The following is a 43,919-nucleotide window of genomic DNA, read 5'->3' as shown; positions in this document are numbered from 1 at the left end:
AAAAGTCTGGTGGCGATAGCGAGACGGCCACACCCGTTCCCATGCCGAACACGGAAGTTAAGCGTCTCAGCGCCGAAAGTAGTTGGGGGATCTCCCCCTGTGAGGATAGGACGTTGCCAGGCAAACGTAGAAGACGATCAAGCATACGCTTGATCGTCTTTTTTTTAATATTCAACAATTTAGGAGGAATAACAAATGGCTCCTTCTCGGAAAAACCCTTTTACGTTTCTAGAGACTTTAGAACAGCATGTACGTGAACGTCGCGTGTCTTTTCATGTACCGGGTCATCACAACGGTACGGTGGGCAATGATGGATTACCGAGTGCATTCGCAAGAGTCATGCCTTATGATCTGACTGAATTACCACATTTAGATGATTTGCACGATGCTTCCGGGATTATCGAGCAAGCTGAAACAGCACTAGGTAACCTGTATGCGAGTAAAAGTAAATGGCTTGTCAACGGATCGACCGTTGGAAATTGGAGTATGCTTGCGGCAACGGTAAAACGTGGGGAACGCGTATATGTGCAACGGAACTCACATAAGTCTGTTTGGAACGCGATTGAATGGTTAGGATTAAAACCGGTTTTATTAATGCCTATGATTGAGCGTGGTACAGGTATTCCAACAGTCGTAACGCTAGAAACGATTGAACAAGCCGTTCAAGAATTCCCTGGAGGGCGGGCCGTCATGTTGACGTCTCCTACGTATTATGGAGATATGGCTGACATTCGTGCAATTTCGGATTATTTGTCTCATTTAAACATTCCGTTGCTTGTCGATGAAGCACATGGCGCTCATTTGATTCACCCACAGTTGCCCCAGCGTTCTGCAATCTTTGAAGGAGCGAGCGCGGTGGTACAGTCCGCACATAAAACGTTACCTGCCTTAACGATGGGAGCTTGGATTCATTATAAAGAAGATATCGATGAAGTTCAGTTGAAACATGCGTTATCATCCTTTCAAACATCGAGTCCATCTTATCTTATTATGGCTTCATTGGATTATGCACGTTCCTATTTAGAAAGTTTAACGGATGAAGCATGGTCTTCTATTCAGAAAAGTCATGTATCTTTCGTGCTTGAATTGAAACGTGCAGGTTTTTCGGTAAAAGTCGGGGACGATTTCACAAAAGTGACCATCATGACATACCCGAAAAATGGATTAGTCTTTTGTGAGCACCTTGCATCAATTGGAATAGACATCGAATTGGCTGCAGTTGACCACGTGTTATTGTGTCTACCATTAAGGGAAATAAACAAACAGGAAATTGAGCATTGGGTCACATTGATGAAAAAGGCTGCGACTCATGTGCCAATAATCGATGAGGATGAAACCATCTTCCCGTTCCCTTCAACACACCGGGTATCTGAACTGTATACGATGGCAGGGGATGAGCTAATACACCGTGTATCCTTTAAAGAGGCTGTCGGATCGATTTCAGCAGAGACGGTGATTCCTTACCCGCCGGGCATCCCATGGATTTTGAAAGGAGAGCGAATTACAGAAGAGAAAATCCGTGTACTCCTGGAATGGATTTCTTTAGGGAGGAAGCTTCAAGCCGGTAAGCATGTTATGATAGAGCAAATTGACGTTATTGTAGAGGAGTTTTAAAAAGTGAGCGGAATGTTTATTACAGTTGAAGGACCCGATGGATCAGGAAAATCCACACAACTTCAATTATTAGTCGAGAGCCTGAAGCAAAAAGGGTACGATATCGTTGTTACCCGTGAACCTGGAGGAACAACTGTCGGAAACCAGATTCGGGAAGTATTATTATCTCCGGACTATCATGAGATGACACCACGAGTTGAGATGATGCTCTACGCCGCTTCGAGAGCGCAAAACGTGGAACAAGTAATCCGTCCTGCATTAGAGAGAGGTGCGATTGTGCTTTGTGATCGATTCATCGATGCATCTATCGCCTATCAAGGATATGGCTTACAGTATGACCTCGATCAGATTCGGTCACTGAATGAGTGGGCAACAAACGGTTTAACACCCGATTTGACATTTTTGTTTGATTTGAGGCCGGAAAGAGCGAATGAACGAATGAAAGATCGTGGACAACTTGACCGGATTGAAAGTCGCGATCAGACCTTCCATGAGCGTGTCTACAAAGGATTCCAAACTTTACTCAAACAGTACCCCGAACGTATCATTCGAATTGACGCTGATCAATCGATTGAATGCATTCAAGATGAGGTACTTGACTATACAATCGAACGACTACAACAAGGAGGCGTAAAAAGATGATGAAAATGGTGATTGCAATCGTACACGATAAGGACAGCGCACGTTTGTCCGACGCATTAGTTGAACGAGATTTCCGCGCAACGAAATTAGCCACGACAGGTGGATTTTTAAAAGAAGGAAATACAACATTTATGATGGGGATTCCGCAAGAACGTCTCGATGATTTGATGGATGTGATTCAATCAAATTGCTCGAGTCGTGATCAAATGATCACGCCAATCTCACCGATGGGAGGACATGCCGATTCGTATATTCCTTACCCTGTCGAAGTACAAGTCGGAGGTGCGACTGTTTTCGTCTTGCCGATTGAAGGATTCCATCAGTTTTAATGGGAGTTGGGCATATGCGTTTTCAGGAATTACATGAGTCCCAAACAGTGGTGGCTCAAATCATAAAAAATTCAATCGTTTCAAATAAAGTGGGCCACGCGTACATCTTTTCGGGGGACTATGAGCCATTCTTAATTGACACGGCTACGTTGTTTGCGAAAGCGTTATTTTGTGAAACCCCGCAAGGAGCTGAACCGTGTGGACTGTGTCGAAACTGTCGACGTATGGATTCAAAAAACATCGTGGACTACATCGAAGTAGAGCCGGATGGAGCCAGCATTAAAAAAGAGCAAATTCAGCAATTGCTCAGTGACTTGTCGTTACGAGGAGCTGAAGGAGATCGTCAAGTTTACGTTATTCATCAAGCGCATAAGATGACGACTCAAGCCGCGAATAGTCTATTGAAGTTCTTTGAAGAACCGGGTGTCGGAAAGCTTGCTATTTTAGTAACGACACAACCTCATCTACTCCTTCCGACGATTCGTTCGCGCGCTCAACAACTCGCTTTTCGCCCAATCGACCGTGCGCAATTGGCACAAACCATGTCGGAAGAACTGTCTTGCACATATGATTTGGCATACCTTGCCTTAACCGTTTACCCAAAATGGGATGATGCGAAAGAAGCACTTGGACAGGAGTGGTTTGTACAGGCGTACGGGCTAGTGGTACAATTAATTGAAGTATTGACGAAACGACCTCAAGAGTTGCTCTTGTTTGCACAAGAAAAATGGTTAGGACATTTCAAAGGACGAAATGAGTTACGGGTTGGCCTTGAGTTATTCGAACACTGGCTAGAGGAGGCACTCCATTTAAAAGTGCGAGATACGTATGCTCCGAAGCTATTTAAGAATGAGGTTGCTTTATACAACGCATTTATCCAAAATCGATCTGTCTCTAAACTCACACATGCGATTGAAAGTGTGCATGCGGCCATTCGACGACTCGAGGCAAACGTCAATCCTCAATTAACGTTCGAACGACTTTCGTTCGATTTGCAGAAAGGATAGAAGCGTGTGCTTGAAGTAGTTGGAGTCCGTTTTAAAGAAGCGGGAAAAATCTATTACTTTTCACCAGGCGATGCAACGCTTAAACGCGGGAACCATGTCATCGTTGAAACGGTACGTGGAATTGAGTACGGTGAAGTTGTCCAAGTCGATAAACAGCTCGGCGAAGACGAGGTTGTTATGCCGTTGAAGACAATCCTTCGTGTCGCTGACCAAAAGGATGCAGATATCGTACGCGATAATCGACTGGCAGCCGTTGATGCTCACGCCGTCTGTGAAGAAAAAATTCGAGAGCATCAACTAGATATGAAACTAGTCGATGTTGAGTATACATTTGATCGTAATAAAGTAATCTTTTATTTTACTGCCGAGGGTCGCGTCGATTTTCGAGAGTTGGTAAAAGACTTGGCTAGTGTGTTTCGAACACGGATCGAACTCCGACAAATCGGTGTTCGTGACGAAGCGAAGTTACTAAGCGGGATAGGACCATGTGGTCGAGTTCTTTGTTGTTCGTCATTTCTTGGGGAGTTTGAACCTGTCTCCATCAAAATGGCTAAAGATCAGAATCTCTCGTTAAATCCGAACAAGATTTCTGGGGTATGTGGTCGTCTGATGTGCTGCTTAAAATATGAGAATGACACATACGAAGAATTGAAACGTGATTTACCAGACGTCGGCAAGCGAATCAAAATTCCAGAAGGTGATGGTCGGGTAATCGGTCTCAATATTTTGGACCAACTCATTCAAGTTGAGCTCCACGATCGGACGCGAGTCGTCACATATACAATTGATGAACTCGTTGAGGTGGGTGCGATTAAACGAAAACCGTCAAAACAGTGATGGGGTGCTGAGCAGTGGAAAGAATGGACAAAAAAGAAGTGATGATGCGTGTAGATGCGATTGAGCAACAGATGCAACTCTTAACGGAGCACTTAGGCGTGCTAAAAGAACAGCTCGCTTATTTGCTTGAAGAGAATCAGCATATGTATCTAGAGAATCATCACTTGCGCGAAAAAGTCGAACAATTGGCAGAAGTTGATACGACAAATGGCGATTCACAAATCGCATTGTCGGGGAAAGGGCAGAACAACTTGGCTGCGCTTTATCAAGAAGGCTTCCATATTTGTAACCTCCATTACGGACAGGTACGAAAAGATGGGGACTGTCTCTTCTGTTTGTCGATGCTCAATAAACATTAATACGGGGCGATAGATAGGGGTTCCCTATCCATCGCCTTTCTTTTGTAGAAGGAGGAAATGATGGTAACGGTAAAAGATGGAGAACGCCTCGATGATTTACTCGGACGTCCAGGTAAAATCATTCAGAGTGATGATGTGTTCTCATTTTCATTAGATGCGGTACTGCTTGCAGAGTTTGTATGGGTACCGATTCAAAAAGGTCAGTTAGTCGATTTGTGTGCCGGTACCGGAGCAATCCCACTCTTTTTGTCATATCGTACAAAAGGGACCATTACGGGTGTGGAGATTCAATCGAAGTTAGTCGATATGGCGAATCGAAGCATGGCGGTCAACCGTCTCGAAGAGCGGATTCGAGTGGTGGAGGGCGATGTGAAAACGGTAGCGACACAGCTTGGACATGCGCGATATGACGTGGTGACATGTAATCCTCCCTATTTTTTGGCAAATGATACTTCTCTGCGGAATCAGAATGAGCATCATACAATTGCGCGCCATGAGGTATTGTGTACATTGGAAGATTGCGTTAAAACAGCCAGTCAACTCGTCAAACCAGGAGGGAAAGTGGCGTTCGTGCATCGGCCAGAACGTTTACTGGATATCCTGACGTTGATGCGTGCGTATCGAATTGAACCAAAACGAATGCAACTCGTTTACCCGAAAGCGGGACGCGAGGCGAATACCTTATTAATCGAGGGATCGAAAGATGGAAAAGCAGGTCTTAAAATTTTACCGCCATTTGTTGTATATGAAGAAGACGATACGTATACAGAAGCGATGCGAGCGATTCTCGATGCCTAAACACTATACGTACATCTTGGAATGCGGTGATGGAACGTACTACACGGGCTACACGACAGACGTGGAAAAGCGACTTCTTGCCCATAATGGCGGGAAAGGTGCGAAGTATACGAAAGCGCGACTGCCTGTCCGACTTCGATATGTACAATCGTTTGAGACGAAGCGAGAGGCCATGCGATACGAATGGTCCATCAAGCAATTGACCCGAGCACAAAAAGAGAAGTTGATGGAGGGGACGACCAATGAATTCACAGAAGAGTTACCAAACTGAACAACCGACGTTGTATATTGTACCGACACCGATTGGGAATTTGGAGGACATGACGTATCGAGCGGTACGAACCCTTCAAGAAGTCGATTTAATCGCAGCGGAAGACACACGTCAGACGATGAAGCTTTGCCGTCACTTTGAGATTCCAACAAAACTGATTAGCTATCATGAGCACAATAAAGAAGTGAGTGGACCGAGACTGATTGACGACCTGTTGGCAGGGAAGTCGATTGCAGTCGTATCGGATGCTGGGATGCCTGGGATCTCAGACCCTGGGAGCGATCTCGTTCGATTAGCCATTGAGGCAAACATCCCGGTGGTCGTCTTACCGGGTGCCAATGCAGCACTCACAGCACTCGTCGCATCCGGTCTTGCGACAGAGCGTTTTCTCTATTACGGCTTTTTACCGCGTAAGAAGAAAGACCGCGTTGACGTGTTGGAATCGATTCAATATGAACCGGGCACCGTCATTTTCTATGAGGCCCCTCATCGATTGAAAGAAATGTTAACGGCGGTTCGACAAGTGTTTGGGAACCGACAGATCGTATTGGGTCGAGAACTGACGAAAACGTTCGAAGAGTTTTTGAGAGGGACGGTAGATGAAGCCTTACAGTGGTGTGAAGGCGAGGTACGCGGTGAGTTTGTCGTCCTTGTGAGCGGAGCAACGGAATCGGCCCCTACGACTACGTGGTGGGAGGCGCTTTCTGCATACGAGCACGTGGTCCATTATATAGAAGAAGGACAAAAACCAAACGCGGCAATCAAACAGACGGCGAAAGACCGTGGGGAATCCCGAAACGATATATACGATGCGTACCATCAACTGCATAAAAAAGAGTAAGCAAGGAAATCCTTGCTTACTCTTCGCTGTAGTAGTTTTCGAGCATGTTCTTCAATTCAACGAGAACACGTTGTGCACCTTCTGGTGACAAGATGAGTTTGCCGTCTGCCAATTTGAAGTTATCGTCCGATACTTCGCCTGTAACTTGGCAAGTCATGTTCGGCTTATATTTTTTCAAAACGATTTGATCGTTGTCGACGTAAATCTCGAGAGCATCTTTCTCTGCAATTCCGAGTGTACGGCGCAATTCGATTGGAATAACGACACGACCAAGTTCATCAACCTTACGTACAATACCTGTAGATTTCATTTGTGTTTCCTCCTCCAATGGTGTCGAAATCTCGTGGTGACATGAATCGTCAAAATTCGACAATGTGACTACAGCAAAAAGCATACTAAACTTTCCAATTGCAGTCAACTGCTTACTATCTGGAAAAGTAAATTTTCGAATTTTGTCGAATTGAGAACGATATATACCTAAATTTCCCCGATAGTTTGAACTTGAAACAAAGAAAGGGTATTTTTGGAACATTTATGACGAAGAAAACGCAAAAAAATTCCAAACAATTAGGTTTGGAAATTCTTTTGTCGAACCGTGTATAATGGAAATTGCATATGTCGAAAGGATGGAGAATAAATCATGGCGAAGCCAACTTTTTATATTACAACCCCAATTTATTATCCGAGTGCGAAATTGCACATCGGTCACGCATATACCACGGTAGCAGGTGATGCGGTTGCGCGCTACAAACGCTTAAAAGGATTTGACGTCCGTTATTTGACAGGAACGGATGAGCATGGGCAAAAAATTCAAGAAAAAGCGAAAGAAGCAGGCGTGACGCCACAGGCTTTCGTTGATGAAGTCGTTGAAGAGATTAAAGTTTTATGGGATCGTCTTGAAATTTCGTACGATGACTACATTCGTACGACAGAAGACCGCCATAAGAAAGTGGTCGAACATATTTTTGAGACGTTACTTAAAAATGGGGACATCTATCTTGGTGAGTATGAAGGATGGTATTCAGTTCCGGATGAGACGTACTACACAGAGTCACAACTCGTCGATGGAAAAAGCCCTGACAGCGGGCATCCAGTCGAGCTTGTGCGCGAAGAGTGCTACTTTTTCCGTCTTAGCAAATACGCGGATCGCTTGATTGAATACTTTGAGTCACATCCTGAGTTTATTTTGCCGGAATCTCGTAAAACCGAGATGATCAATAACTTCTTGAAACCGGGACTCCAAGATTTGGCAGTTTCGCGTACTACATTTGATTGGGGCGTACAAGTCCCATCGAACCCGAAACACGTCGTTTACGTATGGGTCGATGCGCTCACGAACTATATTTCGTCACTCGGGTATGGGACAGACAATGACGAGCTCTTCAACCGCTATTGGCCGGCAGACGTACACTTGGTTGGAAAAGAAATCGTCCGTTTCCATACGATTATTTGGCCAGCTCTCTTAATGGCGCTTGACCTCCCGTTACCGAAGCAAGTGTTTGCGCACGGGTGGCTGCTTATGAAAGATGGAAAGATGTCGAAATCAAAAGGAAACGTGGTCGATCCGATTCCATTGATTGACCGCTATGGGCTCGACTCTGTCCGTTACTATCTTCTTCGCGAAGTGCCGTTCGGAGCGGATGGCACGTTCACTCCGGAAGCGTTTGTTGACCGTTTGAACTTCGATTTGGCAAATGACCTCGGGAACTTATTGAATCGCACCGTTGCGATGATTAAGAAGTACTTTGACGGAAACATTCCGGCCTATAACGGTAATGTCACAGCGTTCGATGCGGAACTGTTAAATATGGTGAAGGAAACGACACGCAAAACGGAAGAAGCCATGGAGCACATGGAATTTTCGGTCGCACTCACAAATATTTGGCAGCTCGTCAGCCGTGCGAACAAATACATTGATGAGACACAACCGTGGGTTCTCGTGAAAGATGAGTCGAAGCGTGAAGAACTCGCTTCTGTCATGACACACCTTGCGGGCGTTCTACGTCACGTGGCTGTTATGATCCAACCATTCATGACACGTGCCCCGAAAGAAATGTTCCGTCAACTCGGGCTCGAGGGAGAGGATATGTCTTGGGAGGCACTCGATACATTCGCGGACTTTAACAATGCGGTTGTGACGGACGGGACGCCAATTTTCCCACGTCGTGATGTGAAGGAAGAAGTGGATGCAATCCAAGAAATGATGCGTCAAGCATCAAAAGCACGGATTGAAGAAACGGAAACGGCGTCAGTGGAAGAAGTCGATGAAGACGTTCGTCCTGAAATCACGATTGATGTCTTTGATCAGGTCGAATTCCGTGTAGGTCAAATCGTGGAAGCCGATAAGATTAAAAAAGCGAAGAAACTGTTGAAACTTCAAGTCGACCTCGGGAAAGAGACGCGTCAAATCGTGTCTGGTATTGCTGAATGGTATGCCCCTGAAGATTTGGTTGGCAAGAAAGTCATCGTTGTCGCAAACTTGAAACCGGTCAAACTTCGGGGAGAACTGTCTCAAGGGATGATTTTAGCGGCAGATCGTGATGGAAAGCTAGAACTCGCAACGGTGTCAGACCAGATGCCGAACGGTGCCATCGTCAAATAATGGAATGGGGGAGACCGCGGTCTCCCTCTCTTTTTCTAAGGAGGAAACAAGATGTTGATTGATACACACACGCACATCAATGCAGAACAGTTCAACGAGGATGTGGGAGAGACAATCGAGCGGGCGAGAGAAGCAGGAGTATCTCCGCTACTTGTCGTCGGATTTGATACGCCGACCATCGATCGGGCAATCGAGTTGGCAGAAGCGCATGAAGACATCTATGCCATTGTGGGGTGGCATCCGGTCGATGCGATTGATTGTAAAAATGCGGATTTGGCACGGATTGAAGCACTTATGAGTCATCCGAAAGTGATGGCACTCGGTGAAATCGGTCTCGACTATCACTGGGACAAGTCGCCGAGAGACGTGCAACAGCGTCTCTTCCGCCAACAAATTGCCATCGCAAAGCGGACTAATATGCCAATTGTCATTCATAATCGAGAAGCGACGGCTGATGTGCTCGATATTTTGGAAGAAGAGCATGCCGAGGAAGTCGGTGGTGTGTTCCATAGTTATAGCATGTCCGTTGAACTCTTGCCTCGCTGCTTAGATTTGAACTTTTATATTTCATTGGGAGGGCCGGTCACGTTTAAAAATGCGAAGGTTCCGAAGGTAGTCGCACAAGAAGTACCATTGAACCGTCTTCTCGTCGAAACGGATTGTCCTTACTTGACCCCGACCCCGTTCCGTGGAAAACGGAACGAACCGGCATACGTTAAATATGTAGCGGAAGAGATTGCGTCACTTCGAGACATGGCATTCGATGAACTGGCAGAAGCGACGACAGCTAACGCGAAGAAGCTGTTTCGACTTCCATGATTAAACGTGTGCTAGCTAGTATAGGTGTTATCGTGACCGCTTCTGTGGCGTATGTCATGCTACAGCCTGAAGTAATCAAGGTCGTCGATGACGGTGTCGTGATTGAGCATGAGACAAGGGCAGATTCCGTTCTCGAGGTGCTTGAAGAATTAAACATCACGTTAGATGAGACGGATTACGTCACACCAGCACTGAGTGGGGATGTACCGGAAGACCGTCTGATCCGGATTGAGCGTTCACATGAGGTGTCACTTCAAATTGGGTATGGACAAATCGAGTCGATTCAAACGCGCGAAAGGACCGTGGAGGACGTGTTGTTGCGCTACGGAGTGACCGTGCGGGATGGAGACACCGTATATCCGTCCGTGCGTACACCGGTGGCGAATGGGATGACGATTCGTTATCAACCGGTTGTTGCGGTGAATTTGATTGTCGGGCAAGATGCGTTGACGATCTACACGATGGCAACAGACGTTAAACAACTGTTAACAGAAGAGAACATCGATGTGACGGAAAGTGACACGGTCATACCAGCCCTGTCGACATCCATTCGTGAAGGATTGACGATTACGGTCAATACGAATCGTGACGTTGTTCAATATGAGAGCCAGTTGATTCCGTTTGAGGTGGTTGAGGAAGAGGATGAGACGCTCGACGAAGGTGTGAAGCAAACGGTACAAGTCGGGGTTCCTGGACTTGAACGGACAAGGTATGCACTTACTGTGGAAAATGGTACAATTACAAATCGTACGAAAACGGAAGTGGAAACGTTGCGTAAAACGACGCCGCAGATCATCAAAGTGGGAACGAAGGAAGTCGTGGAATCGACTACCGAGCCGACGACTGCGGATGAATCGAGCCCGTTTATACCGGAAGCCGAAGTGGAGATTGTCGAGGCGCCCAAAACGGATGACGTGTTAGATTTCTCATCTGCGAAACAATTGCTTGTAGAAGCGACCGCTTATACGAACAATCCGGAAGATACGGTGACATATAACGGGCGCGTGCTGACAAGAAGTGGATATGATGTGACGGACACGATACTGTTTGAAGGAATGCGGATTATAGCGGTTGACCCTGCTATCATTCCACTCGGGACCCGCGTATACGTTGAAGGGATTGGTATGGCGATTGCCCTTGATACAGGAAGTGCGATCAAAGGTCAAAAAATCGACATCATGATGGATGAAAAGGAAGAGGCCGTGACGTTTGGTCGTAAGCCGCTCACCATCTGGGTGATTCCGAAACAAGAAGAAGAGAAAGAAGGATCAGACAATGCGTGAGAAAATACAAGAAATCATCGTCGTAGAGGGGCGTGACGATACGGCGCGACTTCAAGAGGTATTCGATGTCGATACGATTGAGACGAACGGCTCTGCCGTGTCTGATCAGACGATCGAACGAATTCGTCGTGCACAAGAAAAACGGGGGGTCATCATTTTGACGGACCCCGATTACCCGGGGGACCGGATTCGAGCAATCGTCGAGGAGCGGGTCAAAGGGTGTAAGCATGCCCACCTGCCTCGTGCCGAGGCAAAGGACAAACGTGGGAAAATTGGTGTAGAACACGCGAATCCTGAGTCGATTCGTCGCGTCTTGCGTTCGGTATTTGAACCGCGTGTCGAAACAGATCAACCGATCGTTACACGGAAGATGGTATTAGAGGCTGATTTAATCGGAGGTACAGCGGCTGCGACGCGTCGGAAACGGCTCGGCGTACTGCTTCGCATCGGTGAGCCGAACGCCAAACAATTTGTCAAACGGGTCGAGGCGCTCGGCGTCACGATTGAAGAGTGGGAGCAGGCACTTGCTCAATTAGAGGAGGAACAGGGTTGAAAGACATTGCAACAATCCAACGAACGAAATCAATTTTAGAGCGCCACGGTTTTTCATTCAAAAAATCGCTAGGTCAAAACTTTTTAATCGATTTAAATATTTTAAGTAAGATTGTCGGTGCAGCAGAACTGAGTGAATCAAGCGGAGTACTCGAGATTGGTCCCGGGATCGGTTCGCTAACGGAGCAGTCGGCCAAGCGCGCCAAAAAAGTCGTGGCGCTTGAGATTGACCAACGTCTTTTACCGATTCTCGAAGATACGATGTCACCGTATCCGCACGTGAAAGTGATTCATGGGGATGCTTTAGAATTAAATTTACGTGAAATCGTCGAGCAGGAATTTTTAAATGAAGGTATTGAAGATATATCCGTTGTCGCAAACTTGCCCTACTACGTTACAACACCGATCATCATGCGATTGCTCGAGAGTGGTGTGAAATTCCGTTCACTCGTCATGATGATTCAAAAAGAGGTGGCAGAACGGATTGGTGCAAAACCTGGAACGAAGGCATACGGTTCACTATCGATTGCGATTCAGTACTACGCGGAGACAGAAGTCAGTTTTATCGTTCCGAAAAACGTATTCATTCCAGCGCCGAACGTCGATTCGGCCGTCATCACGCTTCGAATGCGCAAGGAGCCGGCTGTACAGGTGAAGGACGAGGCCTTTTTCTTTGATGTCGCGCGCGCAAGCTTCGCACAACGTCGTAAAACCATTCTGAACAACTTGACAAACTATATTGGAAAAGAACATAAAGTCGAACTCGAACGCTCACTTCATGAGGCGGGAATCGATCCAAAGCGTCGAGGAGAAACGTTGAGCCTAGAAGAATTCGCACGATTATCTGACACAATTTTACCACTTAAAAATAGTTGACGACCTTAAAACTAGTCGTTATAATATAAATCTTTATTTTCATATTTAAATATGCTATACTTGTAACAGTGAGGTGAAGCGTATGCCAAAAACGTTACAAGAAATCAGACAGAAACTCGAATCGCATGTTGGTGAACGATTGACGTTGAAAGCAAACGGCGGTCGTAAGAAAGTCGTTACTCGGTTTGGAACGCTCGTTGAGACATATCCTGCGGTCTTCGTTGTGAAATTAGACGAAGAGTTGCACAATGTTGAGCGTGTCTCGTATAGCTACGCTGATGTCCTAACGGATACAGTTAAAATTGAATTCGGCAATTGATTTATAAATGAGGGGCGGATGCATTGGCAGCTGCTTCTTTTTTTGTGCGCCTGTTTACGGTACAATGTCGAACAGGAGACAAATGGGAAGGGTGAACGTGATGCGCACGATTAGTGTGAAAGCGCCGGCAAAAATTAATTTGACGCTCGATGTTCTCGGAAAGCGTTCGGACGGCTATCATGAAGTAGAAATGATAATGACGACAGTCGACTTAGCAGACCGTTTGGAGTTGACAGTTCTAGAATCGGATGAGATTCGGATTCAATCGGAACATGCCTATGTGCCGAATGATCATCGAAATTTAGCATATCGGGCAGCGGAGTTGTTGCGTGAGCGTTTTAATATTCAACAAGGTATCGAGATTGTGCTCGATAAACAAATTCCAGTAGCTGCTGGTCTTGCCGGTGGATCGAGTGATGCGGCGGCAACGCTTCGCGGGATGAACGAACTGTTCTCATTAAACTTGTCATTAGAGGAACTAGCGGAGCTCGGTGCGGAAATCGGGTCTGACGTGTCATTTTGTGTCATCGGGGGGACGGCGATTGCCCGAGGGCGTGGAGAACGGTTAGAAATGATTCCTGCGCCGCCACCGTGTTACGTTGTGCTCGGCAAACCAAAAATCGGGGTCTCAACCGCAGATGTGTATCGGGCTGTGCGTATGGATGAGGTCCATCATCCAAACACTGAGGCTATGGTGGAAGCGATTCATCAGAAAGATTTTCACGGAATTTGTGAAAACCTCGGGAATTCGCTCGAAAGTGTGACGCTCAAACTTCACCCGGAAGTAAAACAAATCAAAGAGACGATGCGTCATTGCGGGGCGGAAGGTGTTCTCATGAGTGGAAGTGGACCGACTGTCTTTGCGTTGATTGAACACGAGCAAAAAGCGCACCGAATCTATAACGGTTTAAAAGGATTTTGCCCAGAAGTGTTCGTCGTTCGGATTCTCGGCAAAAGACATTGAACAAAAACGAATGAAAGTGATATATTTTCATTAGAACATTCGTTTATTAATGAAGAAGTGAAGGAGAATCCGTATGAAAATTCGTAGGAGTGGTCGTCTCGTCGATATGACCCGTTATTTGCTTGACCATCCGCATCAGCTTGTCTCGTTGTCGATGTTTTCAAGCCGTTATAAAGCTGCAAAGTCCTCGATCAGCGAAGATCTTGTCATTGTTAGTGAAATGCTGTCTCATGATGGAATTGGTAAGCTTGTTACCGTTCCTGGTGCGGCCGGTGGTGTTATGTTTATTCCAGGATGGAGTAAAGACAAATCACTTGAGATGATTGATACGCTCTGTGATCAGTTATCAAAACCTGAGCGTCTATTACCGGGTGGATACCTCTACTTAACCGACGTGTTAGGTAATCCAAGCCAGGTGAAGCCGATGGGTCAAGTTTTTGCGTCTGTGTTCGCAGACCGGAAAGTTGATGTCGTCATGACCATTGCGACGAAGGGAATCCCGATTGCTTATGCCGTTGCCGAACAATTAGGTGTCCCATTTGTCATCGTCCGTTCGGATAGTCGTGTCACAGAAGGATCGACTGTCAGTATCAACTACGTATCTGGTTCATCGAAAGCAATTCGTACGATGGCACTTGCACGCCGAAGTCTGCCACGCGGTGCGAATGTACTTTTGATCGATGACTTCATGAAAGCCGGGGGAACAATTCGTGGGATGATGAGTCTCTTGAATGAATTCGAGGCAAACCTTGCGGGTGTCGGTGTGTTGATGGAAGCTGAAGGGGCCGAGAAGAAGATGGTCAGCGAATACGTCAGTTTGATGAAATTGACAAATGTTGATTCAGACGAGGGTCTCGTCACCATTTCACGGGGGAATGTGGAACAGTTCCTAAATTGATTGGCAAAATTTTGATTTCGTTTTATGATTAGAGGGTATAGAGTTATCAATATGGAGTCATGACGTTCGTTTGAAACTAACTGAACCTTGCAGAAGACCACACCATGGCGTAGACAACGACGATAAAGGGGATGCGAAACATGCAGATCACAGACGTAAAAATTCGCAAAGTCGCGACAGAAGGCAGAATGAAAGCATTGGCCTCAATCACACTTGACCATGAATTCGTTGTACATGACCTTCGAATCATCGAAGGGAGTAGCGGTCTATTTGTCGCCATGCCGAGCAAACGGACACCAGAAGGTATTTTTCGCGATATCGCGCATCCGATTAATGGGGAGATGCGACAGAAAGTTGAAGCAGCTGTTTTGGAAACCTATTCCAATATGGGTGTGGACGTCCTTGACCCACAACAAGTGTCTTACGGTATGAATGAATGACAGGAAACGGCGGTTAGGTTCCCTACCGCTGTTTTTTTGCGTTTCAATGGTTAAGGAACGGTACAACTATTGAAACGAAGGCACGGTTTCGATATAGTAGAAACGGTGTAAATAGGATTTAGTTACAGATAAGCCGAACTATACAGACCAATCACAGCTGTTGTGAGATAGGAGCGAATCAAGAATGGAGCGTTTTGCAGTCATTTTGGCAGCAGGAAAAGGGACGCGAATGAAGTCGAAGCTTTATAAAGTACTTCATCCGGTTCTAGGGAAACCAATGGTTGAGCATGTTGTCGACCAGTTAGACCAAATCGGTGTCAGTCGTCAAATCGTAATCGTTGGCCATGGGGCGGAAGCGGTACAAGATACGCTCGGCACACGAGTAGAGTATGCGGTCCAAGAACAACAACTTGGAACGGGACATGCTGTTCAAATGGCAGAAGCAGAGCTTGCGGGTAAATCAGGGGCGACACTCGTCGTCTGTGGAGATACACCGCTACTTACAGCGGAAACGTTAGAAGCCCTTCTCGCTCATCATGAAGCGCAACAAGCGAAAGTCACTGTACTGACTGCGATTGCCGACGACGCGACAGGATACGGTCGTGTGATTCGTGGTGAAGATGGGAACGTGACAAAAGTCGTGGAACATAAAGATGCTTCTGAGACAGAGCTCGCCATCAATGAAATCAATACGGGTACGTACGTGTTTGATAACGAATTGTTATTCGATGCACTTAAACGAGTCGGAAACAATAATGCACAGGGTGAATATTACTTACCTGATGTCATCGCAATCGCAAAAGAATCGGGCGAAGTGGTAGCGGCGCATACAGCACCGACGTTTGATGAGACAATTGGGGTCAATGACCGCGTGGCCTTGTCACAAGCGGAAGCGATCATGCGGAAACGGACGAATGAACGTCTCATGCGTGAAGGGGTTACATTTATGGATCCTGCATCGACATACATTTCTCCAGATGTGGTGATTGGTTCGGATACGGTCATTTATCCGGGGACAGTCATTCTTGGGAAGACGACAATCGGCTCGGAATGTGTGATCGGTCCAAACTCGGACATCCGTAACAGTGTGATTGAAGACAATGCCGTTGTTCGCCAGTCTGTCGTGACAGACAGTCGGGTCGGTGAAGAGGCTCAAGTCGGACCTTTCGCTCACTTGCGTCAACAAGCTGTTCTTGGCGCGAACACACGCGTCGGTAACTTTGTTGAGATTAAAAAATCAACGTTCGGTGATGGTGCGAAAGCTTCGCACTTGAGCTATATCGGGGATGCCTCGATCGGTGAACGTGTCAACTTAGGATGCGGATCGATTACGGTGAATTATGACGGCAAAAATAAGTTTGAGACAGTCGTAGAAGACGATGCATTCGTCGGCTGCAATGTCAACTTGATTGCCCCTGTAAAAGTCGGGAAAGGTGCGATTGTCGCAGCCGGCTCGACGATTACAAATGATGTACCGGAAGAGGCGCTTGCGATTGCACGCGAACGCCAAACGAATAAAGAAGGTTACACAAAACGATAACTTGCTGCCAGTCATTATGGAAAACGATGGAGGAGAATCCTAAACATGTCTACTGTATACGAACGAGAAATTCGTCTATTTAGCTTAAACTCGAACCGCCCGCTTGCTGAAGAAATCGCGAAAGAAATTGGTGTCCCGCTCAGTGATTGCCAAGTCAAACGTTTCAGCGACGGTGAACTCTATATTAACATCGAGGAAAGTGTTCGTGGAGATGATGTGTATGTCATCCAATCAACAAGCTCGCCTGTAAACGAAACGCTCATGGAATTGCTCGTCATGATCGATGCACTCAAACGTGCTTCTGTCCGTACGATTAACATCGTGATGCCGTATTACGGGTACGCACGTCAAGACCGTAAAGCACGCTCGCGTGAACCGATCACAGCGAAACTTGTCGCTGACCTTCTTACGGTAGCGGGTGCGACACGCGTCATCACGATGGATTTGCATGCAGCGCAAATTCAAGGATTCTTCAATATTCCGGTTGACCAATTACTCGGTGTACCGCTCATCTCGACTTACTTTGAAACAGAAGAGTTTCAAGCGAAAGATATCGTGGTCGTTTCTCCAGATCACGGTGGCGTGACACGCGCACGAAAATTGGCAGAACGTTTGAAAGCACCGATTGCCATCATTGACAAGCGTCGTCCGAAAGCGAATGTCGCTGAAGTCATGAACATCGTTGGAAGCGTTGAAGGGAAAACAGCGATTTTGATTGACGACATCATCGATACAGCGGGTACAATCACTCTTGCTGCAGATGCCATCGTCGAAGCGGGCGCGAAGGAAGTATATGCGTCTTGTACGCATCCGGTTCTTTCTGGTCCAGCGATGGAGCGCATCGACAACTCATCGATCAAAGAGTTGGTTGTCCTAAATACCATCGATTTGACGGGTCGCCCTTGCTCGAGCAAGATCAAGCAAATGTCGGTTGCCCATTTACTTGGGGAAGCGATTATGCGCGTACACGAGCATAAATCGGTCAGTACCCTATTCGATTAAAAAAACGAGGCCCGGAGGCATTCGCCTTTGGGCTTTTTTGTTCAGGAGGAAATGATATGAAATGCATCGTCGGTCTTGGAAATCCCGGGAAAAAGTTTGAGATGACGCGACACAATGTCGGTTTTTTAGCGATTGATCGTCTCGCAGAAAAGCATGGCATCTCGCTGAATGAGGCGAAGTTTAATGCCCTTATGGGAACGGGAAGAATCAATGGTGAACGCGTTGTACTCGTGAAGCCGCTTACGTATATGAACTTGTCGGGTGAAGCGGTCCGTCCCATTTTAGATTATTATAAGATTGAGATTGACGACTTATTGGTGATTTATGATGATTTGGATATGGTTCCCGGCAAGCTTCGCTTCCGTCCGAAAGGAAGCGCGGGTGGTCATAACGGAATCAAATCACTTATTCAACATTTAGGAACCACTGAATTCAAGCGATTGAAGCTTGGTGTCGGTCGTCCCCCGCATCCGATTAAAGTTGTCGACTGGGTGTTGATGAACTATCGGAAAGATGAGTTATCGGAGTTGAACGAGACAATCGACAACGCCGTAACTGCAGCAACTGATTTTGTAGATACAGATTGGCTAGCACTGATGAATCGATACAACTAAAGGGTCATCGCACCCTTTTTTGTCGTATGAGTTGGAGGAAAACAAATGAATGCTTTAGAAAGATTTATGGTGGCGCTCCCTGAGACGAATGTCATTCGCGAGCGGCTACAAAAAGTGGACCGTCAATTGGTAACGGGTCTGACGACGAGCGCGAAAGCTCTTGTCTTAGCAGGACTCGTGAAATCGTCAGCGAGACGCCTCGTCGTCGTGACACACAATATGTATCAAGCACAAAAAATGTTTGATCAACTTGAATCACTCATCGGCCCTGATCAAACACTGCTTTATCCAATTGATGAGACGCTAGCAGGTGAACTATCACTGACATCTAGTCCGGAACTGTTGGCCGCCCGAATCGATGCCCGTACCCGTCTCCTTGACCAAACAGGAGGCGTTGTTGTCGTGCCACTCGGTGGATTACGACGTTACATGCCGAGTCCAAAAGCATGGCAAGACAGCCGCGTTATGTTGAAGCCTGGAAGTGATCTCGATTTAGCGGATTTTGCGAAACAATTGTCAGGGATGGGGTATGAACGGACGGCAACTGTAACGACGCCAGGGGAGTTTTCCGTACGAGGTAGCATATTAGACGTTTACCCGCTCACAGAAGCGCGTCCATATCGAATTGACTTGTTTGACACTGAAATTGATTCGATTTTTACGTTTGATGCCGAAACCCAACGTTCGCTCGGGGTGATAGGGGAAGTGTGTATTACGCCTGCAACGGAGTTTGTTGCGACTGAGGAACAGCTGAAACAAGCGGGTAGCGCTCTTCGCAAGCAATACGACAGAACGGTGGAATTGATTACAAACGATGTGATTCGTCAGGCGCTCGATGAAGGAGTCGTGACGGATATCGAACGTTTAGAGCGTGGTGATTTCCCAGATAAAGTAGGAAAGTATTCGCCACTTCTTTATACATCAACGCTTCTTGATTACGTAGGAAAAGACGCCGTACTCATTTTGGATGAAGTGGCACGAATTGATGACGCCGCGGATGTGCAGGACCGGGAAGACGCCGAGTGGTTCTCTTCGCTCATCGAAAAAGGGGAAGCGGTCAGTAACTATACGCTCGCTGTCCCAATGCATAAAGTGTTCCTTGACTTGAAACAAGTGGCCTTCTCATTATTGCCGTCTCGTCGTTCAGGTATACCTGAGACCGACACGGTTCATTTGAGCTGTCGTCCGCTACCGGCATTTCACGGACAGATGCACTTATTGAAACAAGAAGTGGAACGTTGGCAACAAGGTGATCAACGAATTGTCGTGCTCGCGGGAGATCGGTCGCGTGCAGATAAAATAACAGCACTTCTTTCAGACTATGGCATTTCCTCGACGTTTACGAATGTCGATGGAGAGTTAGAGCCGAGACGTGTGTCCGTCATTATCGGTCAAATTGAAGGTGGGTTTGAATTATCTACGAGTCGTCTTGTCGTTGTATCAGAAGAAGAACTGTTCAAACGTGTGACGAAACGGAAACGTCAGACGAAGAACTTGACGAACGCGGAACGAATCAAGAGTTACCAAGAGTTGAAGCCGAACGATTATGTCGTCCACGTGCACCATGGAATCGGAAAGTACTTAGGCATCAAAACGATTGAGGTCGGTGGGATTCATCAGGACTACTTGCATCTCGTCTATGCTGGTGACGATGCCCTTTACGTACCAGTCGACCAAATTGATCTCGTGCAAAAATATGTCGGGGCAGAAGGAAAAGAACCGAAGATTTATAAACTGGGTGGCACGGAATGGAAGAAGGTCAAATCGAAGGTCGCTAAATCGGTTGAAGACATTGCCGATGAGTTGATTAAACTGTATGCGGCACGAGAGGCCTCGGTTGGTTTTGCGTTTCCGTCGGACGATGAAGAGATGAGTCAGTTTGAATCTTCATTCCCGTACGCTGAAACAGAAGATCAAGTTCGCTCGATTGCTGAAATCAAAGCAGATATGGAACGCTCGCGTCCGATGGATCGTCTCTTATGCGGAGATGTCGGATATGGGAAAACGGAAGTGGCGATTCGGGCGGCATTTAAAGCGGTACTCGCCGGAAAGCAAGTCGCATTTCTTGTCCCGACGACCGTCCTCGCCCAACAGCATTATGAGACGATGCTCGAACGATTCAGCGAATTTCCAATCAATGTGTCGGTCATGAGCCGTTTCCGCTCGAAAAGTGAGATGACCGCGACGAAGAAGGGCTTGAAAGAAGGGACGATTGATATTGTCGTCGGTACACACCGCGTGTTGTCTAAAGACGTAACGTTTGCCAATCTTGGTCTCGTCATCATCGATGAAGAACAACGGTTCGGCGTTAAACATAAAGAACGTTTGAAACAACTGAAGACGAATATCGACGTGCTCACGTTGACTGCCACACCGATTCCGCGGACGCTCCATATGTCGATGATTGGAATCCGTGACTTGTCCGTATTGGAAACACCACCTGAAAATCGATATCCGGTCCAAACATATGTCATGGAGTATGACGGGATCGTCTTGCGTGAAGCTTTAGAGCGTGAACTCGCTCGTGGTGGGCAGGCGTTCTTCCTCTATAACCGTGTCGAAGGTATCGAACGAAAAGCGGAAGAAATTCGTGCCCTATTACCGGACGCGCGTATCGCGACGGCACATGGACGGATGACGGAGAGTGAGCTCGAGAGCCAATTGATCAGCTTTTTAGAAGGAGAGGCAGATATTTTAGTCTCGACGACAATCATCGAGACGGGAATCGATATTCCAAACGTCAATACACTTATCGTCCATGATGCTGACAAGATGGGGTTGTCGCAGCTCTATCAACTTCGTGGTCGTGTCGGACGCTCGAATCGAATCGCCTACGCGTACTTCACCTATCGAAAAGATAAGCGATTAACGGAAGTCGCCGAAAATCGACTTCAGGCCATTAAAGAGTTCACGGAGCTCGGAAGTGGCTTTAAGATTGCGATGCGGGACTTGTCGATTCGGGGTGCTGGTAATTTGCTAGGTGCACAACAATCAGGGTTTATCGATTCGGTCGGTTTCGATCTGTACTCACAAATGCTCTCCGAAGCAATCGAGGAGCGGAAAGACCGAATGCGTGGACAAGCAAAACAAGTTGTATTCAAGCCGGAAATTGCATTCCAAGCGGATGCGTATATCCCAGATAATTATTTGTCGGATAGTGAATTAAAAATCGAGATGTACAAACGTTTCAAATATGCGGATACGCCAAGCGCATTATTCGCCCTTCAAGACGAATTGATTGAGCGATTTGGTGAATTCCCTGAACCGGTCGCGCTTCTCATTCAACTGACGCGCTTACGTATTTACGGAGAACTGGCAAAAGTGAGTCGGATCAAGCAAACACCGGGACGCATTGAAATCGTCTTATCAAAAGAGTCGACAGCTGCACTTGATGTATCATCCTTCATGGAATGGACAATGCCGCTCGGTCGCAAACTTGGGGTGGGTCAAGAAGATGGGGCGTTGAAACTATCGCTCAGTGGCCGTGTCCCCCTAACAGAGCTCCTAAATGATGCCGATACTGTATTAGAGGAACTGACGAAGCGGTTGGTAGGCGATGCAGTCGCCAAGTAAATTTGCGCAAGGTGTCGTCTTGTTCGCCATTGCCGGCTACGTGTCGAAACTGATTAGCTTCGCTTATCGTGTCCCGTATCAAAACTTAGCGGGTGACTTCGGGCTCTATGCCTATCAAACCGTCTATCCATTCGCTGCGATCGTGGCTTCACTCGGGATTTATGCGATGCCAGTCGTTATTGCGAAAATTGGTATCGGGACAAAAGGGGAAAATCGAAAGTTGGAAGTGCTATGGGGGAGCTTTTATGCGCTGTTTCTACTATCGATTGTCCTCGTTGTTACGGTATGGGTATTCGCACCGACCCTTGCCGGATGGCTAGGAGATGAGCAGCTGGCACCGGCACTCCGGGTGATCAGTTTAAGTTATTTACTTATGCCAGCCTCGGCCGTATTACGTGGCGCTTTTCAATCGAGAGATGACTTACGACCGAGCGCATGGTCACAAGTGCTCGAGAACTTTGTCCGCGTCACAGTCATGCTGTCGCTATTATGGATCGGGGTACGACTCGGAAAAGATGCATATACGCTTAGCCAATATGCGTACGGTGCGACGCTCATCGGTGGAATCGTAGCGATTGTCTTTTTGGTCTATCGAACGCGTGGTTTGCAGATTGTGAAGGTGCGACGAGCCACGTTTCGAAGAGGGATGCGTCTCTTATTGACGACGGGTTTCGCGGTTGGATTCGCTTCGCTCGGGATTCTATGGATGCAACTTGTCGACTCTTTCACCATCGTCAATTTGATGGGGGGGACGTATGACGCGAAGGTGAGCAAAGGAGTGTTTGATCGGGGATACCCGCTCGTCCAATTCGCCATCTTGTTCACGACGACCATCGGGATGGCCAATGTGCCGATGCTCGTCCGTCATTATCGGGCGGGACATCTACAAAAGACGACACAAGGACTCCGTTCGATGATTCGGGTGACGACTGCGATTGCTGGTGCAGCGACGATCGGCTTGATAGGGGTCATGTTCTTCTTGAACGTGGCACTATTTGAAGATGAGTCAGGAACACAAGCACTTATGTTTTTAGCTACAAGTACGTTCGCTGCCTCTTTGGCGATTGTAAGTATGACTTGTTTGCAGGCGATTGATCGAGAATGGGTCGCCGCTCGTAGTATGGTCGTCGCGATTTTGGTGAAGAGTGTGACGAATGCATGGCTTGTCCCAATCTATGGGATTGAGGGGGCGGCAATTGGTACCTCGATCGGCTTTTTGGCGATGGCATTCTATAACTTTAAAGCGCTCGACCGTTCGATTCCGCTCGGCTCGTTTCGGTCGAAACATTACAAATCGCTATGGAAAGTCCTGGTACCCATGATATTCCTCATTGCCGTGTTAAACTGGGTTGGTCAGATGTGGGTCGATTCAAGAATCACTGCTTTCGGATGGTTGATCGGGATGGTGAGTAGCGGGGCCGTCCTCTATATATGGAGATTATGGAGCACACGGATGTTGTCACTTGCGGAATGGGAGTTGATTCCGTTCGGAAGTCGTCTACTCGATGTGCTCGAGAAAAAGGAGAACTGATATGGGTTATACAATCACGGTGGTCGGACTCGGGTCCGGCGAGTTAAATCAATTACCACTCGGTGTGTACCGCCATTTAAAACAGCAACCACTCGTCTGGTTGCGGACGAAAGAGCATCCGGTCGTTCGTGAGTTAGAATCAGAAGGGCTCGTATTCGATTCTTTTGATTCGATTTACGAATCAAGCGAAACTTTTGAAGAGGTCTATAATCAGATTGTTGAGACATTAATGAATAAATGTGAAGAAATGGCGATCACTTATGCTGTACCGGGTCATCCTTTCGTAGCAGAACGGACCGTTGAACTGTTGGTGGAACGCGGAGCCGATCTTCATGTGCTTGGCGGTCAAAGCTTTTTAGACGCGATGTTTCAAGCGCTTCAAATCGATCCAATCAATGGATTTCAACTGCTTGATGCGACAGCCCTCGACCTTGAACGACTGCAGGTCACCCAGCACATTCTTATTGGTCAAGTGTACGATGGATTTGTAGCAGGGGATGTCAAAGTGCAGCTAATGGAGCGTTATCCGGATGAGCATCCCGTCACCCTTGTGACCGCTGCAGGAACTACACAAGAACGAATCAAACACATTCCGCTATTCGAGATGGACCGTGTGGCGGAAGTGAACAATTTGACGACGCTCTATGTACCACCGCTCGTCGACGAATCGTATTTGGCGAAAGATTTTGCGACACTCAAACAGATTATTGCAACACTTCGGGGTCCGAACGGCTGCCCATGGGACCGCAAACAGACACATGAGTCGCTTCGGAAGTATTTACTGGAAGAAGCGTACGAACTGATTGAAGCCATCAATGCAGAAGATGATAATGCGATTATTGAAGAACTGGGCGACGTCTTGCTCCAAGTCATGTTACATGCTCAAATCGGTGCAGATGAGGGGTACTTTGATATTCGTGATGTGATTGGTTCGATTAGTGAAAAGATGGTACGTCGTCATCCACACGTCTTTGGGGACATCACAGTTGAAAACGCCTCCGAGGTCGTGAAAAATTGGAACACGATTAAACAAGCCGAAAAAGGGGAAAAGAAACAATCGCATCTCGATGGTGTGCTCATCGACCAACCTTCATTGATGAGGGCGGAACAACTTCAAAAGAAAGCCGCCCAAGTAGGGTTTGAATGGGATGACGTATCCGGGGCCTTCACGAAGCTCGAAGAAGAATTGAACGAATGGCGTGAGGAACTTGGTGACGAATCAGAATTGGGAGATGTATTGTTTTCCATCGTCAATATCGCGAGATACGTTGGGCTGAATGCCGAGCAAGCTCTAGAACAGACGAACCGAAAGTTTAAACGTCGATTCGAATACATTGAAGTAAATGGGGACCTTCAGCAGATGACACTCGAACAAATGGATGAACTTTGGAACGAGGCAAAGGAGAAAGGTTTATGAGACTAGATAAATTTTTAAAGGTATCACGTTTGATCAAGCGTCGTACGTTAGCGAAAGAAGTAGCAGATCAGGGACGGATTCAATTGAATGGACAAGTCGCAAAGGCGAGCACAGACGTCAAAGTCGGAGATGAACTACAAATCCGGTTCGGAAATAAGCTCGTTACGGTCGTTATTGATTCAATCGCGGAACATGCACGTAAAGAAGATGCGAAAGAAATGTATCGTTTACTTAAAGAAGAGAAGATGGATGGTAGTATCAACTCGTAAAAAAAAGTATACTTAGTGTATTAAGAGGAGGGGGATGAGGCGATGAATGGACGTAATCCGATGGATCGACAACGGCGCATTCGTGCGCTAGACGAGCGTAGAGAACAGCTGGAAAAAGACACACATCGGCGACGAATTCATCTTCGCCGTCGTTTGGCGGCGGCCTCACTCCTATTTTTATTTGTTATGGTCTTGATTGGGCAGAGTTACTTTTCAAAAGTCGGCTATGTGTCGGACCAACGACAAGCATACGCTCAAGCAAAAGTAGAGTTGCGTGAACAACAAGACGAGCAAGATGAATTGAAAGAGCAAGCGGAGCGATTACAAGATGAGGATTATATCGCAAACTTAGCGCGAAATGAGCTGCTTTTCTCTAAAGATGGAGAGATTATTTTCTACTTCTCACCAGAAGAATAAGTTGGTTCGTTGACCGTTGAGGAAACGACTCGTATAATTGTAAAGAATCAATCAAAAAAAGGAGTACATTATTTTATGTCAATTGAAGTAGGAAGCAAGGTACAAGGTAAGGTCACAGGGATTACGCATTTCGGAGCGTTCGTCGAGCTCCCGAACGGCAAAACAGGTTTAGTGCACATCAGTGAGGTGGCAGACTCTTACGTCAAAGATATCAATGAAGTGTTGACAGTCGGTCAAGAAGTCACGGTGAAAGTATTGAACGTCGAAAGCGATGGAAAAATTGGATTATCCATCAAAAAAGCAGTAGACCGCCCTGTAAGCGAACGTCCAGAGCGTCCGGCCGGTGAGCGTTTCTCTCGTGGTCCACGCCCGGGTGGCCCTAGTCAAGGCGGTCCACGTCCTGGTGGACGCAGCGGTGGTGGCCCACGTGGTGGTGGTGGTCGTCGCGAACCGCAGCGCCGCGAGCCAGAAACATTTGATACATTGATGAGTAAATTTTTGAAAGATAGCGACGAGCGTCTTACGACTTTGAAACGTCAAACAGATTCGAAACGCGGTGGACGTGGAGCCAAACGCGGGTAATCCTTCGAATACCAATTAGCTTCTACTCGTAACTATATAGGTCTTAATACAAGACGAGTCGTGAACATTTTTGTTCGCGACTTTTTTTTTTTTTGAAAAAAATTATGAAAAATAACTAAAATAGTTGCTTTTTTTCGAGGAAGGGAGCAAAATAGGGAACATGAAAAAATAGTTATGTTTTATAAGTGAAGGTGGAGAGAAAAATGAATGGATGGAAACTGTGGACGGCGGAGTGGCGGAGTATCTTTAAGAACCCACGTGTGTTGGTTCCGATTCTCGCAGTCGCACTCGTACCGCTAATGTATGCCGGTATGTTTTTATGGGCTTTCTGGGATCCTTACGGACAGATGAAAGATTTGCCGGTCGCCATCGTCAATGAAGACAAAGGGGCAACGTTTGAAGGGGAGTCGCTTGAGATTGGGGACGATCTCATTGACAAGTTATTGAAGTCGGAAGCGTTCGAGTTTGTCGAGACGACCGAAAAAGAAGCGGAATCTGGATTGGAAGACCATGATTACTATATGGCGATTGAGATTCCGGAAGACTTTTCGGAAAAAGCAACGACAGCTTTGGATGAGGATCCAGAGCAACTTGAATTGAAGTATATTGCGAATGAATCGTATAATTTCTTAGCTGCGCAAATCGGTGGTTCCGCGATGGAGCAAGTAAAAGCGGAGCTTTCGACCGAGGTATCGAAACAGTACGTCAGTGCGTTGAAAGATGGGCTGAATGATGTAGCTGACGGACTTGGTGAAGCGGCAGACGGTGCAACAAAACTTGCAGAAGGCTCAAAAACAGCTAAAGACGGTGCCGTCAAATTGGCGGATGGGACGGAGTTACTTGCTTCGAAACAACGTGAGCTAGCAGATGGAGCAAGTCAGTTAAATGATGGGATTGCCCAGTTGGCCGATGGTTCCTCTGAGCTAGCAGATGGAACAAAACTACTCGCTTCGAAACAGCGTGAACTCGCAGATGGAGCAAGTCAATTAAATGATGGCGTGACTCAACTGGTTGATGGTTCCTCTGAACTTGCAGATGGGAGTCAACAAGTTCATGAAGGCTCAGCCTCTCTTTCAGATGGTGTACATCGTGTCAGCGATGGTGCCTCCGCGTTACAAGACGGAACGAGTCAACTCGTTGAAGGCACAGAAACTTTTGCATCAAAACTAGATGAACTGCATACAGGTGCAAAAACGTTGAACCAAGGCGTTCAAGACCTTTCTGCAGGAATTGAACGCTCGAAAGAGGGTGCGTCCGCATTAAATGACGGCGCAAATCAACTTGCGGGTGCATTGACCACCGCGAAAGACGGTAACGCGGCACTTGTCGTGGGTCAAACGGAATTGGTCAATGGAATCGGACAAATGAAATCTGAGTTGACCGCGAAGCAAGATGAGTTGATTGGACAACTGACGGCACTCGCCGAATCGGGTCAATCCGCGTCACCTGAAATGCTTCAAGCCATCGCTGCGCAACTAAGCGATGGAAAACAAGAAACGGCGGCAGGTTTTGATCAATTAGCTGCTGGTGCGACGAAAGTGAAGGATGGACAAACCTCATTAGCTGCTGGTCTAGAGCAAGCAGAGGCAGGTGCTGGAGAACTTTCGTCAGGACTTTCTGAATTAAGCACAGGTCAAACAAAATTGGTCGAAGGCGCTAAAGCATTAGCCAGTGGCTCTAGTCAAATCGAGCAAGGCACGCAAACAGCGGCCGGTCGCTCACAAGAGCTTGTGGCAGCCAGTTCGAAACTCAATCAAGGTGCGACGCAACTTCAAGATGGGACGAATGAACTCGTAACAGGCAGTGATAAGCTCGTAGCCGCGACTGGACAACTCTCTGAGGGAAGTGTGAAGCTTGCGGATGGTGCAAAGAGCGCTAGTGCCGGAACAAGTGAGTTAGCCAACGGCGCGAATCAGTTAGCTGATGGCGGTCAAAAACTTCAATCTGGTAGTCGTGAGCTTGCAGACGGTGCGCAGGATGCTGGTGCCGGAACAAGTGAGCTAGCGAATGGCGCGAGTCAGTTAGCAGACGGTGGACAAGAACTTCAATCCGGTAGCGGTGAACTCGCCGATGGGATGACAGACCTTGCATCCGGTAGCGATGAACTTCGTGACGCCTTACTAAAAGGCGCGGAAGATGCAGATATCGGGTTAACTGACAATAATGTGGAGATGATGGCAGGTCCGGTTGCGCTCGTCGACAACTCGATTCACGAAGTGCCGAACTACGGTACAGGATTCGCTCCGTACTTCATGTCACTTGGACTCTTTGTCGGGGCACTCCTTCTCTCGATCGTCTATCCATTGTACGATCCAGTGGGGCGTCCAAAACGGAGTCTGTCATGGGTGATGTCGAAGTCTGGCGTTCTCGTTGTCGTCGGATTCCTTCAGGCCTTGATTCTCGATGTGGCAATGGTGCAACTACTCGGTCTTGAAGTGAGCGAGCCGTTGAAATTCTTCGGTTTCAGCTGGTTGACGAGCATCACGTTCCTCTTTATCGTGCAGTTGCTCGTGACAACGCTCGGAAATCCGGGGCGTTTTGTGGCAATCGTCTTGTTGATTTTGCAATTGACGACGTCTGCGGGAACGTTCCCGCTCGAATTGATTCCAAGAGCGTTACAACCGTTCAATGCACTGCTTCCAATGACATATACGGTTGCTGGGTATAAAGAAATTCTATCGGCAGACGGTGCACAGTACTTGCAGACAGCTACCATCTATTTAACGTTTGTGGCTGCCGGATGCTTTGCATTGCTGTGGGCGTACTTCCGAATCGCATGGAAGAAAAAATATCGCCCAATCGCATCAGAAGCATGATGTAAAAACGTTATAAAATCGTGTATAGTGGGGAAGACGACGCTATACACGATTTTTTTATTAAAAAAATATAAAAAAGAATTGACACTCGAATGATGACTGGTTATTATAGAAAATGTGCTTAGGACACAACAATAACATGGCGGTGTAGCTCAGCTGGCTAGAGCGTACGGTTCATACCCGTGAGGTCGTGGGTTCGACTCCCTCCGCCGCTACCATTTTATTTAGGCCCGTTGGTCAAGCGGTTAAGACACCGCCCTTTCACGGCGGTAACACGGGTTCGAATCCCGTACGGGTCACTTAGCCTAAGCGAAAAGAAGCCATCTCAAACGAGATGGCTTCTTTTGTTATACCTAAGGAGGGAATTCATGAAAAAGGTGCTCGTCGCTGTGTCTGGCGGTGTGGATTCGATTGTCCTTTTAGACCGCCTTGTCAAACAAGGATGGAACGTAGCGGTGGCTCATATCCATCATGGTCTACGAGAAGCATCAGATGAAGAGTATACGTTCGTCGCAAATATAGCGGCATCCTATCAAATCCCGTTTCATGGGAAGCGTCTTGATTTTCAAAAAGGAAAATCACAAGAGCGATATCGAGAGGCCCGATATCAATTCTTTGAAGACGTCATGAGTGAATATGGATATGACACATTGGCAACGGCACATCATGCGGACGATGAGTTAGAAACGGTGCTCATTCAACTTCATCGAAACGTGATTGAAGTGAAAGGGATTCCCGAAATCCGGAAATTTGGTAACGGGAGACTCATCCGTCCGTTGTTATATGAGTCGAAAGCTCAACTGATTGAGTATGCCCGACAGAACGAATTAGAGTGGCGCGAAGACGCAACAAACCAAGAACGCACCTACTTAAGGAATCTCATTCGCCATGAGATCGTGCCGAAACTGAAACAGACGTGGCCATCGGTTGTGAAAGAAGTCAGCGAAGCGGCAAAATTGGCCCGTGCCGACTGGGATAGACGGTACCAATCGTGCGAACGGTGGGTGGAGGCATATGTAGAACTCGAAATGAAAGCGTTTCATGTGAAACTTGATCACGTTGAACGTTTGTCATCGCTCGAACGGTACACGGTCGGTCGGTTGTTGTCCGCTCGTTACGAGGTAAATGTGACTGAGGCGATCGAGAAACTATTGATGAGTCAAAAGGATACAGGCATTTATCATCTCCAGGGGGAATGGTTCATGACCAAGCGGAATAGGGTACTTAATCTTGTACAACGTTTAAACATCTATCCGCTCCATCCGATTCAAGTTGAAACGCTACCGACTGTGGTTCAATTCGGAGAGCGGACAATCTCCCTGTCTATCGAGGAGGGGGAAGAGGGCATCCCATTACATGAAATCACATATCCGCTCACAATTCGTACAATTAAACCGGGTGATCGGATGCGTTTAACCGTAGGGACAAAAAAAGTGGCTCGAATTTTAATTGATGAAAAAATTGATCGATCCATTCGTCCGATGCTGCCACTGCTTGAAGACGCTTCTGGACGGATTCTCGCGATTATTGGTGTAAGAGTTTCGGATTTTCTAGACAAGTCGGATGCGAATTGTCTACGATTAGATGCGAATTGTCTACGATTAATGGTAAAATGATGATTGTGTCGAAACAGAAAGAGGAGGATTTCAAGATGTCATTAATCAACGATATGGAAAAAATTTTAATCTCGCGTGAAGAGATTCAAGAAAAGGTACAAGAACTTGCCGGAACACTTAGCGAAGATTATAAAGAAGAGTTCCCGCTTCTCGTATGTGTATTGAAAGGCGCGATGCCGTTCATGTCGGACCTCGTTAAAGAAATGGACATCCACTTAGAGATGGATTTCATGGACGTATCGACGTATCATGGTGGCACATCGTCAACAGGTGAGGTTAAAATCGACAAAGATTTAAATACATCTGTAGAAGGACGCGACATCTTGATTGTAGAAGATATTATTGATAGTGGATTGACGCTTGGTTATCTCGTCGATCTTCTTAAATACCGTAAAGCGAAATCTGTGAAGATTGTCACGCTTCTCGACAAACCGACAGGGCGTAAAAATGGTTTATCAGCAGACTATAGCGGCTTCGTTATCCCACACGAATTTGTCGTTGGCTACGGTTTGGATTATGAAGAGAAATATCGTAATCTTCCTTACGTCGGTGTGCTCAAACCGAGCGTTTACGGGGGCTAACATTTTTCTTTTGAAAATGTGACGTGGTAAGATAAAAGAAATCCCCAAAGTATAGGCATATACTGAATGGGCGAGAACATCGTTTCTCGGAATAGGAGGCAGAGAATGAATCGTGCAGTGAAAAACACATTGGTTTTTGGTGTGATTTTCCTAGCCTTGATCTTGTTCCTTCAATATTTGCAGAATCCGAATAGTCAGAGTGAAACACTCTCGTATTCGAAATTCCTAGAATATGTGGAAGATGATCGGATTGAGACGGCAACCGTACAAGAAATCCCGGGGGCTATCTCGATTACAGGCGATCTTACAGGAGATGAAGACCAGCGTTATGAAACAAATATTCCAGCGAACGAAGCTGAGTATGCAGATGTATTAACACAGCTTCGAGCGAATACGGATATTCAAATCGAGGAAGCTGAATCGAACAGTAGTTGGTTCAGTATCATCTTTGCGATTTTACCGTTTATCATCATCTTCATCTTGTTCTTCTTCTTGTTGAACCAAGCGCAAGGTGGTGGCGGTGGTGGTCGTGTGATGAACTTCGGGAAATCGAAGGCCAAATTATACGACCAAGAGAAGCGTCGTGTCACATTTGAAGATGTGGCCGGAGCAGACGAAGAGAAGCAAGAACTCATCGAAGTCGTTGAATTCTTGAAAGATCCTCGTAAATTCTCAAAACTCGGTGCACGTATTCCAAAAGGTGTGTTACTCGTTGGTCCTCCGGGGACAGGTAAAACACTATTGGCCCGTGCGGTAGCTGGTGAAGCGGGTGTACCATTCTTCTCGATCTCAGGTTCGGACTTCGTTGAGATGTTCGTCGGGGTCGGTGCGTCACGTGTTCGTGACTTGTTCGAAAACGCCAAGAAGAATGCTCCGTGTATCATCTTTATCGATGAAATCGATGCGGTCGGACGCCAACGTGGTGCCGGACTAGGTGGTGGACACGATGAGCGTGAACAAACATTGAACCAATTGCTCGTTGAGATGGATGGATTCAGCGACAACGAAGGGATTATCATGGTTGCGGCGACAAACCGTCCGGATATTCTTGACCCTGCCCTCCTTCGTCCAGGTCGTTTTGACCGTCAAATCACGGTCGATCGTCCTGATGTAAAGGGACGGGAAGAAGTATTGAAAGTTCATGCGCGTAACAAGCCACTTGATTCGACAGTGGACTTAAAATCAATCGCACAGCGTACACCAGGATTCTCTGGAGCGGACTTAGAGAACCTCTTGAACGAAGCGGCACTCGTTGCGGCACGTTCGAACCGCGCAGCGGTATCGGTTGTCGACGTGGAAGAAGCGATTGACCGCGTCATCGCCGGTCCTTCGAAGAAAAGCCGAATCATTTCGGATAAAGAACGCAAGATTGTCGCTTATCACGAAGCGGGTCACACAATCATCGGTCTCGAACTTGAGAATGCGGATGAAGTACACAAAGTGACGATTGTCCCACGTGGAAACGCGGGAGGATATGTCGTCATGCTCCCGAAAGAGGACCGTTACTTCATGACAAAACCTGAGCTCGAAGATAAGATTGTCGGTCTCCTTGGTGGACGTGTCGCCGAAGATGTCATCTTTGGTGAAGTGTCGACTGGAGCGAGCAACGACTTCCAGCGTGCTACTGGTATTGCACGTAAGATGGTCATGGATTATGGGATGAGCGATAAGCTCGGACCACTCCAACTCGGTTCGAACCACGGTGGACAAGTCTTCCTTGGTCGCGATTTCCAGACGGAACAGAATTATTCAGATGCAATCGCACAAGAAATCGACTTAGAGATTCGTGACATCATCAACCACTGCTATGCGAAAGCGAAGCAGATTTTGACAGAACGTCGTGAAGATCTCGAACTCGTTGCGAAGACGTTGCTTGATGTGGAAACGCTCGATTCGAAACAGATTCGTCATTTGATTAAAACACGCGAATATCTCCCGCATGAACCGGAAGAAGACGTGGATGCATCAACGGACTCAGATGAAGCAGCGAAGAAAGATGAGGCAGCCGTTCAGCACGGTCAAGTCATCGATCAACCCGAAGCTGTTCAAGAAAGCCAACCGGATGTTGTGCCTGAAGGCGATAAGCCCGAGGCGACACCGACGGAGCGTCCGAATAACGAATCACGTTAATCAGTAGACGAATGCCCTTGACGAGGCATTCGTCTTTTTTCATGTTATAATTCGAGCGAACTGCAATTGACAACAAAGTGAGGAACTATATCATGATTTTAGTGATTGATGTTGGAAATACAAATATTGTTCTCGGGATGTACGATGAAGTTAATCTCGTACACCACTGGCGCATCTCGACCGATCGTACGAAAACAACTGATGAGTACGGCATGCTTGTAAAGTCGCTATTCGACCAATCGAACGTCTCGTTTGAGCAGGTTGAAGGTGTCATCTTATCCTCTGTCGTGCCCCCGGTCATTTTTCCACTTGAACAAATGTCACAGCGATACTTCAATGTACGACCGATCGTTGTCGGTCCAGGTGTGAAGACGGGATTAGACATTCACGTTGAGAATCCACGCGAAGTTGGAGCCGATCGAATTGTCAACGCTGTGGCTGGAATCGCCAAGTATGACGGTCCGCTCATAATTGTTGATTTTGGAACGGCAACCACGTATTGTTACATCGATGAGAAACGTCGCTACCACGGCGGCATCATCTCACCAGGTATCATGATTTCAGTAGAGGCACTCTATCAGCGTGCTGCGAAACTACCACGAATTGAACTGGCAACCCCGCCATCGGTCGTTGGGAAAAATACGATTCAAGCGATGCAATCCGGAACGTATTATGGTTACGTGGCTCAAGTGGACGGTATCGTGAATCGAATGAAGCGTGAAGTTGGTGAAGCGACTGTCATTGCGACTGGAGGATTGGCACGATTGATCAGTGAACATGCAGAAACGATTGATCATGTGGATTCGTTCCTGACACTCGAAGGCCTCCGCCTCATTTACGAGCGCAATCAAAAGTAAACTAAAGGAGTTAAAGTATATGATTCATACAGAACAACAAGCATTACTCGATCAAATGAAAGACGATTATCTCGTTCGAGCTCTCGGGTTCAACGGAGAAGTACGAGCGTTTGCAGCACGTACGACAAAGACAGTGTACGAAACACAACTTCGTCATCAGACGACACCAGTTGCTTCAGCAGCCCTCGGACGGACGATGACAATTGGCTCGATGATTGGTGCGATGCAAAAAGGTGCGGCACGCGTCACGCTTAAAGTCGAAGGTGATGGTCCAATCGGGAAAATTATCGTGGATGCAGATACAGCGGGGGATGTCCGTGGATATGTATCGTATCCGCGTGTCGATGGTGGAACGTTCGTCAACGAACAAGGATTGACGAAGTTGAAAGTAGGCGAAGTCGTCGGAAAAGGAACCATCTCAGTCATTAAAGATTTAGGGTTGAAAGATTATGTTGGTGGTTCTTCAGAGATTCAAACAGGTGAAATCAGTGAAGACTTCACGTACTACTTCGCAACATCAGAACAAGTGCCATCGGTCGTTGGAGCCGGTGTTCTCGTCTTACCGGAAGACGAATCGATTCTTGCGGCAGGCGGTGTGATCGTACAATTGCTTCCGAACGCTTCTGAAGAAACGGTGCAGGCGCTCGAAAAAGCACTTCAGACGTTCCCGCCCGTATCTGTCTTGATTGGTGAAGAAAAGACACCAGAGGAGATGCTTCAATTACTACTTGGCGATAGTCTCGATGTCCTCGACCGTAATCCGATTCAATTCAACTGCACATGTAGTCGCGAACGAATGGAAAACGCCATTATCGGTCTCGGAAAAGAAGAGATTCGTCAGATGATTGAAGAAGATGGTGGAGCCGAAGCGGTTTGCCATTTCTGTGGGGAAAAGTATCATTTCTCAGCGGAACAATTAGAGACGATGAAAGAGCAAGCACAAGCGTAAGCAACGTTCCAAATTGCATATTTTCAATTCGATAGGGTATGATAACAATATCGGAATAGTCGGAATTATGAAGGAGGAAATGTAATGCGAATCGTAAACTCAGTGACAGACTTGATTGGAAAGACCCCGATTGTGAAATTGAACGGAATGACTGGACCAGAGGATGCCGATGTGTATCTGAAGCTTGAATATATGAACCCGGGATCAAGCGTCAAAGACCGGATCGCACTCGCGATGATTGAAGCGGCTGAAAAAGACGGCATCTTGAATCCTGGTGATACAATCATCGAGCCAACGAGCGGAAACACGGGAATCGGTCTCGCGATGGTCAGTGCCGCGAAAGGATACAAAGCCGTCCTCGTCATGCCTGAGACGATGAGCATGGAGCGTCGTAATCTTCTTCGTGGATATGGAGCCGAACTCATCTTGACACCAGGTTCTGAAGGGATGGGCGGGGCGATTCGTCGTGCCACTGAAGAAGCTGAGAAGCACGGCTACTTCCTCCCGCAACAATTCAATAACGCGGCCAACCCGAACGTTCATGAAATGACGACGGGACCTGAGATTGTGGAAGCGTTCGAAGAAACGGGACTTACGGTGGACGCACTTATCGCAGGAGTCGGTACTGGTGGTACGATTACCGGAGCAGGAAAAGTCGTGAAGGCGAAATATCCAGATGTGAAGATTTTGGCAGTTGAACCGATTGATTCACCAGTCTTGTCTGGTGGGAAGCCGGGTCCTCACAAAATTCAAGGAATTGGTGCCGGGTTCGTCCCATCCATTCTCGATACAGAAATTTACGAGGGTGTTCTTCAAATCACGACAGAACAAGCGTTTGAATATGCTCGCCAAGCAGCGCGCACAAATGGTGTGCTCGGAGGTATTTCTTCAGGGGCCGCGATTGCGGCGGCGCTTGATACAGCGAAGCGTCTCGGTAAAGGGAAGAACGTGTTGGCGATCATCCCGTCAAACGGAGAACGTTACTTGAGTACACCACTCTATCAATTTGATGAAGAGTCGAACGAGAGTCGGGTATAACATTTTAGGCAGTAATCGAGAGACATTCTCTTTCGGTTGCTGTCTTTTCTTGTGTACAATAAAAAGCATGAATGAATAGACGGAGGAATGACATGTGAGATCGACAGCGTTCAGAACGAAGCGGATGACGAAAGAAAAAATGTATGAAACATACATGACGTTGACAGCAGATCAGCCGTACCATGCATGGCTAGAAAGCGGGAGGGCAGGGCGGTATACGATTGCAGGAATTGAACCGTTCGGTCGCTTCTATGTAAAAGACGGCGTCGGTCTCCTTCAAATCGGAAATAGGACTGAAACGATGTACGGGGAACCGCTCGAATTGGCCAGTGAAGTTCGGAAGCGGTTTGAGGCTGAACGTCCAGAAGGGACCCCTCCATTTTTCGGTGGTATGATCGGTTATGTCAGTTATGATGTGGCTCGGACGATTGAACGTCTCCCTAACCAAGCGGCAGATGATTTATCGACGCCAGACGTCTCGTTTCTTCTATTTGACGAAGTGGCTGTGTTCGACGAAGAGTCGTCGACCCTTTACTTAATGGTCACAGCAGAACGTGATGTGGAGCGCAAAGTGGAACGGTGGGCAGCCATGTGGAACGTCGAGTCGCATTATGCGTTCAAACCGACGGAACATCTCCCTGTAGAGCGATCGCGCTCCATGTCTCAGGAGGAGTTCGTCGAAGCTGTCAAACAGATTCAGTCATATATCGTGGAAGGTGATGTGTTTCAAGTGAACTTGAGTGTTCGTCAATCAGAACCGCTTCTCGCTGACCCACGTCGGGTGTACGATACTCTCCGTCGAATGAATCCCTCTCCATACATGGGGTATTTTGTGGACGACGCATTGACAATGGTCTCCGCGTCACCAGAGTTGTTGCTTGAGAAACACCAATCTGACATTTCGACGCGTCCGATCGCGGGTACGCGTCCGCGTGGGAAAGATGATGCGGAAGATTTGGAATTGGCGAACACGCTACTTGAAAATGAAAAGGAGCGAGCAGAACATGTCATGCTCGTTGACTTGGAGCGGAACGACCTCGGGAAAGTTGCGGCGTACGGTAGCGTTCATGTGGATGAATTGATGGTGATTGAAAAATATTCACACGTGCAACATATCGTTTCGAACGTACGTGGCACCATTCGTGATGAGATTTCTGGAGCCGAAGCGTTGGCAGCGATGTTCCCAGGTGGCACGATTACAGGAGCGCCTAAAATTCGAACGATGGAAATCATTGAAGAACTCGAACCGGTTCGCCGGGGACTCTACACCGGCTCGTATGGTTGGTTAAGTTGGAATGACGACCTCGTCTTCAATATCACGATTCGGACGATGGTCGTGAAAGATGGAATCGCATACGTTCAAGCAGGAGCGGGAATCGTCATCGATTCGGACCCGGTCTCAGAATATGAAGAGTCACTGTCCAAAGCGAAGGCGCTATGGACGGCGAAGCAAATGGCGGAGGAAACGACATGATTGTACTGATTGATAACTATGACTCATTCACGTATAACTTGGTGCAGTATTTCGGTGAACTTGGTCAGGAACTGGTCGTGTATCGAAACGATGAAGTATCGATTCAAGAAATCGAGGCGCTTTCCCCAAGCTATCTTGTCATTTCTCCAGGACCTTGTACTCCGAATGAGGCAGGGATCAGCGTAGAGGCAATCCAAGCGTTCGCGGGCCGTATTCCGATTTTAGGTGTCTGTCTCGGTCACCAAGCGATTGCGCAAGCGTTCGGCGGTGAAGTCGTTCATGCGGAGCGACTCATGCACGGGAAAACGTCGAAGATTCAACATGACGGAAAATCGATTTTCAAAGACATTCCTCAACAGACAATCGTGACCCGTTATCACTCATTGGCCGTGGAGCATTCGACTCTACCGGAATGTCTAGCGGTCACTGCGGAGACGGAGACTGGGGAAATCATGGCGCTCCGTCACCGAACGCTTCCGATCGAAGGGGTGCAATATCATCCTGAAGCGATTTTGACTGAGCATGGGAAAGAGATGATTCGAAACTTTATCGAGGAGTATCGTCATGTTGTATTGGCATAACGGCGATATAGTCGAGCAAGAGAAGGTGTTGATTCCGGTTGAAGATCATGGTTTCTTGTATGGAATGGGCTTATTTGAAACGTTACGGACCTATAATTTTGTGCCGTTTTTGTTCGATGCACATTGGGAGCGTCTGAATAAGAGCATGGAAGCGTTATGGATTGATTTTCCGTATACGAAAGCAGAAATTGAGACAGCGATTCAACGACTGTGTCGGCAAAATGATGCGCCTAATTTATATATTCGGTTAAATGTGTCGGCAGGTGTCGCGCCCCTCGGTCTGTACGCCGGGCGCTATGAAGCACCGAACGTCACAATGATCGTAAAACCGTTACCTGCAGAAGTTGTACCACAGGAGAAACAAGTGGAACCAATCCCTTTCCCGAGAAGTCGTCCTGAAGCGGCGTTTCGATTAAAGTCGCATCATTATATGAACAATATCCTCGGAAAACGGGCTCTCCAAAATCCGGATGCGGAAGGTCTATTTGCTGACGAAAATGGACACGTGGTGGAAGGTCTCGTGTCGAACATCTTTTGGGTCGGACCGGATGATGTGTTATACACGACACCACTCTCGAGCGGACCGCTCGCAGGTGTGACGCGGAAATGGGTGATGGAACATTTCTCTGTAGTCGAACAATCCGTGACGTTTGAAGAATTATCTGTAGCGAAAGAAATCTGGATGACGAACTCGATTCAACAAATTGCCCCGGTGACTCAGTACGGAGATCACTCCTTCCCCGGTAAAGACGGGGTGCGATTTAAAGAAGCGTGGACGGAACTTATTCGTTCACTTGGATAGGAGGCGGAAGTATGACGAAAATCATGGGAATTTTAAACGTGACCCCGGACTCCTTTTCGGATGGAGGGCGATATACGGCAATCGAGGAAGCCGTACGTCACGCGAATCAGCTCGTACAAGAAGGTGCCGATGCGATTGACGTCGGTGGTGAGTCGACGAGACCGGGCGCTGAACTCGTATCCGAAGAAGAAGAGATTGAACGTGTCGTCCCAATCATCAAGAGGTTAACAGAAGAGATTGATGTGCCCATCTCGATTGATTCGTATAAGCCAACGGTGGCGAGAGCGGCATTAGAGGCGGGAGCGACAATCATCAATGATGTGTGGGGTTCTAAATGGGGAGACCAATCGATGGCGCGTGTCGCCGTTGAATATGGTGTGCCCATCATTCTTATGCATAATCGGAAAAAGCGGGAATATAACCGTTTCATTGAGGATGTGGTCAGTGATTTACAGGAATCGATTAGGATTGCTCACGCATCAGGTGTAAGGAATGAACACATTTGGTTAGACCCGGGCATCGGATTCGCGAAAGACGTGGCACAAAATCTAGAACTCATGAATCATCTCGATGCAATCACTCGTCTTGGTTATCCAGTGCTACTCGGTACGTCCCGTAAATCATTTATCGGGCACACGCTCGATTTACCGACAGAAGAGCGAGTAGAAGGGACGATTGCGACAACCTGTCTCGGGATTATGAAGGGATGCTCATGGGTACGAGTGCATGATGTGAAAGAGAATGCCCGCGCAGCGAAAATGATGGATGCGATGATTGGGGGGGATGGACATGGATAAAATTTTTGTGAACGGAATGCGTTTTTACGGTTATCATGGTGTGTTTGAAGAAGAGAATCGTCTCGGTCAAAGGTTTCACGTGGATTTAATGTGTGAGCTGGACCTTGCACCTGCGGGGCGTTCCGATGATTTGAATGAAGGGGTCAGTTATGCCGGCTTATATCAATTGACAGAAGAGATTGTGACGGGTGATCCGGTCAATTTACTTGAAGCACTTGGAGAACGGATTACTTCAGCTGTTTTGGCTCATCATGAGTTGATTCAAAGTGTGACGGTGAAAGTCATCAAGCCGGACCCGCCGATTCCAGGACATTACGACTCGGTGGCAATTGAGATGACAAGGAGACGGACACCATGATTTATATCGCATTAGGAGCGAACATTGGGGAGCGGGCTGCGCAATTGTCTGCTGCAATCGATGAGATGGAGAGAGCGAGTCTCAAAGTCACAAAGCAGTCATCGGTCTATGAGACGGCTCCTGTCGGTTACACGGAGCAACCGTCGTTTTATAATATGGTGGTCGAGGTAGAGAGTTCGCAGTCAGCGGCCGGACTGCTAGAAACCCTTCAACAAATTGAGCGAGAGCTAGGTCGAAAGCGCCTGTTTAAGAACGGACCACGTACAATCGACCTTGACATCCTCTTTTATAATGGGGAAGATATTCAATCAGAACACTTGACGGTTCCGCACCCACGTATGCATGAGCGTGCGTTTGTGCTCGCCCCGTTAACGGAAATTGCGCCGGAACTGGTTGTAAAAGGAAGAACGGTGACTTCTTGGCTTGACGCGTTACCGGAAGTAGACCGTCAAGATGTCGTTCGATTGCAGTTATTAATGAATTTGGTGAAATGAAGGATGTGTTGTCTTGACTGGCTTTAAGATTGGAAACATAGATATTAAAAACCGCGCAGTTCTTGCACCGATGGCAGGCGTGACCAACCCGGCTTTTCGCTTGATTGCGAAAGAGTTCGGAGCGGGACTCGTATGTGCGGAGATGGTCAGCGATAAAGGGATTTTGCTTGAAAACACCCGAACAATGCGTATGCTATATGTCGATGAACGGGAGAAACCACTCAGTTTACAAATCTTTGGAGGCTCTAAAGATACACTCGTCAAAGCCGCACAATACGTCGATCAAAACACAAATGCGGATATCATTGATATCAACATGGGTTGTCCCGTACCGAAAGTAACCAAGTGTGACGCCGGAGCAAAATGGTTACTCGACCCGGATAAAGTGTATGAGATGGTCAATGCCGTCACCAAGGTAGTCGAAAAACCAGTCACGGTGAAAATGCGCCTTGGCTGGGATGACGATCATATCTTTATTTTGGATAACGTCAAAGCGGCTCAGACGGGTGGGGCGGCGGCCATCGCCATTCACGGACGCACGCGGGCCCAACAATATGAAGGAACCGCAAATTGGGACTGGATTGGCGAGGCGAAGAAAGTGGCGACCGTACCAATTATCGGGAACGGAGATATCGCGACCCCGCAGGACGCGAAACGTGTGATTGACCAGTACGGTGTGGATGCCGTCATGATTGGACGCGCAGCACTTGGGAATCCATGGATGCTTTATCAAACAATCCAGTACCTTGAAACGGGAGAACTTCCGCCGGAACCGCAAGCTCGTGAGAAAATCGATATCTGTATGCTCCATCTCGATCGATTGAGTGCGATTAAAGGTGAACTGACAGCTGTACGCGAAATGCGTCAACACGCGGCCTGGTATTTGAAAGGACTCAAGGGCAGTGGTCCGATCCGTAAACGAATTAATGAAACAGAATCACGTGAGGCGTTCGCGGCGGTCCTTTACGGATTTGTCGATCAACTCGAACGACAACTGTCAGAAGTGTGAACTAGTGAAAAGAACTAATTTATGGTAAGCTTGTTTGGCGAAAAAGTGCACCACAACGAATGAACGGCTTCGGCTGTGCTGTTGGCCAACGGGTCGACAGTTTTTTGTTAGAGAGAAACCCAATATGGATAGAGGAGTGAATGGAATAGTGAGCCACGAGTTAGAAATGAATGATCAAATGCAGGTTCGTTTTGAGAAGATGACCGATATGCGTGAGCGCGGTCTTGACCCGTTCGGTCACCGCTTTGATCGTTCTGCGCACGCAGGTGAATTACACGAGCAGTATGAATCGATTGAAAAAGAGGCTTTGGCTGAACAGGACGTAGAAGTCACATTGGCTGGACGCATCATGACGAAGCGTGGGAAAGGGAAAGTATTCTTTGCCCACATTCAAGATGTGACAGGTCAAATTCAAATTTACGTCCGGAAAAACGATGTCGGGGATGAGCCGTTTGACTTGTTCAAGTCTTCAGACCTTGGTGACATCGTCGGTGTGAAAGGGAAGCTCTTTAAAACCAATGTGGGTGAGCTCTCAATTCACGTAGAAGAGTTTGAATTATTAACGAAGGCGCTTCGTCCGCTTCCGGACAAATATCATGGGTTAAAAGATGTGGAACAACGCTATCGCCAACGCTATCTCGATTTGATCACAAATCAAGATTCGCGTCAGACCTTCATTTTGCGTAGCCGCATCATTTCAGAGATTCGTAACTTTTTAAACCAAAAAGGATATCTAGAAGTGGAAACACCGATGCTACACACGATTGCCGGCGGAGCAGCAGCACGTCCGTTCTTAACGCATCATAATGCATTAGATATGGAACTTTACATGCGTATCGCAATCGAACTCCATTTGAAACGTTTGATTGTCGGTGGACTAGAGCGTGTGTATGAAATCGGGCGTGTCTTCCGTAACGAAGGAATCTCTACGCGACACAACCCTGAATTCACGATGATCGAATTGTATGAGGCGTATGCGGATTACAACGATATCATGGATTTGACAGAAGAATTAGTCGCACACGTGGCGAAAGAAGTACTCGGTACAACGGATGTACAATACGGTGAAGATACGATCCATCTTGGTATCGGTTGGAAACGCGCACACATGGTCGACCTCGTTAAAGAAGAAACAGGTGTCGACTTCTGGCAACAAATGTCCGATGATGAAGCACGTGCACTTGCAAAAGAACACGGTGTAGAAGTACAAGATCATATGACGTTTGGTCATATCGTGAATGAATTCTTCGAGCAAAAAGTTGAAGATACGTTGCTTCAACCGACATTTGTCACAGGACACCCTGTTGAAGTGTCGCCATTGGCGAAGAAGAATGAAACGGATTCACGTTTCACAGATCGTTTTGAGTTATTCATCGTTCGTCGTGAACATGCGAACGCTTTTACAGAGTTGAACGATCCAATCGACCAACGTGAACGTTTTGAAGCGCAGTTGCTTGAAAAAGAAGCGGGTAACGATGAGGCACATGAACTCGATAATGATTTCCTTGAGGCACTTGAATATGGTATGCCACCAACAGGTGGACTTGGAATCGGGATTGACCGCCTCGTCATGTTATTGACGGACGCGCCTTCAATCCGCGATGTTCTTCTTTTCCCAACGATGCGTCACCAACAATAATCAATTGAAGGGCCAGATCATACGTGAGTATGAGCTGGCTTTTTTATGTTTGTCAGTCTAGAAACGCATAAGGAAGCCGTTAAACAGGATAGAACATATAAATAAAAAACTTTTTCGGAAAAACTTTAATAAAAACCCTTGCGTTAATGAGAAGTGTACGGTAAAGTAATAAACGTTGCCGCTGATGGCAGCGGAAAAGAAATAAAAAAGTGGTTGACAACTGTGTTGATGACTTGTATTATTTTAAGAGTCGCCAAGAGCGGCAGACGAACTTTGAAAACTGAACGATGAGGCAAAAATAAGTTTTACAATTTTTGAATGAAGCGCAAGCTTCGTCAATTTAAGAGCTATATCAAATTCTTTGGAGAGTTTGATCCTGGCT

At 47.1% G+C, this 43,919-nt stretch carries 43 protein-coding genes, 2 tRNA genes and 1 rRNA gene; 45 read left to right on the top strand and 1 reads right to left on the bottom strand.

Translation table 11 applies throughout. The features are described 5' to 3' along the window. Positions 1-5 precede the first annotated feature (5 nt). From rrf to rsmI, 10 genes are all read left to right on the top strand, one after another. A 5S ribosomal RNA gene (gene rrf, locus KNO95_RS14165) occupies positions 6-122 on the top strand. Between the two features lie 73 nt (positions 123-195). Further along, positions 196-1,614 (top strand): aminotransferase class I/II-fold pyridoxal phosphate-dependent enzyme, encoded by a 1,419-nt coding sequence (locus KNO95_RS14160; RefSeq protein ID WP_214704417.1) that lies wholly within the window; start codon positions 196-198, stop codon positions 1,612-1,614. Positions 1,615-1,617: 3 nt separating this feature from the next. Continuing rightward, positions 1,618-2,256, top strand: coding sequence for a dTMP kinase (gene tmk, locus KNO95_RS14155; RefSeq protein ID WP_214879436.1), 639 nt, complete (start codon positions 1,618-1,620; stop codon positions 2,254-2,256). After that, positions 2,256-2,585: a cyclic-di-AMP receptor gene (locus KNO95_RS14150; protein ID WP_026824765.1), complete on the top strand. Its 330-nt coding sequence runs from the start codon at positions 2,256-2,258 to the stop codon at positions 2,583-2,585. Before tmk ends, KNO95_RS14150 begins: the two co-directional genes overlap by 1 nt. Positions 2,586-2,599: 14 nt before the next feature. Beyond that, positions 2,600-3,592 (top strand): DNA polymerase, encoded by a 993-nt coding sequence (locus KNO95_RS14145; protein WP_026824766.1) that lies wholly within the window; start codon positions 2,600-2,602, stop codon positions 3,590-3,592. A gap of 6 nt (positions 3,593-3,598) precedes the next feature. Beyond that, a complete protein-coding gene (locus KNO95_RS14140; RefSeq protein WP_026824767.1) occupies positions 3,599-4,429 on the top strand; it encodes a PSP1 domain-containing protein in 831 nt (276 codons plus the stop codon). Between the two features lie 23 nt (positions 4,430-4,452). After that, positions 4,453-4,788, top strand: a complete 336-nt coding sequence (yabA, locus tag KNO95_RS14135) for a DNA replication initiation control protein YabA (protein WP_012727746.1) — start codon at positions 4,453-4,455, stop codon at positions 4,786-4,788. Positions 4,789-4,848: 60 nt separating this feature from the next. Next, positions 4,849-5,586: a tRNA1(Val) (adenine(37)-N6)-methyltransferase gene (locus tag KNO95_RS14130; RefSeq protein ID WP_214879434.1), complete on the top strand. Its 738-nt coding sequence runs from the start codon at positions 4,849-4,851 to the stop codon at positions 5,584-5,586. Next, positions 5,579-5,857 (top strand): GIY-YIG nuclease family protein, encoded by a 279-nt coding sequence (locus KNO95_RS14125; protein WP_214704426.1) that lies wholly within the window; start codon positions 5,579-5,581, stop codon positions 5,855-5,857. Before KNO95_RS14130 ends, KNO95_RS14125 begins: the two co-directional genes overlap by 8 nt. Continuing rightward, on the top strand, positions 5,829-6,698 hold the full coding sequence (rsmI, locus tag KNO95_RS14120) for a 16S rRNA (cytidine(1402)-2'-O)-methyltransferase (protein ID WP_214879432.1): 870 nt from the start codon (positions 5,829-5,831) through the stop codon (positions 6,696-6,698). Before KNO95_RS14125 ends, rsmI begins: the two co-directional genes overlap by 29 nt. Positions 6,699-6,714: 16 nt before the next feature. Here rsmI and KNO95_RS14115 read toward each other — a convergent pair whose 3' ends face one another. Then, positions 6,715-7,008 (bottom strand): transition state genes transcriptional regulator AbrB, encoded by a 294-nt coding sequence (locus KNO95_RS14115; RefSeq protein ID WP_012727742.1) that lies wholly within the window; start codon positions 7,006-7,008, stop codon positions 6,715-6,717. Positions 7,009-7,338: 330 nt separating this feature from the next. On the opposite strand from KNO95_RS14115, the gene metG reads away from it, so the two are divergent. The 35 genes from metG to lysS all read left to right on the top strand — a co-directional run bounded on the left by metG (position 7,339) and on the right by lysS (position 43,537). Next, positions 7,339-9,300, top strand: coding sequence for a methionine--tRNA ligase (gene metG, locus KNO95_RS14110; RefSeq protein ID WP_214701480.1), 1,962 nt, complete (start codon positions 7,339-7,341; stop codon positions 9,298-9,300). 51 nt (positions 9,301-9,351) lie between these two features. Beyond that, entirely contained in the window at positions 9,352-10,119 is a 768-nt protein-coding gene (locus tag KNO95_RS14105) for a TatD family hydrolase (RefSeq protein ID WP_214879430.1), read from the top strand. Then, on the top strand, positions 10,116-11,402 hold the full coding sequence (locus tag KNO95_RS14100) for a 3D domain-containing protein (protein WP_214704440.1): 1,287 nt from the start codon (positions 10,116-10,118) through the stop codon (positions 11,400-11,402). The genes KNO95_RS14105 and KNO95_RS14100 overlap by 4 nt, the downstream gene beginning before the upstream one ends. Next, positions 11,395-11,955: a ribonuclease M5 gene (gene rnmV / locus KNO95_RS14095; protein ID WP_214704448.1), complete on the top strand. Its 561-nt coding sequence runs from the start codon at positions 11,395-11,397 to the stop codon at positions 11,953-11,955. The genes KNO95_RS14100 and rnmV overlap by 8 nt, the downstream gene beginning before the upstream one ends. Beyond that, complete coding sequence (gene rsmA / locus KNO95_RS14090; protein WP_214701484.1) at positions 11,952-12,830, top strand: 16S rRNA (adenine(1518)-N(6)/adenine(1519)-N(6))-dimethyltransferase RsmA; 879 nt, start codon at positions 11,952-11,954, stop codon at positions 12,828-12,830. The genes rnmV and rsmA overlap by 4 nt, the downstream gene beginning before the upstream one ends. 82 nt (positions 12,831-12,912) lie before the next feature. After that, on the top strand, positions 12,913-13,149 hold the full coding sequence (locus tag KNO95_RS14085; RefSeq protein ID WP_026824776.1) for a Veg family protein: 237 nt from the start codon (positions 12,913-12,915) through the stop codon (positions 13,147-13,149). Positions 13,150-13,249: 100 nt separating this feature from the next. Further along, positions 13,250-14,113 (top strand): 4-(cytidine 5'-diphospho)-2-C-methyl-D-erythritol kinase, encoded by an 864-nt coding sequence (ispE, locus tag KNO95_RS14080; RefSeq protein WP_214704455.1) that lies wholly within the window; start codon positions 13,250-13,252, stop codon positions 14,111-14,113. A gap of 73 nt (positions 14,114-14,186) precedes the next feature. Continuing rightward, the gene (gene purR, locus KNO95_RS14075) at positions 14,187-15,011 is read left to right on the top strand and encodes a pur operon repressor (protein WP_026824778.1); all 825 of its coding nucleotides are present in this window, start codon (positions 14,187-14,189) and stop codon (positions 15,009-15,011) included. 140 nt (positions 15,012-15,151) lie between these two features. Beyond that, the gene (gene spoVG, locus KNO95_RS14070) at positions 15,152-15,451 is read left to right on the top strand and encodes a septation regulator SpoVG (RefSeq protein ID WP_026824779.1); all 300 of its coding nucleotides are present in this window, start codon (positions 15,152-15,154) and stop codon (positions 15,449-15,451) included. Positions 15,452-15,635: 184 nt separating this feature from the next. Next, complete coding sequence (gene glmU, locus KNO95_RS14065) at positions 15,636-16,991, top strand: bifunctional UDP-N-acetylglucosamine diphosphorylase/glucosamine-1-phosphate N-acetyltransferase GlmU (RefSeq protein ID WP_214704464.1); 1,356 nt, start codon at positions 15,636-15,638, stop codon at positions 16,989-16,991. A 45-nt stretch (positions 16,992-17,036) separates the two neighbouring features. Further along, complete coding sequence (locus KNO95_RS14060) at positions 17,037-17,993, top strand: ribose-phosphate diphosphokinase (RefSeq protein ID WP_012727731.1); 957 nt, start codon at positions 17,037-17,039, stop codon at positions 17,991-17,993. A 56-nt stretch (positions 17,994-18,049) separates the two neighbouring features. After that, a complete protein-coding gene (gene pth / locus KNO95_RS14055) occupies positions 18,050-18,607 on the top strand; it encodes an aminoacyl-tRNA hydrolase (protein WP_214704466.1) in 558 nt (185 codons plus the stop codon). Positions 18,608-18,652: 45 nt separating this feature from the next. After that, positions 18,653-22,180 carry a transcription-repair coupling factor gene (mfd, locus tag KNO95_RS14050; protein ID WP_214879427.1) on the top strand — a complete coding sequence of 1,176 codons (3,528 nt, stop codon included), beginning with the start codon at positions 18,653-18,655 and terminating at the stop codon, positions 22,178-22,180. Further along, on the top strand, positions 22,164-23,711 hold the full coding sequence (locus KNO95_RS14045) for a polysaccharide biosynthesis protein (RefSeq protein WP_214879424.1): 1,548 nt from the start codon (positions 22,164-22,166) through the stop codon (positions 23,709-23,711). The genes mfd and KNO95_RS14045 overlap by 17 nt, the downstream gene beginning before the upstream one ends. Before the next feature lies 1 nt (position 23,712). Beyond that, positions 23,713-25,128, top strand: a complete 1,416-nt coding sequence (gene yabN, locus KNO95_RS14040) for a bifunctional methyltransferase/pyrophosphohydrolase YabN (RefSeq protein ID WP_214879421.1) — start codon at positions 23,713-23,715, stop codon at positions 25,126-25,128. Continuing rightward, positions 25,125-25,397 carry an RNA-binding S4 domain-containing protein gene (locus KNO95_RS14035; RefSeq protein ID WP_026824785.1) on the top strand — a complete coding sequence of 91 codons (273 nt, stop codon included), beginning with the start codon at positions 25,125-25,127 and terminating at the stop codon, positions 25,395-25,397. Before yabN ends, KNO95_RS14035 begins: the two co-directional genes overlap by 4 nt. A gap of 42 nt (positions 25,398-25,439) precedes the next feature. Then, positions 25,440-25,814, top strand: coding sequence for an FtsB family cell division protein (locus KNO95_RS14030; RefSeq protein ID WP_214704494.1), 375 nt, complete (start codon positions 25,440-25,442; stop codon positions 25,812-25,814). Positions 25,815-25,889: 75 nt separating this feature from the next. Continuing rightward, positions 25,890-26,396, top strand: coding sequence for a S1 domain-containing RNA-binding protein (locus tag KNO95_RS14025; protein WP_214704495.1), 507 nt, complete (start codon positions 25,890-25,892; stop codon positions 26,394-26,396). Between the two features lie 203 nt (positions 26,397-26,599). Beyond that, complete coding sequence (locus tag KNO95_RS14020; protein ID WP_214879418.1) at positions 26,600-29,212, top strand: YhgE/Pip domain-containing protein; 2,613 nt, start codon at positions 26,600-26,602, stop codon at positions 29,210-29,212. Between the two features lie 141 nt (positions 29,213-29,353). Continuing rightward, positions 29,354-29,430 (top strand) — tRNA-Met (locus KNO95_RS14015). Between the two features lie 9 nt (positions 29,431-29,439). Beyond that, positions 29,440-29,511, top strand: a tRNA-Glu gene (locus KNO95_RS14010). Positions 29,512-29,580: 69 nt separating this feature from the next. Continuing rightward, positions 29,581-30,828, top strand: coding sequence for a tRNA lysidine(34) synthetase TilS (gene tilS, locus KNO95_RS14005; protein ID WP_214879415.1), 1,248 nt, complete (start codon positions 29,581-29,583; stop codon positions 30,826-30,828). A 35-nt stretch (positions 30,829-30,863) separates the two neighbouring features. Further along, positions 30,864-31,409, top strand: a complete 546-nt coding sequence (gene hpt, locus KNO95_RS14000; protein WP_026824790.1) for a hypoxanthine phosphoribosyltransferase — start codon at positions 30,864-30,866, stop codon at positions 31,407-31,409. Between the two features lie 105 nt (positions 31,410-31,514). Then, positions 31,515-33,539, top strand: a complete 2,025-nt coding sequence (ftsH, locus tag KNO95_RS13995) for an ATP-dependent zinc metalloprotease FtsH (RefSeq protein WP_214704522.1) — start codon at positions 31,515-31,517, stop codon at positions 33,537-33,539. 92 nt (positions 33,540-33,631) lie between these two features. Beyond that, positions 33,632-34,396, top strand: a complete 765-nt coding sequence (locus KNO95_RS13990; protein ID WP_214879412.1) for a type III pantothenate kinase — start codon at positions 33,632-33,634, stop codon at positions 34,394-34,396. Positions 34,397-34,415: 19 nt separating this feature from the next. Next, positions 34,416-35,345 carry an Hsp33 family molecular chaperone HslO gene (hslO, locus tag KNO95_RS13985; protein WP_051545931.1) on the top strand — a complete coding sequence of 310 codons (930 nt, stop codon included), beginning with the start codon at positions 34,416-34,418 and terminating at the stop codon, positions 35,343-35,345. An 84-nt stretch (positions 35,346-35,429) separates the two neighbouring features. After that, on the top strand, positions 35,430-36,383 hold the full coding sequence (gene cysK, locus KNO95_RS13980; protein WP_214701496.1) for a cysteine synthase A: 954 nt from the start codon (positions 35,430-35,432) through the stop codon (positions 36,381-36,383). Between the two features lie 94 nt (positions 36,384-36,477). Then, entirely contained in the window at positions 36,478-37,857 is a 1,380-nt protein-coding gene (locus KNO95_RS13975) for an anthranilate synthase component I family protein (protein WP_353048133.1), read from the top strand. Continuing rightward, on the top strand, positions 37,854-38,438 hold the full coding sequence (gene pabA / locus KNO95_RS13970) for an aminodeoxychorismate/anthranilate synthase component II (protein ID WP_214879409.1): 585 nt from the start codon (positions 37,854-37,856) through the stop codon (positions 38,436-38,438). The genes KNO95_RS13975 and pabA overlap by 4 nt, the downstream gene beginning before the upstream one ends. Next, positions 38,422-39,240: an aminotransferase class IV gene (locus KNO95_RS13965; RefSeq protein WP_214704525.1), complete on the top strand. Its 819-nt coding sequence runs from the start codon at positions 38,422-38,424 to the stop codon at positions 39,238-39,240. The genes pabA and KNO95_RS13965 overlap by 17 nt, the downstream gene beginning before the upstream one ends. Positions 39,241-39,251: 11 nt before the next feature. Next, on the top strand, positions 39,252-40,037 hold the full coding sequence (folP, locus tag KNO95_RS13960) for a dihydropteroate synthase (RefSeq protein WP_214704527.1): 786 nt from the start codon (positions 39,252-39,254) through the stop codon (positions 40,035-40,037). Then, entirely contained in the window at positions 40,030-40,395 is a 366-nt protein-coding gene (gene folB / locus KNO95_RS13955) for a dihydroneopterin aldolase (protein WP_026824799.1), read from the top strand. Before folP ends, folB begins: the two co-directional genes overlap by 8 nt. Next, positions 40,392-40,889: a 2-amino-4-hydroxy-6-hydroxymethyldihydropteridine diphosphokinase gene (folK, locus tag KNO95_RS13950; RefSeq protein ID WP_026824800.1), complete on the top strand. Its 498-nt coding sequence runs from the start codon at positions 40,392-40,394 to the stop codon at positions 40,887-40,889. Before folB ends, folK begins: the two co-directional genes overlap by 4 nt. 70 nt (positions 40,890-40,959) lie before the next feature. Beyond that, positions 40,960-41,898, top strand: a complete 939-nt coding sequence (dusB, locus tag KNO95_RS13945; RefSeq protein ID WP_051546003.1) for a tRNA dihydrouridine synthase DusB — start codon at positions 40,960-40,962, stop codon at positions 41,896-41,898. A gap of 148 nt (positions 41,899-42,046) precedes the next feature. Next, a complete protein-coding gene (gene lysS, locus KNO95_RS13940) occupies positions 42,047-43,537 on the top strand; it encodes a lysine--tRNA ligase (protein WP_026824802.1) in 1,491 nt (496 codons plus the stop codon). Positions 43,538-43,919 lie beyond the last annotated feature (382 nt).

Source organism: Exiguobacterium sp. ERU653 (assembly GCF_018617775.1).
GTDB lineage: Bacteria > Bacillota > Bacilli > Exiguobacteriales > Exiguobacteriaceae > Exiguobacterium > Exiguobacterium marinum.
Note: the sequence above shows the minus strand (reverse complement) of the source record. Positions and strands in the feature narration are given on the sequence as shown.

Bases quoted from the DNA above. Each gene is read 5' to 3' on its own strand.
- KNO95_RS14160 (WP_214704417.1), top strand. From the start codon at position 196: ATGGCTCCTTCTCGGAAAAACCCTTTTACGTTTCTAGAGACTTTAGAA.
- KNO95_RS14150 (WP_026824765.1), top strand. From the start codon at position 2,256: ATGAAAATGGTGATTGCAATCGTACACGATAAGGACAGCGCACGTTTG.
- KNO95_RS14145 (WP_026824766.1), top strand. From the start codon at position 2,600: ATGCGTTTTCAGGAATTACATGAGTCCCAAACAGTGGTGGCTCAAATC.
- yabA (WP_012727746.1), top strand. From the start codon at position 4,453: ATGGACAAAAAAGAAGTGATGATGCGTGTAGATGCGATTGAGCAACAG.
- KNO95_RS14130 (WP_214879434.1), top strand. From the start codon at position 4,849: ATGGTAACGGTAAAAGATGGAGAACGCCTCGATGATTTACTCGGACGT.
- KNO95_RS14125 (WP_214704426.1), top strand. From the start codon at position 5,579: ATGCCTAAACACTATACGTACATCTTGGAATGCGGTGATGGAACGTAC.
- rsmI (WP_214879432.1), top strand. From the start codon at position 5,829: ATGAATTCACAGAAGAGTTACCAAACTGAACAACCGACGTTGTATATT.
- KNO95_RS14115 (WP_012727742.1), bottom strand. From the start codon at position 7,008: ATGAAATCTACAGGTATTGTACGTAAGGTTGATGAACTTGGTCGTGTC.
- metG (WP_214701480.1), top strand. From the start codon at position 7,339: ATGGCGAAGCCAACTTTTTATATTACAACCCCAATTTATTATCCGAGT.
- KNO95_RS14105 (WP_214879430.1), top strand. From the start codon at position 9,352: ATGTTGATTGATACACACACGCACATCAATGCAGAACAGTTCAACGAG.
- KNO95_RS14100 (WP_214704440.1), top strand. From the start codon at position 10,116: ATGATTAAACGTGTGCTAGCTAGTATAGGTGTTATCGTGACCGCTTCT.
- rnmV (WP_214704448.1), top strand. From the start codon at position 11,395: ATGCGTGAGAAAATACAAGAAATCATCGTCGTAGAGGGGCGTGACGAT.
- KNO95_RS14085 (WP_026824776.1), top strand. From the start codon at position 12,913: ATGCCAAAAACGTTACAAGAAATCAGACAGAAACTCGAATCGCATGTT.
- ispE (WP_214704455.1), top strand. From the start codon at position 13,250: ATGCGCACGATTAGTGTGAAAGCGCCGGCAAAAATTAATTTGACGCTC.
- purR (WP_026824778.1), top strand. From the start codon at position 14,187: ATGAAAATTCGTAGGAGTGGTCGTCTCGTCGATATGACCCGTTATTTG.
- spoVG (WP_026824779.1), top strand. From the start codon at position 15,152: ATGCAGATCACAGACGTAAAAATTCGCAAAGTCGCGACAGAAGGCAGA.
- glmU (WP_214704464.1), top strand. From the start codon at position 15,636: ATGGAGCGTTTTGCAGTCATTTTGGCAGCAGGAAAAGGGACGCGAATG.
- KNO95_RS14060 (WP_012727731.1), top strand. From the start codon at position 17,037: ATGTCTACTGTATACGAACGAGAAATTCGTCTATTTAGCTTAAACTCG.
- pth (WP_214704466.1), top strand. From the start codon at position 18,050: ATGAAATGCATCGTCGGTCTTGGAAATCCCGGGAAAAAGTTTGAGATG.
- mfd (WP_214879427.1), top strand. From the start codon at position 18,653: ATGAATGCTTTAGAAAGATTTATGGTGGCGCTCCCTGAGACGAATGTC.
- KNO95_RS14045 (WP_214879424.1), top strand. From the start codon at position 22,164: ATGCAGTCGCCAAGTAAATTTGCGCAAGGTGTCGTCTTGTTCGCCATT.
- yabN (WP_214879421.1), top strand. From the start codon at position 23,713: ATGGGTTATACAATCACGGTGGTCGGACTCGGGTCCGGCGAGTTAAAT.
- KNO95_RS14035 (WP_026824785.1), top strand. From the start codon at position 25,125: ATGAGACTAGATAAATTTTTAAAGGTATCACGTTTGATCAAGCGTCGT.
- KNO95_RS14030 (WP_214704494.1), top strand. From the start codon at position 25,440: ATGAATGGACGTAATCCGATGGATCGACAACGGCGCATTCGTGCGCTA.
- KNO95_RS14025 (WP_214704495.1), top strand. From the start codon at position 25,890: ATGTCAATTGAAGTAGGAAGCAAGGTACAAGGTAAGGTCACAGGGATT.
- KNO95_RS14020 (WP_214879418.1), top strand. From the start codon at position 26,600: ATGAATGGATGGAAACTGTGGACGGCGGAGTGGCGGAGTATCTTTAAG.
- tilS (WP_214879415.1), top strand. From the start codon at position 29,581: ATGAAAAAGGTGCTCGTCGCTGTGTCTGGCGGTGTGGATTCGATTGTC.
- hpt (WP_026824790.1), top strand. From the start codon at position 30,864: ATGTCATTAATCAACGATATGGAAAAAATTTTAATCTCGCGTGAAGAG.
- ftsH (WP_214704522.1), top strand. From the start codon at position 31,515: ATGAATCGTGCAGTGAAAAACACATTGGTTTTTGGTGTGATTTTCCTA.
- KNO95_RS13990 (WP_214879412.1), top strand. From the start codon at position 33,632: ATGATTTTAGTGATTGATGTTGGAAATACAAATATTGTTCTCGGGATG.
- hslO (WP_051545931.1), top strand. From the start codon at position 34,416: ATGATTCATACAGAACAACAAGCATTACTCGATCAAATGAAAGACGAT.
- cysK (WP_214701496.1), top strand. From the start codon at position 35,430: ATGCGAATCGTAAACTCAGTGACAGACTTGATTGGAAAGACCCCGATT.
- pabA (WP_214879409.1), top strand. From the start codon at position 37,854: ATGATTGTACTGATTGATAACTATGACTCATTCACGTATAACTTGGTG.
- KNO95_RS13965 (WP_214704525.1), top strand. From the start codon at position 38,422: ATGTTGTATTGGCATAACGGCGATATAGTCGAGCAAGAGAAGGTGTTG.
- folP (WP_214704527.1), top strand. From the start codon at position 39,252: ATGACGAAAATCATGGGAATTTTAAACGTGACCCCGGACTCCTTTTCG.
- folB (WP_026824799.1), top strand. From the start codon at position 40,030: ATGGATAAAATTTTTGTGAACGGAATGCGTTTTTACGGTTATCATGGT.
- folK (WP_026824800.1), top strand. From the start codon at position 40,392: ATGATTTATATCGCATTAGGAGCGAACATTGGGGAGCGGGCTGCGCAA.
- dusB (WP_051546003.1), top strand. From the start codon at position 40,960: ATGGCAGGCGTGACCAACCCGGCTTTTCGCTTGATTGCGAAAGAGTTC.